51 protein-coding genes, 5 tRNA genes and 2 pseudogenes are annotated in these 55,380 nt (G+C 43.2%); 31 read left to right on the forward strand and 27 right to left on the reverse strand.

The window, feature by feature from the left end; genetic code table 11:
- The 3 genes from ACNPNW_RS10935 to ACNPNW_RS10945 form a co-directional block, all read left to right on the forward strand.
- The coding region (locus ACNPNW_RS10935; RefSeq protein WP_448766971.1) for a hypothetical protein at positions 1 to 351 on the forward strand (351 nt) is incomplete at its 5' end.
- A gap of 140 nt (positions 352 to 491) precedes the next feature.
- Positions 492 to 2,528, forward strand: coding sequence for a 2,4-dienoyl-CoA reductase FMN-binding domain-containing protein (locus tag ACNPNW_RS10940; RefSeq protein WP_448766972.1), 2,037 nt, complete (start codon positions 492 to 494; stop codon positions 2,526 to 2,528).
- 87 nt (positions 2,529 to 2,615) lie between these two features.
- Positions 2,616 to 2,705: transfer RNA gene (locus ACNPNW_RS10945), tRNA-Ser, on the forward strand.
- 125 nt (positions 2,706 to 2,830) lie between these two features.
- Here ACNPNW_RS10945 and ACNPNW_RS10950 read toward each other — a convergent pair.
- The 3 genes from ACNPNW_RS10950 to ACNPNW_RS10960 form a co-directional block, all read right to left on the reverse strand.
- Positions 2,831 to 3,802, reverse strand: coding sequence for a methyltransferase (locus ACNPNW_RS10950; RefSeq protein ID WP_423089770.1), 972 nt, complete (start codon positions 3,800 to 3,802; stop codon positions 2,831 to 2,833).
- Positions 3,803 to 4,137: 335 nt separating this feature from the next.
- The gene (locus ACNPNW_RS10955) at positions 4,138 to 4,836 is read right to left on the reverse strand and encodes a pirin family protein (protein WP_423089769.1); all 699 of its coding nucleotides are present in this window, start codon (positions 4,834 to 4,836) and stop codon (positions 4,138 to 4,140) included.
- 179 nt (positions 4,837 to 5,015) lie between these two features.
- Positions 5,016 to 6,239, reverse strand: coding sequence for a L,D-transpeptidase family protein (locus ACNPNW_RS10960; RefSeq protein ID WP_423089768.1), 1,224 nt, complete (start codon positions 6,237 to 6,239; stop codon positions 5,016 to 5,018).
- A 205-nt stretch (positions 6,240 to 6,444) separates the two neighbouring features.
- Here ACNPNW_RS10960 and hemE point away from each other — a divergent pair, with 205 nt between their 5' ends.
- The 5 genes from hemE to ACNPNW_RS10985 all read left to right on the forward strand — a co-directional run bounded on the left by hemE (position 6,445) and on the right by ACNPNW_RS10985 (position 12,503).
- The gene (gene hemE / locus ACNPNW_RS10965; RefSeq protein WP_423089767.1) at positions 6,445 to 7,515 is read left to right on the forward strand and encodes a uroporphyrinogen decarboxylase; all 1,071 of its coding nucleotides are present in this window, start codon (positions 6,445 to 6,447) and stop codon (positions 7,513 to 7,515) included.
- A 10-nt stretch (positions 7,516 to 7,525) separates the two neighbouring features.
- Positions 7,526 to 8,329: a DUF817 family protein gene (locus ACNPNW_RS10970; RefSeq protein ID WP_423089766.1), complete on the forward strand. Its 804-nt coding sequence runs from the start codon at positions 7,526 to 7,528 to the stop codon at positions 8,327 to 8,329.
- Between the two features lie 143 nt (positions 8,330 to 8,472).
- On the forward strand, positions 8,473 to 8,943 hold the full coding sequence (locus tag ACNPNW_RS10975) for a DUF3015 family protein (protein ID WP_004279577.1): 471 nt from the start codon (positions 8,473 to 8,475) through the stop codon (positions 8,941 to 8,943).
- 77 nt (positions 8,944 to 9,020) lie between these two features.
- Complete coding sequence (locus ACNPNW_RS10980; RefSeq protein ID WP_423089765.1) at positions 9,021 to 10,907, forward strand: DUF7840 domain-containing protein; 1,887 nt, start codon at positions 9,021 to 9,023, stop codon at positions 10,905 to 10,907.
- Between the two features lie 198 nt (positions 10,908 to 11,105).
- The gene (locus ACNPNW_RS10985; protein WP_423089764.1) at positions 11,106 to 12,503 is read left to right on the forward strand and encodes a diguanylate cyclase; all 1,398 of its coding nucleotides are present in this window, start codon (positions 11,106 to 11,108) and stop codon (positions 12,501 to 12,503) included.
- A gap of 11 nt (positions 12,504 to 12,514) precedes the next feature.
- Here ACNPNW_RS10985 and ACNPNW_RS10990 read toward each other — a convergent pair whose 3' ends face one another.
- From ACNPNW_RS10990 to ACNPNW_RS11020, 7 genes are all read right to left on the reverse strand, one after another.
- Entirely contained in the window at positions 12,515 to 13,075 is a 561-nt protein-coding gene (locus ACNPNW_RS10990) for a DUF4385 domain-containing protein (RefSeq protein ID WP_423089763.1), read from the reverse strand.
- A 114-nt stretch (positions 13,076 to 13,189) separates the two neighbouring features.
- Positions 13,190 to 13,624: a hypothetical protein gene (locus ACNPNW_RS10995; protein WP_004646396.1), complete on the reverse strand. Its 435-nt coding sequence runs from the start codon at positions 13,622 to 13,624 to the stop codon at positions 13,190 to 13,192.
- 322 nt (positions 13,625 to 13,946) lie between these two features.
- Positions 13,947 to 14,495, reverse strand: a complete 549-nt coding sequence (folE, locus tag ACNPNW_RS11000; protein ID WP_171065034.1) for a GTP cyclohydrolase I FolE — start codon at positions 14,493 to 14,495, stop codon at positions 13,947 to 13,949.
- Between the two features lie 93 nt (positions 14,496 to 14,588).
- Complete coding sequence (locus ACNPNW_RS11005) at positions 14,589 to 15,272, reverse strand: Smr/MutS family protein (RefSeq protein WP_423089762.1); 684 nt, start codon at positions 15,270 to 15,272, stop codon at positions 14,589 to 14,591.
- 197 nt (positions 15,273 to 15,469) lie between these two features.
- A complete protein-coding gene (gene trpC / locus ACNPNW_RS11010; protein WP_423089761.1) occupies positions 15,470 to 16,276 on the reverse strand; it encodes an indole-3-glycerol phosphate synthase TrpC in 807 nt (268 codons plus the stop codon).
- Positions 16,277 to 16,296: 20 nt separating this feature from the next.
- A complete protein-coding gene (gene trpD, locus ACNPNW_RS11015) occupies positions 16,297 to 17,343 on the reverse strand; it encodes an anthranilate phosphoribosyltransferase (protein WP_253175246.1) in 1,047 nt (348 codons plus the stop codon).
- Positions 17,344 to 17,352: 9 nt separating this feature from the next.
- Positions 17,353 to 17,937 carry an anthranilate synthase component II gene (locus ACNPNW_RS11020; protein WP_423089760.1) on the reverse strand — a complete coding sequence of 195 codons (585 nt, stop codon included), beginning with the start codon at positions 17,935 to 17,937 and terminating at the stop codon, positions 17,353 to 17,355.
- An 808-nt stretch (positions 17,938 to 18,745) separates the two neighbouring features.
- Here ACNPNW_RS11020 and glnA point away from each other — a divergent pair.
- The 6 genes from glnA to ACNPNW_RS11050 all read left to right on the forward strand — a co-directional run bounded on the left by glnA (position 18,746) and on the right by ACNPNW_RS11050 (position 23,633).
- Positions 18,746 to 20,161, forward strand: coding sequence for a type I glutamate--ammonia ligase (gene glnA, locus ACNPNW_RS11025; RefSeq protein WP_004279641.1), 1,416 nt, complete (start codon positions 18,746 to 18,748; stop codon positions 20,159 to 20,161).
- 90 nt (positions 20,162 to 20,251) lie between these two features.
- Entirely contained in the window at positions 20,252 to 20,527 is a 276-nt protein-coding gene (locus ACNPNW_RS11030) for a hypothetical protein (RefSeq protein WP_423089759.1), read from the forward strand.
- 2 nt (positions 20,528 to 20,529) lie between these two features.
- The gene (locus ACNPNW_RS11035) at positions 20,530 to 21,036 is read left to right on the forward strand and encodes a chorismate--pyruvate lyase family protein (RefSeq protein WP_423089758.1); all 507 of its coding nucleotides are present in this window, start codon (positions 20,530 to 20,532) and stop codon (positions 21,034 to 21,036) included.
- A gap of 5 nt (positions 21,037 to 21,041) precedes the next feature.
- Positions 21,042 to 21,923, forward strand: coding sequence for a 4-hydroxybenzoate octaprenyltransferase (gene ubiA, locus ACNPNW_RS11040; protein ID WP_423089757.1), 882 nt, complete (start codon positions 21,042 to 21,044; stop codon positions 21,921 to 21,923).
- Between the two features lie 109 nt (positions 21,924 to 22,032).
- Entirely contained in the window at positions 22,033 to 23,238 is a 1,206-nt protein-coding gene (locus tag ACNPNW_RS11045) for an alpha/beta hydrolase family protein (protein WP_448766973.1), read from the forward strand.
- Between the two features lie 131 nt (positions 23,239 to 23,369).
- A complete protein-coding gene (locus tag ACNPNW_RS11050; protein ID WP_423089755.1) occupies positions 23,370 to 23,633 on the forward strand; it encodes a hypothetical protein in 264 nt (87 codons plus the stop codon).
- 186 nt (positions 23,634 to 23,819) lie between these two features.
- Here the strand turns inward: ACNPNW_RS11050 and ACNPNW_RS11055 are convergent, their stop codons facing one another.
- From ACNPNW_RS11055 to ACNPNW_RS11090, 8 genes are all read right to left on the reverse strand, one after another.
- Positions 23,820 to 24,809, reverse strand: coding sequence for a diaminopimelate dehydrogenase (locus tag ACNPNW_RS11055; protein ID WP_423089754.1), 990 nt, complete (start codon positions 24,807 to 24,809; stop codon positions 23,820 to 23,822).
- 316 nt (positions 24,810 to 25,125) lie between these two features.
- Positions 25,126 to 25,569, reverse strand: a complete 444-nt coding sequence (locus tag ACNPNW_RS11060) for a DUF2726 domain-containing protein (RefSeq protein WP_044112771.1) — start codon at positions 25,567 to 25,569, stop codon at positions 25,126 to 25,128.
- 61 nt (positions 25,570 to 25,630) lie between these two features.
- Positions 25,631 to 25,706: transfer RNA gene (locus ACNPNW_RS11065), tRNA-Asn, on the reverse strand.
- Positions 25,707 to 25,712: 6 nt separating this feature from the next.
- Positions 25,713 to 25,788 (reverse strand) — tRNA-Asn (locus ACNPNW_RS11070).
- 289 nt (positions 25,789 to 26,077) lie between these two features.
- Positions 26,078 to 26,153: transfer RNA gene (locus ACNPNW_RS11075), tRNA-Asn, on the reverse strand.
- Between the two features lie 5 nt (positions 26,154 to 26,158).
- Positions 26,159 to 26,234: transfer RNA gene (locus ACNPNW_RS11080), tRNA-Asn, on the reverse strand.
- 148 nt (positions 26,235 to 26,382) lie between these two features.
- On the reverse strand, positions 26,383 to 27,009 hold the full coding sequence (sodB, locus tag ACNPNW_RS11085) for a superoxide dismutase SodB (RefSeq protein ID WP_004646486.1): 627 nt from the start codon (positions 27,007 to 27,009) through the stop codon (positions 26,383 to 26,385).
- Between the two features lie 153 nt (positions 27,010 to 27,162).
- On the reverse strand, positions 27,163 to 27,921 hold the full coding sequence (locus tag ACNPNW_RS11090; protein ID WP_423089753.1) for a Nif3-like dinuclear metal center hexameric protein: 759 nt from the start codon (positions 27,919 to 27,921) through the stop codon (positions 27,163 to 27,165).
- A gap of 170 nt (positions 27,922 to 28,091) precedes the next feature.
- On the opposite strand from ACNPNW_RS11090, the gene ACNPNW_RS11095 reads away from it, so the two are divergent.
- The 9 genes from ACNPNW_RS11095 to ACNPNW_RS11135 all read left to right on the forward strand — a co-directional run bounded on the left by ACNPNW_RS11095 (position 28,092) and on the right by ACNPNW_RS11135 (position 36,094).
- Positions 28,092 to 29,273, forward strand: coding sequence for a S1C family serine protease (locus ACNPNW_RS11095; protein ID WP_423089752.1), 1,182 nt, complete (start codon positions 28,092 to 28,094; stop codon positions 29,271 to 29,273).
- Between the two features lie 134 nt (positions 29,274 to 29,407).
- Positions 29,408 to 29,665 carry a hypothetical protein gene (locus ACNPNW_RS11100; RefSeq protein WP_423089751.1) on the forward strand — a complete coding sequence of 86 codons (258 nt, stop codon included), beginning with the start codon at positions 29,408 to 29,410 and terminating at the stop codon, positions 29,663 to 29,665.
- Positions 29,666 to 29,745: 80 nt separating this feature from the next.
- Complete coding sequence (gene rutD, locus ACNPNW_RS11105) at positions 29,746 to 30,537, forward strand: pyrimidine utilization protein D (protein WP_423089750.1); 792 nt, start codon at positions 29,746 to 29,748, stop codon at positions 30,535 to 30,537.
- A 337-nt stretch (positions 30,538 to 30,874) separates the two neighbouring features.
- A complete protein-coding gene (gene rutA / locus ACNPNW_RS11110) occupies positions 30,875 to 31,981 on the forward strand; it encodes a pyrimidine utilization protein A (RefSeq protein WP_423089749.1) in 1,107 nt (368 codons plus the stop codon).
- Positions 31,978 to 32,739: a pyrimidine utilization protein B gene (gene rutB / locus ACNPNW_RS11115; RefSeq protein ID WP_423089748.1), complete on the forward strand. Its 762-nt coding sequence runs from the start codon at positions 31,978 to 31,980 to the stop codon at positions 32,737 to 32,739. The genes rutA and rutB overlap by 4 nt, the downstream gene beginning before the upstream one ends.
- Before the next feature lie 33 nt (positions 32,740 to 32,772).
- Positions 32,773 to 33,153, forward strand: a complete 381-nt coding sequence (rutC, locus tag ACNPNW_RS11120) for a pyrimidine utilization protein C (protein WP_448766974.1) — start codon at positions 32,773 to 32,775, stop codon at positions 33,151 to 33,153.
- 112 nt (positions 33,154 to 33,265) lie between these two features.
- The gene (rutF, locus tag ACNPNW_RS11125) at positions 33,266 to 33,814 is read left to right on the forward strand and encodes an NADH-dependent FMN reductase RutF (RefSeq protein WP_423090301.1); all 549 of its coding nucleotides are present in this window, start codon (positions 33,266 to 33,268) and stop codon (positions 33,812 to 33,814) included.
- A gap of 33 nt (positions 33,815 to 33,847) precedes the next feature.
- Complete coding sequence (gene rutG, locus ACNPNW_RS11130; RefSeq protein ID WP_423089746.1) at positions 33,848 to 35,203, forward strand: pyrimidine utilization transport protein G; 1,356 nt, start codon at positions 33,848 to 33,850, stop codon at positions 35,201 to 35,203.
- Between the two features lie 51 nt (positions 35,204 to 35,254).
- Positions 35,255 to 36,094 (forward strand): NAD(P)-dependent oxidoreductase, encoded by an 840-nt coding sequence (locus ACNPNW_RS11135; protein ID WP_423090300.1) that lies wholly within the window; start codon positions 35,255 to 35,257, stop codon positions 36,092 to 36,094.
- 186 nt (positions 36,095 to 36,280) lie between these two features.
- Here the strand turns inward: ACNPNW_RS11135 and ACNPNW_RS11140 are convergent, their stop codons facing one another.
- From ACNPNW_RS11140 to lipA, 3 genes are all read right to left on the reverse strand, one after another.
- Positions 36,281 to 36,673 (reverse strand): carboxymuconolactone decarboxylase family protein, encoded by a 393-nt coding sequence (locus ACNPNW_RS11140; protein WP_423089745.1) that lies wholly within the window; start codon positions 36,671 to 36,673, stop codon positions 36,281 to 36,283.
- A gap of 172 nt (positions 36,674 to 36,845) precedes the next feature.
- On the reverse strand, positions 36,846 to 39,350 hold the full coding sequence (locus ACNPNW_RS11145) for an acyl-CoA dehydrogenase (RefSeq protein ID WP_253173301.1): 2,505 nt from the start codon (positions 39,348 to 39,350) through the stop codon (positions 36,846 to 36,848).
- Positions 39,351 to 39,707: 357 nt separating this feature from the next.
- Positions 39,708 to 40,721: a lipoyl synthase gene (gene lipA / locus ACNPNW_RS11150; RefSeq protein WP_005246834.1), complete on the reverse strand. Its 1,014-nt coding sequence runs from the start codon at positions 40,719 to 40,721 to the stop codon at positions 39,708 to 39,710.
- A gap of 213 nt (positions 40,722 to 40,934) precedes the next feature.
- Here lipA and sthA point away from each other — a divergent pair, with 213 nt between their 5' ends.
- Entirely contained in the window at positions 40,935 to 42,350 is a 1,416-nt protein-coding gene (gene sthA / locus ACNPNW_RS11155) for a Si-specific NAD(P)(+) transhydrogenase (protein ID WP_004646501.1), read from the forward strand.
- A gap of 96 nt (positions 42,351 to 42,446) precedes the next feature.
- On the opposite strand, the gene ACNPNW_RS11160 is transcribed toward sthA, so the two are convergent.
- The 5 genes and pseudogenes from ACNPNW_RS11160 to ACNPNW_RS11180 all read right to left on the reverse strand — a co-directional run bounded on the left by ACNPNW_RS11160 (position 42,447) and on the right by ACNPNW_RS11180 (position 46,749).
- Entirely contained in the window at positions 42,447 to 42,776 is a 330-nt protein-coding gene (locus ACNPNW_RS11160) for a four-helix bundle copper-binding protein (protein WP_195724927.1), read from the reverse strand.
- A 279-nt stretch (positions 42,777 to 43,055) separates the two neighbouring features.
- Positions 43,056 to 44,022: pseudogene (locus ACNPNW_RS11165) on the reverse strand (TauD/TfdA dioxygenase family protein).
- A gap of 178 nt (positions 44,023 to 44,200) precedes the next feature.
- Positions 44,201 to 44,335, reverse strand: a complete 135-nt coding sequence (locus ACNPNW_RS11170; RefSeq protein ID WP_423089744.1) for a hypothetical protein — start codon at positions 44,333 to 44,335, stop codon at positions 44,201 to 44,203.
- Positions 44,328 to 45,542 (reverse strand): annotated as a pseudogene (locus ACNPNW_RS11175) (MFS transporter). Before ACNPNW_RS11175 ends, ACNPNW_RS11170 begins: the two are co-directional and overlap by 8 nt.
- A 154-nt stretch (positions 45,543 to 45,696) precedes the next feature.
- On the reverse strand, positions 45,697 to 46,749 hold the full coding sequence (locus ACNPNW_RS11180; protein ID WP_423089743.1) for an OmpW/AlkL family protein: 1,053 nt from the start codon (positions 46,747 to 46,749) through the stop codon (positions 45,697 to 45,699).
- A 446-nt stretch (positions 46,750 to 47,195) separates the two neighbouring features.
- Here ACNPNW_RS11180 and ACNPNW_RS11185 point away from each other — a divergent pair, with 446 nt between their 5' ends.
- A complete protein-coding gene (locus tag ACNPNW_RS11185; protein WP_004646507.1) occupies positions 47,196 to 47,375 on the forward strand; it encodes a hypothetical protein in 180 nt (59 codons plus the stop codon).
- A 324-nt stretch (positions 47,376 to 47,699) separates the two neighbouring features.
- On the opposite strand, the gene ACNPNW_RS11190 is transcribed toward ACNPNW_RS11185, so the two are convergent.
- The gene (locus tag ACNPNW_RS11190; RefSeq protein ID WP_423089742.1) at positions 47,700 to 48,488 is read right to left on the reverse strand and encodes an A1S_2505 family phage non-structural protein; all 789 of its coding nucleotides are present in this window, start codon (positions 48,486 to 48,488) and stop codon (positions 47,700 to 47,702) included.
- Positions 48,489 to 48,721: 233 nt separating this feature from the next.
- On the opposite strand from ACNPNW_RS11190, the gene uvrB reads away from it, so the two are divergent.
- The 6 genes from uvrB to ACNPNW_RS11220 form a co-directional block, all read left to right on the forward strand.
- Complete coding sequence (gene uvrB / locus ACNPNW_RS11195; RefSeq protein ID WP_423089741.1) at positions 48,722 to 50,743, forward strand: excinuclease ABC subunit UvrB; 2,022 nt, start codon at positions 48,722 to 48,724, stop codon at positions 50,741 to 50,743.
- Between the two features lie 145 nt (positions 50,744 to 50,888).
- Positions 50,889 to 51,476, forward strand: a complete 588-nt coding sequence (locus ACNPNW_RS11200; RefSeq protein ID WP_005246827.1) for a lipocalin family protein — start codon at positions 50,889 to 50,891, stop codon at positions 51,474 to 51,476.
- A gap of 163 nt (positions 51,477 to 51,639) precedes the next feature.
- The gene (rarD, locus tag ACNPNW_RS11205; RefSeq protein WP_180000026.1) at positions 51,640 to 52,572 is read left to right on the forward strand and encodes an EamA family transporter RarD; all 933 of its coding nucleotides are present in this window, start codon (positions 51,640 to 51,642) and stop codon (positions 52,570 to 52,572) included.
- A gap of 251 nt (positions 52,573 to 52,823) precedes the next feature.
- Positions 52,824 to 54,281, forward strand: coding sequence for a glyceraldehyde-3-phosphate dehydrogenase (locus ACNPNW_RS11210; RefSeq protein WP_423089740.1), 1,458 nt, complete (start codon positions 52,824 to 52,826; stop codon positions 54,279 to 54,281).
- 184 nt (positions 54,282 to 54,465) lie between these two features.
- On the forward strand, positions 54,466 to 54,840 hold the full coding sequence (locus tag ACNPNW_RS11215) for a winged helix-turn-helix transcriptional regulator (protein WP_071851909.1): 375 nt from the start codon (positions 54,466 to 54,468) through the stop codon (positions 54,838 to 54,840).
- Positions 54,841 to 55,096: 256 nt separating this feature from the next.
- Positions 55,097 to 55,380, forward strand: a 284-nt coding sequence (locus tag ACNPNW_RS11220) for a helix-turn-helix domain-containing protein (protein ID WP_448766646.1), incomplete at its 3' end; no start/stop codon positions are given.

Raw genomic sequence — 55,380 nt, forward strand, 5'->3', positions numbered from 1 at the left:
GCGACTCGCATCCCACCTTTACCTAATTTAAATCCTAAAACCAAGAATGAAACGCTGGCACTGTTGCATGGGATTTATGCCGGCCTGATTGGTTTTAGTACAGTGCTGTTTTTATATCTTGAATATCAGCAATCCAGTATTTCCATGCTGAGTTTAGGTGTGGTGTTGCTACTTTTAGGCTTGCTGATGTTTTTTAATATACAGGCCAGTATTAAGGTGAAGCAGGGTAATGGATCAGGGCGGACATTATCCAGAGTGATGGCAATCCTCATGCTGTTCAGTTTTCCGATTGGGACAGTATTGGGTGCGATTGCATTATGGAAATCCAGCGCACGACAATGGCAGAACTAATTCGTCATGTATAGAGCGAGCTGGTGTTGAAGATTGATGTTTGTGCCTGAAAATGCTGAACTCCGGGTCATAAAAAGCCTCTGAAAATCAGTTAAAGTAAGGGAATGACTTGCTCAGCCAAATATAATCAGGGATTTGTTATGACCACGACGCGCTATGCCAACATTTTAAAGCCACTGCATTTGGGTTTTACCACCATTAAAAACCGGGTGGTGATGGGGTCGATGCATACTGGTCTGGAAGACCGCTTCTATAACTATCCTAAACTGGCTGCGTATTTTGGTGAACGAGCAAAGGGTGGCGTAGGTCTGCTGATTACAGGGGGAATATCGCCAAACCGTCAAGGCTGGTTGTTGCCGGCGGGTGGTACCATGAATACCTTGGGGGACATTGCACCGCATCGTCTGGTAACGCATGCAGTGCATAAGCATGGCGCCAAAATTCTTTTGCAAATTCTGCATGCCGGACGCTATGGCTATCAGCCTTTCGTGGTTTCAGCCAGCCCGATCAAATCGCCGATTTCTCCTTTTAAGCCGCGTGAAATGTCAGATAAACAGATTCTGAATACCATTCAGGATTATGTGAAAACTGCCAGCATTGCCAAAAAAGCCGGCTATGATGGCGTGGAAATCATGGGTTCGGAAGGCTATTTGCTGAATCAGTTTTTAAGCCGTCATGTTAATCAACGTGCCGACCGTTGGGGTGGCCCGATCGAAAACCGGATGCGTTTTGCCGTAGAAATTGTTAAAGCGATTCGCGCTGAAATTGGTGAGAAATTTATTATCTGTTTCCGTTTGTCACTTCTCGATTTGGTACATGATGGCAATACCATGCAGGAAGTGATTACCGTAGCTAAAGCTTTGGAAAAGGCAGGAATTACTTTGCTCAATACCGGGATTGGCTGGCATGAAGCACGTATTCCAACTATTGTGACTTCCGTGCCTCGAGCTGCTTTTGTCGATTACACTTCTGAAGTTAAGAAACATGTTTCGGTGCCGGTGATTGCCTCTAACCGGATCAATATGCCAGACACTGCCGAGGCGATTCTGGCCTCTGGTCAGGCAGATATGGTACAGATGGCACGTCCACTTTTGGCCGATGCTTTCTGGGTCAACAAAACCGCAACCAATCGTGTTGATGAAATCAATACCTGTATCGCCTGTAATCAGGCTTGCTTGGATCATACCTTTAAAAACCAGCGCGCAACCTGTCTGGTCAATCCGCGTGCCGCTTATGAGACCGAACTGGTCTATGTCAAAACCAAAAAACCGAAAAGTATTGCAGTGATTGGTGGTGGTGTTGCAGGTCTGTCAGCGGCTACTGTCGCAGCCAGTCGCGGGCATGATGTCACTTTGTTTGAGGCCAGTCATGAAGTAGGCGGGCAGTTCAATCTGGCTAAAGTGATTCCGGGGAAAGAAGAATTTCACGAAACGATTCGTTATTTTAAAGTGCAGCTAGAAAAAACCGGAGTTGATCTGCGTCTCAATACCCGAGTCAACCGCGAGCAGTTGGAGCGTGAGGGTTTTGATGAGGTGATTGTGGCTACAGGGGTTGTGCCGCGTGCCTTGAATATCGAAGGCAGTCAGGCACCACAAGTATTATCTTATGCAGAAGTGCTACGTGGCGCACCTGTCGGTGATCGTGTTGCGGTTATTGGCGCAGGCGGGATCGGTTTTGATGTGTCCGAGTTTTTATTAAAGCCACCGCATCAAATACAGCCGCAACCTGTGGATGAGTGGAAGCGTGAATGGGGTGTAGATTCTCATCCAGATTATGTGACTGAAGGCGGGTTACAGCGTGCTGAAGTAGAACCTCCAGTACGGGAAATTTATCTATTACAACGTAAAAAGACACCGCTTGGCGCAGGACTAGGCAAGACTTCAGGCTGGGTACATCGTGCCCAATTAAAAAAACATGCCGTGCGGATGTTGCGCGGTGTGCAATATAAATCTGTCACGGATGAAGGCTTATGGATTGAGGTAGATGGCCATGCTCAATTATTGCGTGTGGATAGCATTGTGGTATGTGCAGGTCAGGAATCGGTAAAAGACCTGATGCCGAGTGCTGGGGAAAATACCTTGGCGCAGTATCATATTATTGGCGGTGCAAAACTGGCTGCTGAACTCGATGCCAAGCGCGCCATTCGTGAGGGAGCGGAATTAGCAGCAAAACTGTAAGGATTTGATGAAACTATATGCAGTTGATTGCATTCACTGTAATTTTCACTTGTCAGCCGGACAAAAGCTCCGTATTATTGCGCCCATGGAAGCGTGGCAGAGCGGTTTAATGCACCGGTCTTGAAAACCGACGAGGGTGTGAGTCCTCCGTGAGTTCGAATCTCACCGCTTCCGCCAAATTTTAAAAACCCCAGTCGAAAGATTGGGGTTTTTTTATTTCTATGATTTTAATAAAACGATTTAAAATAAGCTGATAGCGAACAAAGTCAAAATTTTAAAATTCCATAATTAATAAATATTCTTTAATTGCCTACTTCAATTTTGATTAATGCCAACGCAATTCTTTCCACATGTTGGTAAGCCGGTTGTTCCAGTTCTTCACCAAAAATATCCGGGTCAATTTCTTCATAGGACCAGATTATATTTTGATGCTGTTTCATCAAATCTTTAAGATGCTGCAAAAACAGATTGCCATGTTCAGTCACGGTCACACCGGTATATAGAAATAAATGTCCGCCAGAATTCAGGCGCTGTAGACCTTCTTTTATAATCCTGAATGATAAATCACAGCCATCCAGCGCATTACCGCCATGACGATATTGACGTTGTTCGGGATCAATTAAATACGGTGGATTAGCAAAAATCAGATCAAATTTTCCATCAAGATTGGAAAATAAATTACTTTGAACCGGATGAATATGGTTTAAGCCGGCAAAACTGATATTAATCTGGCTATAGAGCAAGGCTTTGGGATTCAGGTCTGCAACCATCATTTCATTCACATCTGGAAAATGTCTGGCAATGCTGATCGCGGCTGCTGAAGTGCCACAACACATTTCCACGACCCGTTTAAAAGGGCGAGGCTGAGCAGCTAGATATTGCTTGAGATGATAGATAAAGCGATACGTATCCGGACCGAAAAATACCGCATCTTGCTGAGTGGTTGGAAAAGCTGAATGAATAAAGAGTTCGCCATCGAGTGAAGAAACCCGAACCTGACTCAAGTATTGATCTCCCTGAACCTGTAGAAGCTGATGTTCTTGCAATAATGTAAAAAGGGCAGAATCAAGATCAGTTTTTTTAAAGTTTAGATTCCAGCCAAAGATATCCTGATGGGTTCTGTGCTTATAAATTTCATTCTTTTTTCGATTCAGAATTCGCTGGTGGGAAAGCGGTGTAATGGTCGTAAACTGATAATCTTGTTGTTTTAAAAAGGCTAATAAATAAAGCAAAGCTTGCTGCGGGCTGCTTTGAATCTCTAAAATTTGGTTCATACGGATATGCTCTTCTATTTATTTAACCTACATGAAAAGATTAATTCACTTTATGCCTGCAAAAGACAATATCAAACCAGTCGTGAATGATCAAAGCTATACAGCACTGGATTCCATGGAAAGGGATCAGTTTATATTCACCTAAATAATGCATTGCTTAGGTAAAAATGTGATGAGAATTGGTTGGATTTGTATAGGTCGTAGGCATAATTTTATTGGTTAAGCAGCCTTATTATGATTTTGCGAACTATTATTTTTTATTCATGATTATACGTATAAAAAATGGCTATTAATCACTGGGATCAATAGCCATTAGAGCTGAGAGCTTTAAAAGCTTAGTTAGGTACTTCCGGCAAATCAAACCAGATCACTTGCGCATCTTCGCTTGCTTTAATTTCTGTATCATCTAGAAAAGCAATTGCGCCGCCAGCTTCAACCTTATGTTCAGCGATCTGGACAGTGCCAGAAACAACATGTACATAATTAATATGCTGGGTCGCTTTCACTTCCAGACTTTGGCCTTGCTGAATCACCGCAGTTCTGACTTCGGCATTCTGACGAATATGCATCGGTGCATTGTCATTCGGACCACAAATCAAATGCCACTGGTTCGGTTGCTCATGCGGGTCAAGACGGATTTGCTGATAGTTCGGCTTGGCATCACGTTCATTTGGAATAATCCAGATTTGCAGTAAATGGACCTGTTCGTCGCCTTGGTTCATTTCACTGTGCCGCACACCTGTTCCTGCACTCATCAGTTGCCATTCACCCGCAGCGATTCCGCCATGATTGCCCATGCTGTCCTGATGGGTAATGGTTCCTTTCAGCACACAGGTCAGGATTTCCATATTGTCATGTGGATGCGTTCCAAAACCCTGATGTCCATCAATCAGGTCATCATTAATGACACGTAAAGCGCTGACACCCATATACTTTGGGTTATACCAGTTACCAAATGAGAAACTGTGTTTAGACTCCAGCCAGCCCATTTTTACATGACCACGATTTTCGCTAGGATGTAGAAAAGCATTCATGATTTTATCTCGACATTATTTTTAACTTGAGATCATCATACTGTCGTTTTATAACTGAAAAAATCTCAAATAGGCGACAGATCATTGCATTTTTGCAACGACAGAGCTGAAAGTAAACATAAGGAATAAAAAAGCCCGCTCAAAGCAGGCTATTTTTATTCAAATCGGCAGACCGATCATCATTCTAAGAAACGAACCGTTACCCCAGATTTGACTTTACGGCCAAGATCATTGGCATCCCAGTTAGTTAAACGAATACAACCATGTGACGCTGTTTTCGAAATGGTAGACGGGTTTGGTGTCCCGTGAATACCAAATGATTTCTTGCTTAAACCAATCCAGATATTCCCGACAGGACCGTTAGGACCCGGTGGTAAAGATAGTGGTTTTAAGTTTTTACCTTGTACAAAGTTAGAAGGTGAGTAGCTGTACCAAGGGTTTGGTGCAACACCTGTGACTTTATAGGTTCCGGTTGGAGATGGTGTATCCGCACTACCAATGGTGGCAGGGAATGAAGCGATCATTTGATTTTTACTGTTAAATAAGTACAGTTGTTTCGCGCCTTTATGCGCAACAATCAAGTGAATACCTTCAGGCAAGTCATTACGTACATTGCTGACCAGTAATTTTTCACCAACTTTATTAAAGTTAGCATTTGGATTGAGTTTCTTTAAGAAATTCTCATCCATATGGAATTTTTCACTCAACATTTCACTGACACGTGTGTAGTACAGGCCTTTCATTTTCGCCTGTAACGCATAATCTGAAGGAATAGACTTGGCAAATGGGCCTGCCAGATCTTTTTCAGTAATGGTGTATTCAATAAAGGTTGGCTTAGAACCCTGACGTGCCACCAGTTTATCCCAGGTTTCCTGAGTCAAAACACCTGTCGGTTTGATGCCATTCATTTGCTGGAAAGACGCAATGGCTTTTAGTGTGTTTTTACCGCTGGTTCCGTCAATCGCGCCCGGTGATGCATGGGCATTATTCAGCATGACATGCGCACGTGCGTAAACGGGGAATTGACCTGCACCGATATTTTCATACCATTGGGCATTGTTTAAGCCATCTAAAGTCCACGAAGCTTTGGTTGCCGCAGAGTTAGTCGGTGCTTTGGTATTTGGTGCTGCGCCAATAGAAGCAGTCTGATCTTCGGTATCCTGTAGCTCATTCAGTGCTTCAGATGCCTGTTTTAAGTTTTGTTGTTCTTGTGCGGTAATTTGCGCTTCTGCAGGTGCTGCTTGGGCCGCTGAAGCTTCAGTTGCTAATGGATCAATCGGATCTTGCACTGCAACATCAGTCACCACTTGGGGTTTTAATGGTTGTTCAGCAGTAGACGCGGCAAAAACTTGACCTGCGAAAATGCAACCTAGACTCACAGCGAGCATTGTGCGAACGAACATGTAACTCAACCTTAAGAATTATTTCTTTAACTATGTGAAAAAACACTATAAGTATTACAGAAAAAATGTGGAGATGCAGTAGTTGTTTTGTGTAAATCACTAGGTTGCCGTTCAATCCGATCGGTTTTTAAAGTTGCCAGAAGTTATTAAAACTGCGGCCTTTTTGCTATGATGTTGGCAATGTCAAAGAAAGATGGGAATGTGAATGACGACCTTAAAAAATGATCGTTTTCTGCGCGCATTGTTGCGTGAGCCTGTAGATGCTACGCCAGTATGGATGATGCGTCAGGCTGGCCGTTATTTGCCTGAGTACCGCGAAACGCGTACCAAGGCAGGAGATTTCCTTTCGCTTTGCAAGAATACTGAACTGGCCTGTGAAGTAACTTTGCAGCCTTTACGCCGTTATGATCTTGATGCCGCGATTTTATTCTCGGATATCTTGACGGTTCCGGATGCTTTGGGACTGGGGCTGTATTTTGAAGCCGGTGAAGGCCCGAAATTTCACAAGACCATCCGTACCGAACAGGATGTCGCCAATCTGCCTGCATTTAATGCCAAGTCGGATCTGGATTATGTGATGAATGCCGTTTCGACCATTCGTTCAGCCTTGGGCGGTCAGGTTCCTCTGATTGGTTTCTCAGGCAGTCCATGGACTCTGGCGACGTATATGGTCGAAGGCGGTTCAAGCAAGGATTTCCGTTTTACCAAACAGATGATGTATGCGCAGCCTGAAGTTTTGCATGCTTTACTGGATCGTCTGGCTGATGCAGTGACTGAATATTTGAATGCGCAGATCGATGCGGGTGCACAAGCGGTACAGATCTTTGATAGTTGGGGTGGGGCATTAGCACATCGTGAATATATCGAGTTCTCGCTGAACTATATGCAGAAGATTGTCGCTGGTTTGCAACGTGAGAAAGACGGCCGCAAGATTCCGGTAATTCTGTTTACCAAAGGTGGCGGTCAATGGTTGGAACCGATGATTACGACAGGCGCAGATGCATTTGGTCTGGACTGGACCACGCCATTGAATGTCGCTCGTCAAACGGTTGCTGGTCGTGCAGCACTTCAGGGTAACCTGGATCCTGCAACTTTATATGGTTCATCAGAGACCATCATTAAAGCGACAAAAGCCATGCTGGATGATGCCTATGCCAATGGCGAGAAAACCGGTTATGTTGCCAATTTAGGTCATGGTATTACCCAGTGGGTTGATCCGGCGAATCCAAAAGCATTTATTGATACCGTACATGAGTATAGTGCCAAATATCTTTAGGATGTAAACCTTGATCGATCTATTCAAATCAGGGTTTGAATTTACTTATAAGGCAGCTTCGGCTGCCTTATTTGGGATTTTACTCCTGCTCGCTTTTGCGCTGACTGCTTCTATGGGCAGCGATCTCTTCTTTGGTTTTTACCGGTATGACTATCTGCTTTTTTTTGCTTTGCTGATTCAGGTGATATTGCTCTATACCAAACTGGAATCCTGGGCTGAAGCCAAAGTGATTGCGTTATTTCATCTCATGGCCATGGTGATGGAAATCTTCCTGACCCATCCGGCAATTGCTTCCTGGCATTACCCTCAACCCGCAATATTTAAAATCCTGACCGTGCCTTTATTTGCCGGTTTTATGTATTCTGCGGTCGGCAGTTTTTTTGCGCGCTCTTTACGTCTATATCAGGTTTCATTTGAAAAATTGCCGCGTTTTAGCCATATGCTGACATTGGCTGTCTTGTCTTATATCAACTTTATGAGCAAGTTTTTTATTCCCGATTATCGTCTGATTCTATTTGTCTGGAGCGTGCTGATGTTCTGGAAAACCAAAATCCGCTTTCAGTTGAATCAGCATGCTTTTCAGTTGCCGATGTTACCCGTACTGCTGATTCTGGCGTTTATTATCTGGATTGCCGAGAATATCAGTACCTTTTACCAAATCTGGCTCTATCCAAGCCAGATTGAGCAATGGCATATGGTGGGATGGGGCAAACTGGGCTCCTGGTATTTGTTGTTATTGCTGAGTCTGGTGTTGGTGCTGAAAATTTTGGGACAGCGTAATTCACAAGGCGATTGGGCGCTCAAAGAACAGTAAAATCAATCAGGTTATGTTTATGTAAAGCATACATTTTTTCAATTGCGCCAAACTTGACTTGTCGCTACTCTGCTGAGTATGTAATTTAAATTACATTATTAGAGTAATAACAAAGATTGCATGAGAATAATTGGAGAATAACTATGTTGAAAAAAATTATGCTGGCGGCGGTATTGGCGACAGGTTCAAGCATGGCGATGGCTGACCGAGATGTCGGTTGTGGTATCGGAAGCCAGGTGTGGGCGGGTCAGTCTGGTATTATTCCTAAACTCTTTGCAGGTACGACCAACGTTCTGTTCACGAATCAGTGGCTCGGGATCACTTTTGGTACCTTGGGTTGTAGCCAGGGCGGTACCGTAACCGCTCAAGTGGTGACCTTTACCAATGAAAACGCTGAAGCATTGGCGCGTGATATGGCAGTTGGAGAGGGTGAAAGCCTGAATGTTCTGGCTGAACTTTTGAATATTAAATCTGAAGATAAAGCTCGTTTCTTTAGCGTTTCCAAGCAGAATTTCTCTGAAATTTATTCCGAAGAAAACCAGAATACATTACAAGTTTTAAGCACCTTACAAACTGTGATGGCCAAAGATGAAGTATTGAAATCCTACATCTGATCCGCACCTCAAAAACCCTGCTGTTCTGGCAGGGTTTTCTTATGACTAAAAGAAATTGATGAGAATAAGTTAACTGAATGAAATATGCGTTCTTCATGTTGGGCCTGACATTCAGCCCTTTAAGTTTTTCTAGCGAAATTAATCCAGACATCCAGCATTATATCGCTCAGGCCGAAACTCAGCATCTGGATCAGAGCACTACCTGGCAACGTCTCATGTATGCCAATCCCCAAGGTCATAGCGAGGTTAACTATTCGGGCTATTTCCTGGCAGAGCAGGGAAAAACTGCTCTAAAAAAAGAAATGCAGCATAACATTCAGGCTTTATTCCTGAGCGCAGAGCCGAATCAGTCCGTCCGCTGTAAGTTTCCTGCACGCAGCAGCTGGTTAATGCAGCAATTGAATATTTCCGAGCAACAATTGCCTGCGGTCAGTTGCCCGGATTTGGATAAATGGATTGGCGAGGTCAAGCCTTATCAGGCAACCCTGATCTATGCCACGGATTTTATGGGTAATCCCAGCTCGATGTTTGGTCATACCTTGTTGCGTCTGGACCCTAAAGACCAGCAACAACTCAATCTGATTTCTTATGCGGTCAACTATGCTGCGACGGTCGATGGCAATGACAACTGGTCCTTTGCCTGGAAAGGGCTGACTGGACAATATCCGGGTGAATATTCCCTGATGCCGTATTACCGTAAGGTTAAAGAGTATGGTGACTTTGAAAGCCGGGATTTATGGGAATATGAATTAAACTTAAGCCCGCAAGAAACCAGGTTTTTAGTACAGCATCTCTGGGAAATGCAAAATGTAAGTTTCCCTTATTATTTTATTAGTGATAATTGCGCTTATCGCCTACTGGGACTTTTTGATCTGGTACGTCCCGAGCTAAATCTACAAAAACAGTTTAATTCGACTGCGATTCCGATTGAAACACTGAAAGTCGTAGAACAGCAGGGCTTGATCAAACAGAAAGTTTACCGTCCAGCGCTTGAAACTCAATTGCTGGCTCAATCCAGACAGCATGGTAAAGCGCTGGCAAAAACTGCGCATCAGCTGGCTTATGCAAAAACAGGTGTAATGCCTTCAATTTTGCAGCCTTATCCGGCAGAAGATCAGGCCAAAATTCTGGAAATGGCCTATGATCATTTATATCTGGACTTTCTCCGACAAACAGTCGATAAATCATTTTCCCAGCCACGTTTTCGCAAGTTATTAGGCTTAAGAAGTCAGCTGAATATCGAGAAGCAGCGTAAAGCGCCTGAACGTCCAAAAATAGACCCGGTACAAAGCCATCATGCACGGAATATCAGTCTTCAGGCCGGACAGGTTCAGGGTGAATCCTTTGTCCAGCTAGGGCATCGGCAGGCTTATCATGATCTCATCGACCCGCAAGGCGGTTTTCGAACCGGCACACAATTGCTGTTTCTGGATGGGGCTTTGCAATATCGTGACAGTGAACTCAAACTGGAGCATCTGGATCTATTGACTGTCAATTCCTATAACCCCGTCAATCCGTTTAATACGCCATTGTCCTGGGGTTTTAATCTGGGCTGGCAACAGGAAGCACTGAATGCGCATGGCCAGTTTAGTGAAGATGAGCAGCATGGCGTTGCCAGCTTAAAAACTCAGGGTGGTTATAGCTGGGCAAATGCCAGCCGTGAACATCTATGTTATGCACAAATGCAAACTCAGCTACAGGCAGGCAAGGCACTGGATCAGGGCTGGCGCGTAGGTGCAGGCCCTACTGTGGGGTGCCAGAATATCTGGAGCGATCAGATCAACAGTCTGGTGCAGGTGGAACTGCCTTATTGGGAAGATTCGCATCGCTGGCAGCTGAAACTGAATACTGAAATCCAATATGCATTCAATCCACAACATGCACTTCGGCTGTCTTGGGAATATCAGCAACAACAGTCCAAAGACTGGGATCAATGGAGTCTTGGTTTGATCCGGTATTTTTAAGATTTAGTTAAAACTGATCAACACTATTCATAAAGTGCTGTGTATCTGTGAGGCTACCGTTCGGTTTTCCCTTGCATAAAAAGATTAGCTGGGTTTGGTGCAAATAATCTGGTCGATATTTTAGGAAAAATACCTGATATTTGTTATATTTGTCACATAATGTGAGTGCAAATTGCAAGGTTTTGGGGGACAGACAGTATGAATAATGAATGCATGGCAAGACTGGCCGAGCAATGGGAACAGATCTGTCAAAATTATTCATCTGATGACTTATTGCATGCCTTTCACTTTATTCAAGATCATTCCCTGATTCTGGTGGAAGAATTCTATAAAAACATGCTCATTGAAAAGGAATCTGCAGAATTCTTTTCTGATGACTTGATTCAACAGCGCTTGCGCGACACTTTAAATGCCTGGCTACTTGAAAGCTTTAGTGTAGGAATTAATAAACGCTATGCCGATGCCGTGCAGAAACAGGCGATGGTGGGGCATGTGCATGCGCGTGTCGGAATTCCGTCCTGGCTGATCATGCGCGGTGTACGTGAAATTGAGCGTAAAATGTTTGAACTGCTGGATGAGAATCCTCACCACAGTATGTTGACCACCTGCAGTTATATTGTCCAAATCATGGGATTTGCCACAGAAGTCATGTGCCGATCTTATGAAGCCAAAACAGCCATGAATCAGGAAATTAAACACAGTTATCGTGTTTTTTCAGCGATGCAGGATGTGGCCGTACAAAAAGATAAACAGCGCAGCTCATTGCTGGACTGGGAAAATGAGCTCATGTTCAAGGTCTTTTCTGAGCATGAGAAATTGAATCATCCGATGCTGTCCAAGTCTGAGTTCGGTTTATGGTTTATCCATAAAGCCTCTTATGCTTTTACCGGTTCTGACCAGGTCGATTTAATCATTGAACGAATTTATCAAGTCGATGAACTTAATCAAGAGATCATGGACTGTACGGACAAAAACAATATGCTGGGACTGATCCAGCGAATCCGTGACTTGAACCGTGAGATTCAGTTGTTGGTAGATCAGTTATTTCAGGTGGCCGAATATATTGAATCAGGTAATGATTCATTGACCCAGTTATTGAATCGTCGTTATTTGAATACCATTATTTCACGTGAAATCACTTTTTCCCGTAAGAATCATACGCCTTTGTCTTTACTTGCCATTGATGCTGATTATTTCAAAAGTATTAATGACAAATTCGGACATGCAGCAGGTGATCTGGCTTTGAAATTTCTGGCCGAAGCATTGCAAAAATACAGTCAGGGCAGTGATTATGCTTTCCGGGTCGGCGGTGAAGAGTTTTTGCTGTTACTGGTGGATACTGATGAAAAACGTGCCCTGAATATTGCCGAAAGTGTGCGTAAATATATTGAAAATGGCATGATTAATTCGGCACAAGGCCAGCAGTTTAAATTTACGGTCAGTATTGGTTGTGTGCTTTATGATGGACATCCGGATTATCAGCGCTTCCTGAACGCGGCAGATTCTGCTTTGTATATGGCGAAGAATAACGGGCGTAACAGGGTCTATATGGCTCATCAGTCCTTGAACCCAACCGCACAGCCGCTCTCGGTTTAAATAAAAGGTTTTTATCCAGTTGCAGACTGCTGCTCTATAAATTCCTGAAATTTTTGTTTTTGCTGAAGATATGCGGGATGATTTTTAGCTTCATCCCATTTCTGTTTAAAAATTTTGGCAGCAGCGGCTTTAACAGGATCTTGCTGATTGCGTGGCAGCTCGGAACGGCCATGCGCGCCACTTAAACCTTTTTTGTCTTCCGGAACCGGACCGTCATACTTTTTGCCACCTTTATGATTGGCATAACGCCGGGCACGGGTAAAACCCATCTGTAAAAACTTGCGTGCCATGTCCGCACCGATAAAATCTTCTTGCTTTAAATAGTCTAGAAAAAGCTGATAGATTTTCTCGCTACTGGCTTGTGCTTTTTCTTCATCTGCAAAGCGCCAGTGCGGCAGGATTTCTGATTTATAAGGCTCAACCAGTAATACACCTTGTTCACCACGGCCAATCCGGTAGAGCTCCGGTCGTTTGCGGAAATTAACCTTTGCAAAGTCCAGAGAATAATCAAAACTATTCGAAACTACACGTGACGGACGTTTTGGTGGCGCTACTTTGGCAGATGGCTTCATATTCGGCCTTTTCTGAAATTTAAAATTGCTCAATATTTCAGCTAATACAAATTATAAAAATAAAGGGGCAGGATACAGAAAAGCCCCTGTCATTTAGAGCTAGGGGCTTTCATTTTACTTCGATTTTTTTGAACTGGTCTTCGAGGTTTTAGCCTTGGTTGACTTGCTCTTAGAGGAGCTACTCGACTGCTTTTTAGCAGGCGCCGATTTTTTTGAAGAAGACTTTTTCACTTTAGTGTCGTCTTTACTCTTGTTGCTGCTTTTCGCTTTAGCCGGTTTTTTCGCGGAAGAGGTCTTTTGGTCTTTCGCTTTATCACTGGCTTTTGAGCTCGAATTTTTCTTCGCCTTCACTTTTTCATCTTTGCTGGCATTGTCTTTTTTAGAAGATGCCGCTTTAGATTTACTGCTCGCCGCTTTTTTAGTGACTTTGCGATCACTGTCTTTGTCACTGCTCTTATTCGACTTTTTCAGTTTCTCATCTTGAGTCTTTTTAGCAGTTTTTGCTGATTTTTTGCTGTCTTTCGCCTGGTTATTTTTGCTATTCGCCATGGTTACTTTCCTTATCATTAAAAATCAATCAGAAAGATATAAAGCGCTTTGCTGTATATCAACTTCAAATTACTTTAAGGGGAGAGCGGCAGGATTAAAACTTTATCGTGTATCCAAGTGTAGGCTTGTTGCAAACACAAGCAGGAATTGTTCGAGTTCCAGACTAAAACATGGCAAGTTCTGGGACAGATCTTTAAACCCTGTTACCAGATGTCATTTAGAGCAAGTGAGCTTTTGAATTAAGTATGGATGTTATCTTCCTCCAAACGCAAAAACCTCGAATGATCGAGGCTTTGAGTAACTTATTTTTAAGCTTAAATAATTAATAGCTTTCTGGAACCGCACTTAAAAATTCACGACGTGTTTCTTTGTCGGTTTTAAAATCACCAATAAACGACACCGTACGTGTGGTTGATTCCTGCTTGCCTACACCGCGCATCATCATGCACATATGCGCAGAATCAATAACTACGGCAACACCACGTGCTTTGGTGACTTCGGCCACTGCTTCTGCAATTTGCTGAGTCAGATTTTCCTGAATCTGCAAACGGCGTGCAAACATTTCAGTAATGCGGGCAAATTTAGACAGGCCTAAAACATGACCTTCCGGCAAATAGGCAATATGAACACGGCCATAAAATGGCAATAAATGATGCTCACATAGCGAATAAAATTCGATATTTTTGACCAAGACCATTTCACGGTTATCGGAAGGGAAGACCGCCTTGTTGGTCACTTCTTCAAGTGTCTGGCTATAACCCGAGGTTAAATATGAAAATGCTTTCGCAGCGCGCACAGGCGTATCTTTGAGACCAGGGCGATTTAGATCTTCGCCAACGGCAGTAAGAATGTTTGCGTAGGATTGCTGCATAGTCATATGACGTATTCACTTAAACTGAGAATGAACAAGGACGGCATTGTAGCAGAAAACTTTTACAATGCCTTGTTTTGAGGCTAAAACCGTTTACTGTTTGAACTTTGGATTCTTTTCTGCACGTTTGAGCAGAACCAATACTGCACCGGTACCGCCTTGCTTTTCAGGTGCACTGACAAAAGCCAAAACATCACGGTGCTGACGCAACCAGCCGTTCACATAGGTTTTTAAAATCGCTTCCGGGCCTTTGCCATGTACAATTTTAATCACGTTCTGGTTTTCATCTTTGGCGATCTGGATAATTTGCAGCACGGCTTGACGCGCTTCTTCCACAGTACAGCCATGCAGATCCACAGCTTCAAACCAGCGCAAGTTACCGGCTTTCAAGTCTTCAAACACTTTATGCTGCAAGGTGGCAATGCGGTAGCTCAAGTTGGCCTGACTGCCGACAGGATTGAGCATGGCCTGAGTATCTGATAAAGCCATTGCCTCTGTTTCCATCGGGCCAGTAGCCGCTGCACGCTTTGCCAAGATTTGTGCATCCGGCTTTTTCTTGCGTGGTTTGTCCAGTTGAACCGTATTGCCCGATTCAATTTTTTGCACGCCCTGCATTTGCTTGCGGAATAATTCCAGTTCTTCTAAAGTCTCTTGCTCGACAGTCTTTTTAACAGGTGCAGCAACGACCGCAGGCGTTTGTGGCTGTGTAATTTGCTTCTTAAAAGATTTCAGCAGGTTGTACTGATCTTTAGATAATGAAGAATCGTGTTTACTCATAATGTAAAAACAAGGGAGATGCGGAATTTACAAGAATTATAGTCTGAAAATAGACAAAGGAGAACTGAATTGCGTTCATGACATTGCTGAGGATTTTAAATACGCTCGAGATTCTATGATCTACTTTTTAATATTGAAAATAAAAAAGCCCAATTCTGAGATTAGGCTTTTTTAATGCTTAGGTGAGTATTTACATTTTAAACCGCTTCAGGCTCACCAAACAGATCACGGAAAGCATGATCCGGACGTGGCTGTTTCATGAAGCTTTCGCCGACCAAGAAGGCGTGAATATCATTTTCCTGCATCATGGCGACATCGGCAGGTGTGGCAATGCCACTTTCAGTGACTAGCAAGCGTGAAGGATCCAGTAATTTTTTCAAACGAATCGATATGTTTAAATCAACATCAAAGGTTTTTAAATTACGGTTATTCACGCCAAGCAGACAACGATCAGAAAGATTTAAAGCACGTGATAGTTCTTCTTCATCGTGAACTTCAACCAGTACATCCAGATGATGTTCAAATGCAGTTTTGGACATTTCTTCTAACTGCTGGTCAGACAGGCAAGCCACAATCAGCAAGATACAGTCTGCATGCAAGGCGCGTGCTTCGATGACCCCATAAGGGTCGATCAGAAAGTCTTTGCGCAGTGCAGGCAGGTCGCAATGTGAACGGGCAATCTGAATGTTGTCATCATGACCCTGGAAAAAGTCTACATCGGTCAGCACCGATAAACAGGCTGCGCCTGCATCCTGATACTGTGCCGCAATTTCTGCAGGGTTAAAATTCTCGCGAATAATGCCCTTAGATGGTGACGCTTTCTTAATTTCAGCAATGACACCCGGACGTTTCGACATTAAAGACTGGGCAAAACCACGTACAGGTGATGCACCCTGAGCCAGCTCCTCGAGATCTTTATAGCTTTTCTGCTTTAAACGTAGGGCAAATTCTTCTTTTTTACGGTCAACAATCTTGCCTAAAATTGTATTTGCGATATCTACCATGATCAAAATCCCTGACCGAATTAAGCTTCGTAATGTTTAATGGTTTTGGTAAATTCAGACAGCACACTCATTTTTTCAAGTGCCTGACCGCCGTAAATAATGTCATGTGCCAGCGCAACACCTTGCTTATAGCTGCTGGTTAAACCGGAGACATAAATACCTGCGCCGGCATTCAGCGCGATCATGTTCGCTGCTTTATCACCGATGTCTGATTTTTTCTTGCCGAGCGCATCTTTGATCAAAGCCAGACTTTGCGCAGAATCTTCCACAATCAGTCCGGTCAGAGTTTGCGACTCAATATCGACCGATTCAGGAATAATGTCCCATTCGGTGACTTCGCCATTTTTCAGTTCAGCAACATGAGTTGAAGAGGCTATACTGATTTCATCCAGACCATCACGTGAATGTACTACCATCACATGTTCAGCACCGAGCTGTTTCATAACTTCGGCAATTGGACGGCAGAGTTCATTGGAAAATACGCCAATGACCAGACGTTGTACGCCAGCCGGATTGGTTAAAGGACCGAGCAGGTTGAAAATACTGCGAATCCCCAATTCTTTACGTGGGCCGATTGCATATTTCATGGCTTGATGATGATTCGGTGCAAACAGGAAGCCGACACCGACATCACGGATACAGCGTTCAGTCTGCTGCATATTCAGGTCCAGATTAATCCCGGCCTGTTCCAGCAAATCTGACGAACCTGATTTGGTCGAAACGCCGCGGTTACCATGTTTGGCTATAGTTGCACCGGCTGCTGCGATCACGAATGCAGAGGCAGTAGAAACGTTAAACAGGTTTTGACCGTCACCGCCTGTGCCGACGATATCGACCAGATAAGGAATGTCACTGACATCAATTTTAGTGGCAAGTTCACGCATGACACGTGCAGCTGCGGTAATCTCATCAATGCTTTCGCCTTTAAGACGTAGGCCCATCAGCAGGGCACCAATCTGGGCATCGGTCGCTTCACCTGACATGATGGCACGCATCACGTCTTGCATTTGATCCTGAGTCAGGTGAATGTTTTTAGTAATATTGCTTAAAGCTTGTTGAATATTCATAAGGTGTTCTTAGGCATAAATTTCGAGAAAGTTTTTAAAGATTTGATGACCATGCTGGCTCAGAATCGATTCGGGATGGAACTGCACGCCTTCGACCGGCAATGTCTTATGTTTCACACCCATAATTTCTTCCATAGAGCCGTCAGCTTCATTGGTCCAGCAGGTCACTTCCAGACATTCGGGCAAGGTGGCTTGATCAATCACCAGTGAATGATAGCGCGTTGCAGGAAATGGAGAAGGAAGATTGCTGAAAATCCCGGTATCACTGTGGTACATATCAGACAGACGGCCATGCATGACACGTTTGGCACGCACGATATCACCGCCAAATGCCTGACCAATACTTTGATGACCAAGACAAACGCCCAGTAAAGGAATTTTGCCAGCAAAATGCTGAATGGTAGGAATAGAAATTCCTGCCTCACTTGGCGAGCACGGGCCGGGGCCAATCACTAAATACTTAGGTTGCCATCGCTCTATATCTTCCAATGTCACGGCATCATTACGGACTACTTTTACTTCTTGATTCAGTTCGCCAAAATATTGGACGATGTTATAAGTAAAGGAGTCATAGTTGTCGATCATTAAAAGCATGAGCTTAACCTATTGAAATTAATGCACTTAACTGTGCTAATGTTGTCCAGATCGTACTTTATTTATACGTGTTGCAAGCACTTGCCTGACACAACTAAATCATTGATTTCATTGTGTGAAAATAAAGCACGCTTCATCATAGCAAAAAATAGCCCCATTCGGCGCAACAATTTCGCTCAATTTATTGGCTTTAAAAACCTGTAGAAAATTAAATAAAATTTTATAATGATTTAAAGTAATAGGCTTACTCATAGAAAGATTTAAAAGGCTATTTTTTAGAGTAAAACTTAAAAATGAAAAAATTAAGGTCAAAGAGAGGTAAAATGCTTGATGAAAAAAACATCACTTGAATAATTAAGCTTTATATAAACTTTTCTATTGAAAGTAGATTTAAAGAAAATGCCTCATAATAGGCATACAATCCCAAATGAATCGCAAAATTTTCTTTACTGATATCTACTAAAAAACGCTCAATTTTTAGCTAAAAACAAGTAAAAACTTAACAAAAGTAAGAAAAAGCAGCATATTTGCTATAAAAAGCTATGTTTCTCATACATTTCTATAGACGCATGCACTATTTAGGTGCGCTAAAAAATAAAGCTGAAATAAAATAAATGAAGAATGCTTGAATATAGTGCATTTAGTTTTGCAGCTAGTATAATAGCCGCAAAGTATTTTTGTCACTTCATGATTTCTTATAAAGATTTCAAGATTTTATCTATACTTTTAAAAGTTGGTACGGTAATTGCTTAATAACTATCAACTGCTAACACGCACTTCACGGGTGCAACAAAAACATCGGAGCAAAATGAGCATGGCGAACAAGGTCCTTCAACTCATACAAGAAAGTGGCGCAAAATGGGTCGATTTTCGCTTTACTGATACCAAGGGTAAAGAGCAACACGTCACTTACCCAGCAGACAGTATTGATGAAGATACATTTGAAGACGGCAAAATGTTTGACGGTTCTTCAATTGCAGGTTGGAAAGGCATCGAAGCATCGGACATGATTTTACGTCCGGATGCGGCAACAGGTTTTATCGACCCGTTCTTTGCAGAGCCAACAGTTGTTGTAACTTGTGACGTAATCGAGCCATCAACTGGTCAAGGTTATGATCGTGACCCACGTTCGATTGCGCGCCGTGCAGAAGAATATTTGAAATCTACCGGTATCGGTGACACTGCATTTTTTGGCCCAGAACCAGAATTCTTCGTATTTGACGAAGTAAAATGGGAAATCGACATGTCTGGCGCGCGCCATACATTGATCGCTGAAGAAGCTGCCTGGTCTACCAACAAAGACTACGAAGGCGGTAACTCTGGTCACCGTCCACGCGTAAAAGGCGGTTACTTCCCAGTTCCTCCTGTAGATTCTTCACATGACATGCGTGCAGACATGTGTGCGCGTATCGAAGACATCATGGGTCCAGGTCGTGTAGAAGTACATCACCACGAAGTTGCTTCTTGCCAGTTAGAAATTGGTGTGAGCTTCAACACTATGGTGCGTAAAGCAGACGAAGTTCAACAGTTCAAATATGCGGTTTGGAACGTTGCGCATCAATATGCAAAAACAGCAACCTTTATGCCTAAACCAATGGTTGGCGATAATGGTTCTGGTATGCACGTGCATATGTCGATCTCTAAAGACGGCAAAAACCTGTTTGCAGGTGATGAATATGCAGGCCTTTCAGAAATGGCGTTGTACTTCATCGGTGGTGTAATTAAACATGCTCGTTCTTTAAATGCGATTACTAACCCTTCTACAAACTCGTACAAGCGTTTGGTTCCACATTTCGAAGCACCGATTATGCTTGCTTACTCAGCGCGTAACCGTTCTGCATCTATCCGTATTCCTTACGTGTCTAGCCCGAAAGGCAAGCGTATTGAAGCACGTTTCCCAGATCCAATGATGAACCCGTACCTAGGTTTCGCGGCATTGTTGATGGCTGGTCTTGACGGTATCCAAAACAAGATCCACCCGGGTGAAGCTGCTGACAAGAACTTGTACGATCTTCCACCGGAAGAAGAAGCGAAAATCCCTACAGTGGCGCATAGCCTGGATATGGCGCTTGAAGCACTTCAAGCGGATCATGATTACCTGTTAAAAGGTGGCGTGTTCACGAAAGAAATGCTTGATGCCTACATCGAGCTTAAAACTGAAGAAGTTCGTCGTCTGAACACGACTACTCACCCAGTTGAATTTGATATGTACTACAGCTTGTAATTCATCACGAATTAAAGCGAAGAAAACCCGCGCATGTCGCGGGTTTTTTTGTATCATCTATTTATAATTTTAAATGATTGATGGGCTTAAATGGCACAACGTAAAAAGCACACCAGCTTTTATCCATGGATCGATCCAAAAGATCATGACAAAGGTTTTAAACTGAACTTCTCTGAAGTGACTTATCTTGAGGTGGGGCGGACTCCTGAGGGTTATAAGCAGGCTCAATTTGTGGCGCTGAAAAATCCTGAAATGGCGCTGGATTATGCTTATCCAGAATCATTTTATTTGAGTACTGAAGGTTTTATTTTAATTAAAACCCCACAAGGCAAATATGAAATCATTGCAAAAACAGATAACTGTTAACAATGAATAGTCGTTCTAGAAATCAAAATCAGCGTATGCCGCTGTCAACTCTGCCTGCTGAGTTAAAACCGTGGCTGTATGCCTCAGGCTCGCTTACGCAGCAACTGACCGATATGGCGCAGGGACAATTCCATGTCGAGCTAATTCAAGAGCATTTTCAGCGTTTAAGCTTTGCCAATGCCAAGTGGATGCAGATGTCACCTCAGCATACTTCCTGGGTACGTGAAAGTTATCTCTACGGTTCGGAACAATCTCCTTGGGTGAAAGCCAAAAGCATCTTTCCGATTTTAAGCCTGCAAAAAAAAGCCCGAATTTTTCAGCATATTGGCACCAAACCGATCGGCTGGTTTTTGTTTCAGCGCACCAATCCAGTGTGCCAGCGTCGGGTGGTACTTTTAGATGAGGGCTGGACCCGTCAGAGCTGCTATACTTGGCACGGCTGTAAATTTATCGTACAAGAAACATTTTTACCGGCATTTGAACACTTTATACAAAATTCACGGGCTTGATTTTTATGGCAACCGCACAAGCAATCACCTGGCGTGAGCGTCTTAGCGCCTATTGTTATCTTTGTCGTTTTGATAAACCGATTGGCACTGAACTGGTCTTTTGGCCCACCATGTGGGCGCTGTGGATTGCCGCTCAGGGGATGCCACGCATTGAAATTTTGATTCCCATGATTTTGGGTGTGATTTTTATGCGGGCAGCAGGTTGTGCCATTAATGATTTTGCTGACCGTAAAGTCGATGCACATGTGGAGCGTACCAAAAACCGTCCGCTAGCGACCGGGATTATCAGTGCCAAAGAAGCCGTGATGGTATTTCTAGTTTTGGTGGCTGCCAGTGCCTGCTTGTTATTTTTCCTGCCGATCGAAACTTTTTACTGGTCATTTGGGGCTTTATTTTTAGCGTTTATTTATCCTTTTATGAAGCGCTATACCCATTTGCCTCAAGTCTTTCTGGGGGCGGCATTTTCCTGGTCGATCCCGATGGCCTATACCGCAGTTGGGCAAACGCCGGATTTAACCTGCTGGCTTTTATATTTCGGTAATCTGACCTGGACCGTAGCCTATGATACTCAATATGCAATTGCAGATCGTGAATACGATTTAAAGATTGGAGTAAAATCAACCGCGATCTTATTTGGTCGACATGATATTCAGATCATTAGCGCTTTGCAGGCCAGCAGTATTATTTTGATTGCTGCAGCACTTTGGCTAGAAAATTTATTGTTTCCATTTGGCCTGGCTGCATTAATTGTTGTCGTTCTTGATTTTATTTACCAATGGTTAAAAACACGGGATAAAGATCCACAGCTTTGTTTCTGGGCATTCCGTCATAACCGCTGGATTGGATTGATAATCTTTGCTGGAATTTTTCTGGCTCTTTGGTACTAACCGTCTATCGGCTAATAACAAAAGCGTCCTATAAGGATGCTTTTTTTATGCTTAATTTTGAGTGATCTCGATAAAAAGAGATAGGGAATAACAATAAAAGGATAGAATTATGCAGAATGGTTATAAGAAATTAATGTTGGGCGTACTGTGTTCTTCAGTACTGTTTTTATCTGCGTGTGGCGATGATGATAACGATAATTTTGTAGGATTTAATCCTGTTCGAACTTATACAGTTGATGAGCAGGTTAAAGAGGTTGTTGGGCGTCATGATATCTTTACTTATCGAATGGAAGGTGTACAGAATCGAGAGATTCGTGCAACTACACTGGTATTTACCCCCAAAGGTACTCCACCTACAGGTGGTTGGCCGATTGTGGTTTGGGCTCATGGTACTACAGGTGGAGCAGATAAGTGTGCACCTTCACGCCTTGCCCTGGATGGGCCTGAAAAGGCGTTGGTTATTGGGCTGGTACAACGAGGTTATGCGGTGATTGCCCCAGATTATGAGGGTCTGGGTAATGATAATGAGCCACATCCTTATCTGCATCTGGAAAGTGCTGCCAATTCAATATTATCAGCGATTAGTGAAGCTCAAAAACAGTATGGTGGACTACTGGCCAAAGATTGGGGGGTGATTGGGTGGTCACAGGGCGGACATGCAGCTTTAGCAGCTGCAGAGTTTTATAAGGCTTTACCAAATAATACTTATCGTGGTGCAGTTGCGATTGCCCCAGCTTCTTATCTTAATGATACCTTGGAAGAAGGGCTTTTATTTGCTCAAGGTCTGGCTGCTGATGGTAATGTAGCTCAAGCAGTTCCAATTGCGGCGACTTTGTATACGTATGCCGCCATTGTCAGTTCAGGAATTAAGGCGGAAAAAACCAACTTTAATTACAATCAGGCCTTTGTTAATGCCAAGGTAGATCTGGCTAGACAGGCTGAAAGTTTATGTTCGCCTGAGCTTGCACAGCGTTTTGGTGCAGATATTCAAACGACATTACAAAGTGGTGTGAATTTCTCGCAATATCAGGCATTACGGGAAAACTTCCTGAGCGACCCTGATATTATGGATTATCTAATGGATAATCAGCCTGCACAAACCCGACTAGACCGTCCAGTTTATATTTTTCAAGGTACAGCAGATACCACAGTACCTTATACCATTACCCAGATCTTATATGACGATATGTTTGCGGATGGAACTGATGTTAAGTTAATTCCGGTACTGAATGCCACGCACGCTACAGTGGTCACTGAAAATATTCCCGCACTGCTCAATACGGTAGAAGCCGTTATGAATACGCCAGTGTCATAATTAAATAAGAGTGATAAATCCATGTTGGTTTGAGGTCGGCGTGGATTTAAATACTGTTCGGCCTTGAGCTATGACTTTATTTTGTTATATTGGGCAGTGTAATTAAATGACAAAATTAAAGCAGGTTTGTTATGTCCGAGCAGCCACAGCCCCGCAGTGTCAAAAAACTTTTGATCTTCGGTACGCTTGCACTTTGTATTCCGGTATTTTTAATTAGTATGGCATTTCTTGCAGTGAATAGTGATGCTAAAAATCAGGAAAAATACAAGCAGCAGCAAGCAGAGATGATTGCACGTATTGAAGCACGAGAAGCTGCGGAAAAGCTCAAAGCAGAGCAGGATGTTAAGGCAGATTCAACTCAAGCTGCGTCTGAAAGTAGTGCAACAGCACCTTAATCTATCTAGAATCCCTTTGCACTTGTCTAATGCTGCGAATATTGGTGTAGTAGATAGTTGCATCGTTTGTCGAAAACTATCTCACTCGATTGTAGGTATTCGATATTTCTTGATGAAGTAATTTGCGCTTTTCAACAGAAAAATATAGCCACCAATCATACGATCGGTGGCTATATTTAAATCCTCTTAAAGCAATTCTTTGCGTAATTGCTCAGGAGATTTAATTGAAAGCAGGGCAGGTGCTACATCTAGGGCTGTTTTAGCACCATATTGCTGGGTTTGATTCAGACGGTAGCAGGCACGGGCATAAGCCACTAGAACACTTGCAGTAAACTCCGGGTTGCTATTCAGCTTTAAAGAAAACTCAATCACCTGTTTTTGTGCATCACTGGTATTACCACTACGAATGACAAAACCGCCATGTGGCATATCCTGGTGATCTTTCAGTAAAGTTTCCTCACTGATAAAATTCACGGTCGTATTATAATCCGCAAAATAATCAGGCATGCTGATAATGGTTTGTTCAACTGTTGCTGCATCAGCTCCTTGTTCCAAGACCACATAACAGTCACGATGATGTTTATCTTTGGTGCTTAACTCAGGTCGTGCGCCACTGCGGACTTGTTCAATCGCGTCAGGAGATGGAATGGTGTATTGAACACCAGCTTTCACCCCTCGTACACGGCGGATCGCATCTGAATGGCCTTGGCTTAAGCCTTTACCCCAAAAGGTATAAGTTTCGCCATCTGGTAATAGCGCTTCACCAAATAAACGGTTAATCGAGAACATGCCAGGATCCCAGCCAATAGAAATCATGGCTGTTTTTTTGTTAGCAAGGGCAGGTGCATCGACTGCAGCATAGTATTCCGGAATACGTGCATGCGTATCAAAACTATCTACAGTATTGAATTTACTTGCAAAGATTGGCGCCTGTTGTGGCAAGTCATCTTTAGAGCCGCCACAAAGAATCAGCACATCAATTTTATCGCTAAAATCATTTAATAGTGCATCCATGCTATACACTTGAGTTTCTGCAAAGCAAGGAGAGACGCTGCTTGGTGAGCGGCGAGTAAAAATACCGACAAGTTGCATATCAGAATTTTTTTGGATAGCAGTTTCAACACCACGGCCAAGATTACCGTAACCCGCGATACCAATACGAATAGAATTTTGCATAAATAAACGATCACTGAATAAAAAAACAACGCCAAAAATAAGTAAGGTGATGATGGCCAGAAATAAAACAGGCCAATCAGGTCATCTGACTTATATTTTGTTTTCGAAAGGATTATAGAGCGATAACTTAAACTTTATCACCCTAATCCTACAGAAAGGCAGGTTTAACTGAGAATGCTTGTGATGAGACGCTAAATTGGACGAGGGTTGGCTAATTTTGAAGCACTAAAAGCTGCCGAGAAATTAAAAGCGGAGCAGGAGGCTTTGATCAATCCAACTTAAGCTACACCGGAAAGTACCGCAATTGCAGCTTAACTTATCTTAAATCCCTTTGCAGTTGTCTGATAGTTGGAATCTGGGTGTATCGAATCACGGTATAGCCTGCTGCAATCAGCATCGCATCACGTTCAGCATCTTCCTGCTCTTTGCCAATATGACTGGGATCATCGAGTTCGACAATTGCTACTACATTATATTCACGATCAAGTACGACGAAGTCTGTGACTTTACGATTAAATTGATTGCGCATTTTCATCTGATCGTGCGTGATCAAAGCGCTAAACGCGACTTGTGCCAGAATGTGATGATGGGGAAAGGCATCTTTCAGACGTGTAAACATCCTGCTTTCAAAAGCAGTAATGACGCGCTTCGGATAGAATTTCTTTTGACGGGTGAAGAGATGCGGGAAGAGAAGGCAAACTAATGCAAAAGTTGCCAGGCAGCCAATCACAAAAAATATAAACTGACTCAAATTAAACACAGATCACAAAAGGTAAGAATAAAAAAACCCACTTTGCAATGAGTGGGTTTCTTCAGAATCTTGGCTCTCCCACCTGGGCTCGAACCAGGGACCTGCGGATTAACAGTCCGTCGCTCTACCGACTGAGCTATGGGAGAATAGATTGGCTCTCCAACCTGGGCTCGAACCAGGGACCTGCGGATTAACAGTCCGTCGCTCTACCGACTGAGCTATTGGAGAATCTGACAGCGATTATAGAGAGATTTAAAAAGGGGTCAAGGCACTTTTAGAAAAAAGCTGCAGAAATTGAATCAAGTGTTTTAAAAATAGTCGAAAAGGTTTGTAGTTCAAACTGTTATGTTTATGTAAACCGGTTCTAATAACAAAATCGCGATCAGCCTTAATTTTATAAGTGATCTGGAGCATAAGAAATGAGCGGTTGATCGCGCATATAAATCAATATGATCTCAATTTAAAAAAATACAGGTATAAAAAACCCACTTCGCAATGAGTGGGTTTTTTAGAATCTTGGCTCTTCCACCTGGGCTCGAACCAGGGACCTGCGGATTAACAGTCCGTCGCTCTACCGACTGAGCTATGGAAGAATAGATGGCTCTCCAACCTGGGCTCGAACCAGGGACCTGCGGATTAACAGTCCGTCGCTCTACCGACTGAGCTATTGGAGAATCTGATCGGCATTTTAGGGATGAATAACCAGGTCGTCAATCAATTAATGTAAAGAAATGAATTGTTTGCTTTATTAATATTCATTTAATGCCTAAAAATAAAAAAATCACCCAAAATGGGTGATTTTTTTAGCAAAGAAATAAAAAATTATTTCTCAACACCTGCAGGCTGACCTGCATATTTCGCATTTGCATAATCCCAGTTTACTAGGCTTTCTAGGAAAGTAGAGATGTACTTAGGACGAGCATTACGGAAATCGATGTAGTAAGCATGTTCCCAAACGTCAATCGTCAACACTGCAATTTTACCGTGTGCCATTGGCGTATCAGCATTTGAAGTTTTCATGATTGAAAGCTGGCCGTTTACTTCGTCAGCCACTAACCAAGCCCAACCTGAACCGAATTGAGTGGTTGCAGCAGCAGCAAATTCTTCAGCAAATTTTTCATAAGAACCGAAAGCTTCGTCAATTTTTGCAGCCAAAGTACCAGTTGCTTTACCGCCACCGTTTTTAGCCATACAGTTCCAGTAGAACGTGTGGTTCCAAACTTGAGCCGCGTTATTGAAAACACCTGCTTTAGAAGCATCACCAGCAGTTGCTGTAATAATTTCTTCTAGAGTTTTGCCTTCAAGCTCAGTACCAGCGATCAGGTTATTCAGGTTAACCACATACGTATTGTGGTGTTTGTCGTGATGGTATTCTAAAGTTTCTTTGCTGATGTGTGGAGCAAGATCTTCGTAGCCGTAAGGTAATGCTGGTAAAGTAATGGTTGTCATGTTTTCAATTCCTTGCATTTTGCTGGGTTTTAACAATAAGTGGCTTTATTGTAATAGATAATCGGGCAGAAATGGGCATCGTGTATAAATAACAATACAGAATAAAGCCTGAAAATATATGAATAAAGCCACTGATCATAACCGTCAGTCGAATTAAATCGGATTGTTTAATTCGAAATAATCATACTCAATATTAAACTGTTCTGAAATAGCCTTGGCCAGGCGTTGCACACCGTATTTTTCAGTCGCATGATGGCCACAGGCATAATAATGGACATTCAGTTCCTGAGCTTCATAAAAGGTGCGTTCGCTCACTTCACCTGAAATATAGGCATCACAATCTTGTAGTGCCGCTTTTTGAATATAATCCTGCGCACCACCGGTACAGAAACCGACTTTATGGATTTGAGTTTTTTCAGCAGGAAGATAAATCGCATCAAAGCCCAGCTTTTCTGAAACATAATTTTTAAAATCTTCCGGACTCATTGGCTGTTTTAAATAGCCAATATTGCCAATTGGACGTTTCTCACTCGGATCAAGCTGTTCGATATTTTCGAGTTCTAATAAATCCGCAATGGCGGCATTATTTCCCAGTGTTGGATGACTGTCTAAAGGCAGATGATAGCCAACCAGTGAGATATCATGTTGAATCAGGGTTTTAATGCGCTTACCACGCATTCCCGTAATCGGATAGGCTTCTCCTTTCCAGAAATAGCCATGATGAACCAGCAATAGATCAGCGCCTTGCTCAATTGCAGCTTCAATTGCACTCTGGGAGGCGGTCACGGCACAGAGGATTTTATTCACTTCGGATTTGCCTTCAATCTGCAAGCCATTCGGTGCATAGTCCTTAAATTCACGTGATGCCAAAGTCTGGTCACACCATTGAATAATATCGTTCAAATTCGCCATAAAATTCCTGTAAGTTTAAAAACTTGCCCATATTTATCTATAGGTCTAATTGTAACTAAAGCTGCACAAATCTCTGTGGAATTTTTTGTGTTTAGTTATGTATTTAGCATTACAATAGGACACAAATTACTTAGTCATCAACGAATTAAAATATTTTAGAGGATAGCAACGTGCGCCGCACCTTTACATGGTTACCCTGGGTGTTACTGATTTTAGTCATTATCGGTTTTTTGGGGTGGCAACAACTACAAAAACCAAAGGCACCAGTTGCGCCAGATGGCGTCAAAATGCCTGCTGAAAAAGTAGAGCCGTTGATTGATACGTCGCGCTCAGGAGGCGTGGTCTCCTACAGTGCTGCTGTAAAAGTGGCAGCCCCGGCTGTCGTGAATATTTTTACTACCCAAAAAGTCAAGCAACAGGCGCATCCTTTACTGACCGATCCGGTATTTCGTGAATTCTTTGGCGATCAGTTGCCTGACCAGTATGGACAAAGCCCGAATGAAAACAGTTTAGGTTCAGGTGTAATTGTACGTCCAGACGGTTATATCCTGACCAATAACCACGTGATTGCACAGGCCGATCAGATTGTGGTGGCTTTGCAGGATGGCCGTCGTGCCGAAGCTAAGGTGGTCGGAACTGATCCGGATACCGATCTGGCCGTGATCAAGATTGAACTGACGCAATTGCCAGTTTTGCCATTTAAACTCAGTGGTAATGAAGTCGGTGATGTGGTTCTGGCCATTGGTAATCCTTTTGGTGTTGGGCAAACCGTGACGCAGGGGATTATCTCGGCAACGGGCCGTTCAGACTTGGGCATTAATACCTATGAAGACTTTGTGCAGACCGATGCTGCGATTAATCCAGGTAACTCGGGCGGTGCACTGATTGATGTCGCCGGTAATTTAATTGGCGTCAATACCGCAATTTTCTCGCAGTCTGGTGGTTCGCTGGGGATTGGTTTTGCCATTCCGGCCAAAATTTGTCAGCAGGTGATGAATGCCATTTTGAAAGATGGCCGTGTGGTTCGTGGCTGGTTAGGTATCAGCTTATTACCTGCAGAGCGTGATGATGTCCTGCAACCCAAAGAAAAAGGTGTGACGGTCGCAGAAGTGCTACCGGATGGACCTGCTGCCAAGGCTGGAATCCAGCGTGGCGATAAGATTATGAAAGTAAATGAGGAAGAGATTAGTTCTGCCTCACATCTGATTAATTTTGTGGCCTTGCAAAAGCCAAACAGTACCATTCAGATTGAAATTGAGCGGGCAGGGAAAACCATGACCCTAGAAGTTGTAGTGACTGAACGTAAAGCGCAAGACAGTGCTTCACAATATATCCCTCTACCAGGCCAATAAGTTTGATCAAAAAATCCCTCATCATGAGGGATTTTTTTATGCTTTCTTTCAGCATGCTCTGATACAAAAGTGAAATATTAAGCGCTTTATAAATCATTTAGCTTAATGAAATAACATGAAAAGAGAAAATAAAAATGACTTTTATGACGGCAGATCAGGCCAAAATTTTATCCAATGTTGTCAATCTGGATATTGAAATGTACAAGCCACGTCTGGCGCAACTGATTGAAGATAATGCCCGGCAAGGCAATACAGCGGTACTGACAGTTTTTCCTAAACATCTGCCTTTGGAAGATATCCGTGCCTTATCTGCTGAGTTAACAGATCTGGGCTATAACGTACGCTTTGAAGTGCAGGAATTTTATTATAGCTTTAATGTCTACTGGCTCTAATTTTAAAAATTGTTCAAAAATAATCTTATTCAGGCATATATTTTGCTGCATTCATCTCATATTTAAACTATGAGAAGTCTATGTCTTTATCTATTCATCCCACAGCACGGGCCGATGCGTCTTATGTAGTGCTTTCTTCTGGGCTAGGCGGACATGCCAGTTTCTGGAATCCACAAATTGAGACTTTGCAGCAATATTTTCATGTGGTGACTTATGATCAGGAAGGTTGTCATTCGGATTCTGAACTGTTGCCAACTCCTTATTCTATAGACCATATGGCCCGACAGATTCTGGATTTATTGATTAGCCATAATATTCGCGAGTTTCATTTTATTGGACATGCGTTGGGTGGGCATATTGGCATGCAGCTCGCGACTTATCAGACTGATAAAGCGTTTAAGTTACTTAGCCTGACCATGTTGAATGCCTGGGGAGAACTGGATGTGCATACCCAAAAATGCTTTCAGGCACGCACATCATTATTATTGAATAGCGGAACCGAGGCCTATGTGCGGGCACAAGCCTTATTTCTGTACCCCCCGCAATGGATCTCTACACATATTGAACAGTTAACCGAAGCAGAAAATAAGCAGCTACTGGACTTTCCACCGATTCAAAATGTCTTGGTACGTATACAGGCAGTGCAGACTTTCAAGCTCGAAGCAAAGTATCAGCAGGCACTCAAAGGTATTCCTGTGCATCTGATTGCCAATCAGGATGATTTTCTGGTGCCTTATCAACGCTCGCAACAACTTCAGCAATTATTGTCGCAGAGTCAGCTTAGCCTGTTTGCAACAGGAGCACATGCTTCTACGGTGACTGAAACCGCCCAGATCAACCAAAGCATGCTGCAATTTTTAAAATCAGCCTGATATTTTCAGCAAATCACTTTGTTTGCTCAAGCCAGAACTTATTTCTGGCTTTTTATTTTTTCTAATGAATCATTTTTATGGTTTTTACTCAAAATTTGATTCTTCCTAAAAGCGATGATGATCGATTTTAATGCACCTGAATGAAACACGATGAGCAAAATTGATTCAGGGGTGAAAATTATTATTTTACTAAAAATTCAAAAATATAAATATTAAGTATTTGAAAATAAATAACTAAAATTAATTGGCACGCGGTTTGCAATATTTTAAACATAAATAAAAAACCTGAATTGGCAACAGGATTTTGAATATTGGTTAAAAATAATGAGGTGTGAAAATGAAAATAGGTGTCTTCTGTCCAATTGGAAACAACGGCTGGTTACTCTCTGAAAATGCACCACAGTACATGCCAACTTTTGAGTTAAACAAAAAAATCGTGCAGCGTGCTGAACACTATGGTTTCGATTTCGCACTTTCCATGATCAAGCTGCGTGGCTTTGGTGGCAAGACCGAATTCTGGGAACATAACCTGGAAACTTTTACCCTGATGGCGGGTCTCGCAGCCGTGACCAGCAAAATTCAAATTTATGCAACTGCAGCCACTTTGGTGATGCCACCGGCAATTGTAGCGCGCATGGCATCTACCATTGATTCTATTTCCAATGGCCGTTTTGGGCTAAATGTGGTGACTGGCTGGCAACCACCTGAATATACTCAGATGGGTATGTGGCCAGGCAATGACTATTTTGGCAAGCGCTATGAATATCTGTCTGAATATGTACAGATTCTGCGTGAGCTTTGGGCAACCGGAAAATCCGACTTTAAAGGCGAACATTTTCAAATGGAAGATTGCCGGGTCAGCCCTCGACCGCAAGCCGATATGAAAATTATCTGTGCTGGTCAGTCGGATGCCGGTCTGGAGTTTTCTGCACAATATGCTGACTACAACTTCGTATTTGGTAAAGGACTGAATACCCCAACAGCCTATGCGGAAATCAATGACCGCTTAAAAGAAAAAACCGATGTCACCGGCCGTGAAGTACAAACTTATGTCCTATTTATGCTGATTGCGGCAGAAACTGACGAAGAAGCTCAAGTGAAATGGCAGCATTATAACGATGGTGCCGACATGGAAGCGATTAACTGGTTGATGAATCAGGGCGGGAAAGACACGACTTCCGGTGCAGATACCAATATCCGTCAAATGGCGTCTAGTGTATCTCCAGTGAATATCAATATGGGAACCTTGGTAGGTTCTTATGAAAATGTGGCACGAATGTTGGATGAAATTGGCGAAATCAAGGGCACTGAAGGTGTACTCCTGACTTTTGATGATTTCGTTCAGGGCGTAGAAGATTTCGGTCAGAAAATCCAGCCATTAATGAAATGCCGTGACCATATTGTGATTGAGGGCGAAGCACCTGTTCTGGAGAAAAGCGCATGAGTGAATCAGTGGTAACTGCCGATTTTACAGAAAAACTGGGTACCGGAAAAACGCTTAAAGCTGAGCCTGAAGCGATTTGTCTGGCACCTGAACAGACCGCGCTGATTGTGATCGACATGCAGAATGCCTATACCTCACAGGGTGGCTATCTTGATCTGGCGGGTTTTGATGTCTCAAAGACCAAACCCGTAGTCGAAAACATTAAAAAGGCAGTCGATGCAGCGCATGCGGCCGGTATTCAGGTCATTTACTTCAAAAATGGCTGGGATGCAGAATATAAGGAAGCGGGTGGAGTGAATTCCCCAAATTTTCATAAATCTAATGCCCTGAAGACCATGCGCAAGCAGCCTGAATTGTACGGTAAGTTGCTGGCCAAAGGGGGCTGGGACTTTGAACTGATTGATGAGTTACAGCCACTGCCACAAGATTTGGTCATTGAAAAACCTCGCTATAGTGGTTTCTTTAATACCGCACTGGACAGCATGTTGCGTGTGCGTGGTATTCGCAATCTGGTGTTTGTGGGAATTGCCACCAATGTCTGCGTGGAATCAACCCTGCGTGATGGTTTCTTTCTGGAATATTTTGGCGTGGCGCTGGCGGATGCCTGCCATCAGGCAGGGCCAGTCGAAGCTCATGAAGCCAGTCTGTACAACATCAAGACTTTCTTTGGCTGGGTGTCCGATACCGCAAATTTTGTCGATACATTTCAGAAAGAAAGTGAATCACTTAAAGAAACCGAATTAGCTCGAAGTGCTTAAGAAATTAAAGATCAGGATTAAGGAAAAAACAGTATGCCTAAAGAAGTCATTATTCCAGCAGGAACTTCAAAACCGTTAGCTCCGTTTGTACCGGCAACCAAAGCAGACAATATTGTCTATGTATCAGGCACGCTGGCCTTTGATGAAAATAATAACGTGGTGCATGTCGGCGATGCAGCAGCACAGACCCGTCATATTCTGGAAACCATCACGCGTGTGATTGAAGAAGCCGGTGGCAGCATGGATGACGTCACTTTCAATCATGTATTTGTCAAAGACTGGGCAGATTATGCAGCAATTAATACCGTTTATGCAGAGTATTTTCCGGGAGATAAACCGGCACGATATTGCGTACAGACTGGCTTGGTAAAACCGGATGCACTGGTCGAAATCGCTTCGATTGCCCATGTATAAGTCGAACCACCTGATTCAATCTCATCTATATCGGCCCTAAGTCTGTCACTGAAAACTGACTTGGGGCGGGGAGAAAAGCATGAATGCCAAATTGTCTAAAATCATCACGGAAGTGGTTGCAGAGAATAATGCATCAAATAAGGTTTTAAAGACTGAAAATGCAGCTGAAGTGTTTACCCAGGTCGATCAGCAGACTTTCCGTCAAGGCATGTCCAATCTGGGCGCTGCGGTGAACGTGATTACCACGCATGGCACAGCGGGAAAGGCTGGATTTACAGCATCAGCGGTCTGTAGTGTGACAGATACACCACCAACCTTGCTGGTCTGTCTGAACCGTTCAGCTTCGGTTTATGAAACTTTCAAGAATAATCAGGTCCTGTGCGTGAATACCCTAGCTTCACATCAGCAGCATCTATCCAATCTGTTTGGTGGAAAAACACCCATGGCAGAGCGTTTCAGTCAGGGGAACTGGAAAACTTTGCTGACCCAGTCACCTGTACTTGAGGATGCCTTGATCAGTTTTGATTGTGAGGTGGTGCAGCAAGTATCTGTAGGCAGTCATGACGTGCTGTTCTGTGAAGTGAAGGCCATGTGCCAGCGTCAAGGCAATGCGCTGATGTACTTTAACCGTTCTTACTGTGAGCCACACAAAATGTGCTAAATCAATTCAGTCCTAATCAAGGAGGGGAAGCCCATGCAAGAAAAAGAAACGTGGTTTCCAAAATTTAAGCCTTACCAAGGCAATATCGATACAACCCCAGTCCAAACAGATGAATATCTGCCGGCTGGGAAAAGTATTATTCTCGGGTTACAGCATGTGTTTGCGATGTTTGGGGCAACCGTGCTGGCGCCGCTTTTAATGGGGTTTGATCCCAATCTCACGATTTTTATTACTGGGATTGGTACCATTTTATTTTTCCTGATCACTGGTGGCCGATTGCCAAGTTATCTGGGATCCAGTTTTGCCTTTATTGGCGCCGTGGTGGCAGTCACAGGCTACTCCGGAGCAGGGGCGAATCCCAATATCGGATTGGCACTCGGGGGAACCATCGCCTGCGGTATTGTTTATGCCTTGATTGGCCTGCTGGTCATGAAAACCGGTACCGCATGGATTGAAAAGCTGATGCCACCCGTGGTCACGGGCGTCATTGTGATGATCATCGGCCTGAATCTGGCACCTGTCGCGATCAAGAGTGTCTCAGCCAACCAGTTTGACTCTTGGATGGCGTTGGTCACCATTATTTGTATTAGTGTAATTGCTGTATTTACCAAGGGGATGGTGCGCCGTTTACTGCTGTTATTAGGCCTACTGTCTTCCTACCTGATTTATTTCCTTTTCACTAATGTAATGGGCTTCGGACCTGCGATTGATTTCACCAAAGTCAGTGAAGCAGCATGGTTTGGTTTGCCAAATTTCCAGAGTCCAGTCTTTGAAATGAATGCGATGCTGATGATTGCACCGGTGGCCATTATTCTGGTTGCAGAAAATCTGGGGCACTTTAAAGCGGTATCCGCGATGACAGGTAAAAACCTGTCGCCGTATATGGGACGCGGTTTCTTTGTAGATGGGGTTTGTACTTCATTATCCGCTTCTGTCGGTAGTACCGGGATGACCACTTATGCTGAAAATATCGGCGTGATGGCAGTGACGAAAGTGTATGCAACTACCGTGTTTATCTTTGCCGGCATTTTCGCCATTTTGCTGGGACTTTCACCTAAATTTGGCGCGGTGATCAGTACTATTCCAGTAGCTTTATTGGGCGGTGCATCGATTGTGGTCTTTGGTCTGATTACCGTGGCGGGTGCCAAAATCTGGGTAGACAACCATGTTGATTTTACCAAGAACAGTACGCTGATCATTGGTGCGGTGTGTTTGATTATGGGCACAGGTAACTATAGCTTGCAGATCGGTGGTTTTGATCTGGGAGGTATCGGTACTGCGACGTTGGCAGCGATTTTACTCAATCTGTTCCTGAATCGTGGTGAAGATAAAGAATTGCCTGAACCTGCATCGACCGCAACAGAAGTTGAGGTTAAGCCAGTCGCTTAATATGAGGAGTATTTTTTGAGTCACACAGTTGCATTTTTAGGACTTGGGGCAATGGGCTGGCATATGGCCTCCCATTTGCCAAAACTTGGACATCCGGTTTGGGTCTGGAACCGGACTGAACAGAAAGCGCTAGATCATGCTCAATCTTTCAGGATTCTGGCAGTGGGTATTGAACAGGCGGTTCAAGCGGACTTTATCTTTTCCTGTTTGCCGACCAGTCAGGATGTAGAGAAGCTAATTGCTGCACATCCACCCAAGCCAGGTGCAATCTGGATTGACTGTACCAGCGGTGTGCCAGAATCGGCCCAAAAACTGGCAAAACGATTGGAGCAGCAGGGAAGTTATTATCTGGATGCTCCGGTATCCGGTCAGACTGTTGGGGCAGAAAAAGGCACTTTAACCGTGATGGTGGGAGGAAATGAATCCGCCTTTGAGCAAGCCAAACCGGTCATTGCTGCTTTTGCTGGCTTGATTGAATATGTCGGGGAAAGTGGTTCCGGGTTTGCGGTGAAAGCTGTTAACAATACCTTGATGGCCACCCATTTATGGGCACTGGCTGAAGGCTTGACGGTATTGAAAGGACAGGGGGTTGATTTGGGTAGTGCGCTGAACTGTATTAATCATTCTAGTGGTAAAAGCAGTATGTCGGAAAATATCATGGCACAGCGGGTTTTAAGCCGTGAGTTTCATAAAACCTTTGCGTTGGATTTACTGCAAAAAGATATCGGTATTGCTATAGAGTTAGTGCAACAGCAACAACTGGATTTATCAGTGATGTCTTTAATTCAGCAGCAGTTTCAGCAGATTGCCAAGCCACAGGCCAGCCAGCTGGATTTCTCCGCTGCGGTGCAAGGGTTGGAACAACGTACGCAGATTGAATTAAGGGGATAAAGTCTTTCTTACAAATTGCTATTCATAGAAAAACCATTAATTTTGAATTAAATCCAGAAGGACGAATTTATTTATCAAAAATATGAAAATCCGGGAATTTAAAAATCCCCGGATTTTTATTTCAATTGTTTAAAATAGCCTAAGCTAATTTTAATATGACAAACTCAAACAATTTAAATAAATATCTTAATTTTGTTGATTCGCCTCATATTCCTGAATGACTTCAAGCGCGGCACGAAAGGCTTCCTGGGTTGCCGGTGCGCCGCAGTAAGGCAGACTATGCAGCAGCACTTCCTGAATTTCCTCAACCGTTGCACCGTTATTTAGGGCACCTCGCACATGGCCTTTTAGTTCAGTTGGGCTTTTTTGAGCCGTAAGGAAGGCAATGGTAATTAAGGAGCGGTATTTACGCGGTAAAACACCTTCACGTTGCCAGGTCGAACCCCAGGCATGTTCATTAATCCAGTCCTGTAATGGCTGGGTAAAAGGCACGGTATTTTCCTGAGCACGCTGCACAAAGCTTTCCCCCATTACTTCAGTACGGACTTTCAAGCCATTTTCATAATCTTGTTGTGACATGCTTTATCCTCAATTTTATTATTGCTTTAGCTTAACGCTTTTAAGCCAAAATACTATCGTGCAATAGTCGTAAAAAAAAGTGGCTGAAAAGCCACTTATGAAGCTTCCAAAGTGAGGTATTGAAACATGGCTCCACTCTGGAATTTATGACACCTTTGATCAAAAGTTTGATTTAAGGTGATACTGAGTGTGAAGGATCAGTTTGCACTGAAGTATCGGTACCTGTAGCATCTTCCTTGATGAGATACGGATTCTCAAGCTCTAATACCTCATTCAAATGCAGATCGAATACATCGGTCAACATGCTGTCATAGCGGCGCGCATTATAGTGCAGCAGTTTTTCTGCTTCCTGATCATTAATAAAGCCTTGTAGCTGTGCATCGGCTACATGCTCAGCAAAACTGAGTCCTTTAAATTGTCCTTTATTTTCAGCTTTTTTAAAGCGATCCCAGAGTTTTTCAATCTCGAGTAGCAGATTGAAAGTAGATTCCATACGGCCAGTGACATCATTTTCATTAATATTATAGTAGACATGTTTTTTGAGTGACTGCCGGAAAGCATTGTTTTCCATCATGCTGTTTGCTACCTGTTGTTTCAGCTGGTCTGATGGTTTCTGTACCGGACGGCCAAATGGGAAACATAGCAGTTTGACCATGCCTGCTGCTGCACCTGATGGAAAGTTGGCAAACAGGTCAAAAAAAGCTTCTTGCGCTGTATACAGAGACTTTTCTACCGCAAGCTGTGCATGTAAACGCTCATCTTCAGTCTTTTTGCTATGCTCAAAATATTTCAGAATTGAGGAAGCAATAAACAGATGTGCATGAATATCGGCCAGACGACCCGAAAGCATTTCCTTACGTTTGATATCCCCTGCGAGTAAACCTAGGCACATATCCGCAGTTAAAGCAAAGTTGGCACTCAGCCGATTAATGATCTTATAATAAGGCTGGGTGAAATCAACCGCACTTTGCGGCGCAGCACTTGAGCCACCTGTAAAGGCATAGGCAAAGGAGCGAGCAGTCCGGTTAAAGGTGTAACCCAAATGCTTAAACAGCAAGTTATCAAAAGGATTTAGAGCCGCTGCCGAGTCTTCTGCCTGTAAGAGCTGTAATTCTTCATATAGATAAGGATGGCAGCGCATTGAACCCTGTCCAAAAATCATCAAGGAACGACTGAGAATATTGGCGCCTTCGACGGTAATGGAGACTGGAATTGCCTGATAGTAAGGTGCCAGAAAGTTACGCGGCCCCATCTGAATGGCACGACCACCGACCACATCCATGCCGTGATTGACCACTTTACGCATGCCTTCAGTTGCATAGTATTTGGCAATCGCCGTCATTACGGCAGGCTTGCCACCCTGATTCAGACCACAGGTGACCAGATAACGGAAGGCTTCCAGCATATAGGTGTCACTGGCGATTTCACTATTGGCTTCCTGAACACCCTCAAACTTACCAACTGAAATCTTGAATTGCTGACGAATACGAGAGAAAGCACCCACATTTAAATAAGTCATTTCTGAAGTAGAAGTAGACAGCGCTGGTAGGGAAATGCCACGACCGACTGCCAAACATTCCATCAGCATACGCCAGCCTTTGCCGGCATTTTTGACGCCACCAATAATCCAGTCCAGAGGAATAAACACATCTTTACCTTCAACCGTACCATTCATGAATGGTGGTCCGGGGTTATGCCGTGGTCCCACTATTACGCCTTCATGACTGGCAGGGAGCAGGGCACAGGTAATGCCGTATTCAGTCTGTTCACCCAGAAGATGATCAGGGTCATACATTTTAAAGGCCAGACCCACCACTGTCGCAATTGGTGCCAAAGTAATCCATCGTTTAGAAAAATTCATTCTCAGGCCTAAGACTTCCTGACCTTCAAACTGGCCATAGCAGACCACGCCCGTATCAGGAATCGCACCGGCATCGGAGCCGGCTTCCGGACTGGTCAAACCGAAACAGGGAATTTCTTCGCCTCGCGCCAGACCCGGCAGATAACGGTCTTTCTGTTCTTCGGTACCATAATGCAGTAACAGCTCGCCTGGTCCGAGTGAGTTCGGTACCATACAACTCACGGCTGTGGTCAGAGATCGCGAAGCAATCTTGCTCATCACCCGACTTTGGGCAAAGGAGCTAAAGGCACGACCGCCGTATTCTTTGGGAATAATCAGGCCCAAGAAACCATGTTCCTTAATATATTGCCAGACATGATCAGGCAGCGCTTTTTGCTCATGAATTTCCCATTCATCCAGCATGCTGCACAAGGTTTCAACTTCATTGTTCAGAAAGGCCTGTTCTTCTAGCGACAGCTTTGGATAAGGATAACTGTTAAAGGTTTCCCAATTCGGTGCACCCATAAACAGCTCTTTTTCCCACCAGCTAGTTCCGGAATCCAGTGCTTCGCGTTCTGTCGGACTGATACTCGGCATGGCATTTGCCAGTGCTTTATAGGCCGGTTTGGAAATAAACGACATACGTAAAGGGTCGATCATCACTACAAGGCTAATTAGGATTAGCGGAATTCCTAGAATCAGCGACCATGGACTAATAAAAGCGCAGACAATTGACACGATGATCAGCGCAATTGCACCCGCGCTACGGGAGAGCTGAAAATAGAAAACGGCCCATAAACTGAGTAATAGCAGTAGTACAGCAAATATAAATAGCATTGTTATAGTTCTCCAGATTTATACAACGCTGCCTGTGCCGAGATCTCATAGAATTTTTGTCACAGTTCATTCATTTTTTTTGTCGCTTGAGGATCGGACAGGTTCAGCATTGCACGTGTGAGAATGATCGTTTTCAAGTCTTGCAACGATATTTTTAAATCTTTCATCTATTTATGAGATTGTTTGAAAAATGCTCAGTCTTCAAGTGAGAACGCGCAAAGAAATGTGAAGATAAGTAATGACTTAATCTTATCTAAAATAAAAAATGGGGGGTTTAACACTCAGTAAAAATTTAAATTGAAGAAATAAAAAAACCCTCTACGAGAGAGGGCTTTTACTTCATTGGTTTAAACAGGATTAAGCTTCAATGGCCTGAACTGCAATTTTTTTGGCAGGATCCACTTTACGACGCACTGCTGGTACAGGTTCGCCGTAGTATTGGCGGTCGGCAAAGTAGCTTGAACGAACCATTGGTGCTGCCCAGATATTACGGAAGCCCAGTTTTTGGCCATGTTCGGTATAACGCTCGAATTCTTCAGGTGTTACAAAGCGGTCAATCGCTGCATGTTCTTTTGAAGGCTGCAAATACTGACCAATCGTCACATAATCTACGCCATGCGCATGCAGATCATCAAGCAGGGCCAGCACTTCTTCTTCAGTTTCACCAATACCGACCATCAGACCACATTTGGTTGGTACGTCCGGGCAGTATTCTTTAAACATTTTCAGCAGGTTTAAAGAGTGCTGATAGTCAGAACCTGGACGCATGGCTTTATATAAACGCGGTACAGTTTCGATATTGTGGTTAAACACATCTGGTGGGCATTCAGTCATGATGCGCAGCGCGATATCCATACGACCACGGAAATCTGGCACCAGAATTTCCAGCAGGGTATTCGGGCTTAGAGCACGCGCTTCTTTAATACAATCTACAAAATGCTGTGCACCGCCATCCAGTAAATCATCACGGTCTACCGAAGTGATCACTGCATATTTCAAACCCAGATTGGCAATAGTTTCTGCCATATGACGCGGTTCATCTGCATCGAGTGCATTTGGACGGCCATGAGCCACATCACAGAACGGACAACGACGGGTACAGATATCGCCCATAATCATGAAAGTCGCAGTACCGCCACCAAAACATTCAGGCAGGTTTGGACAGGCGGCTTCTTCGCACACCGTATGTAATTTTTGCTGACGTAGTGTGGTTTTAATACGTTGAACTTCTTCAGGTGCCGCCATTTTCACCCGGATCCAGTCCGGCTTACGTGGCGTTTCAACCGTAGGAACAACTTTTACAGGAATGCGGGCAACTTTTTCCGCACCGCGAAGTTTGACGCCCTGTTCAGGTTTACGGTTTTCAGACATATTCAACTTTTCCACTGTTTTTGAAGGGGGAGATACTCAAAGATAGCGCAGTTATTATAACGGACTTCGTTCTAAATAGGGCAAAAAGGGGTATTCATTTAAAAAATGTTCTTATCAAGCAATATATGTGAGTTAAATACACCAAATCAACAGGATTTACGTCATAATAAGAGTGTAGATTAAAGTGAATTTTTTAATTTTGAGGAGCGTTGAATGCCACGTAAAAAAGAGGTCGTTAGTGGGACTTTCGTTAAATATGATGCGGTAGTTCTAGGTTCGGGCCCTGCGGGCGAAGGCGCGGCAATGAAACTTGCCAAATCTGGTAAGCGTGTTGCAATCGTTGAGATGCGTGAACAGCTGGGTGGTAACTGTACCCATGTCGGTACGATTCCAAGTAAAGCATTGCGTCAAACAGTATCCAGTATTATCCGTTATCAACGTGATCCACTGTTTCAAAAAGTTGGGGACTGGAAGCAGTTCACCATGAAGCAAGTGTTGCGTCATGCACATAAAGTTATTCAACAACAAGTAGATACACATTCACGTTTCTACGACCGCAATAAAATTGATATTTATCATGGTCGTGCTTACATTCAGGATCAAAATACCATTTTTGTATTTAACCCAGATGGCATTAAAGAAACGCTGATGTTTAAGCAACTGGTCATTGCCAGCGGCTCGCGTCCATATCGTCCAGACATTCTTGATTTTAATCATCCGCGTGTATTTGATTCAGACAAAATTCTGGATCTGGACTATTCCATCCAGAAAATCATTATTTATGGCGCAGGTGTAATCGGTTGTGAATATGCCTCGATCTTTATTGGTCTGGGACATAAAGTTGACCTGATCAACACCCAGCACAAACTTTTAAGCTATCTGGATGATGAAATCTCTGATGCACTGTCTTATCACTTGCGTGAACAGGGTGTATTGATTCGTCATAATGAACAGATCGACTTTTTAGAAACATTTGATGACCATGTGGTGATGCACACGCAAAGCGGCAAGAAAATCAAAGCTGATGCAATTTTGTGGTGTAATGGCCGTTCAGGCAATACTGATGGTCTAGGTCTTGAAAATGTTGGCCTGAAACCGAACAGCCGTGGTCAATTGACTGTGAATGATCAATATCAGACTGAAGTTGAAAATATCTATGCTGCCGGTGATGTGATCGGCTGGCCTTCGCTAGCCTCTGCTGCCTATGACCAAGGTCGTTGCGCGGGTGCCAACATGAGCGGCGAGAAAGACGTTGCACCGGTGACTGATATTCCAACCGGGATTTATACCATTCCTGAGATTTCTTCGATTGGTAAGACTGAACAGCAGCTGACTGAAGAAAAGATTCCGTATGAAGTCGGTCAGGCATCATTCCGTCATTTGGCACGTGCACAGATTACCGGTGATACCATGGGCGAATTAAAGATTCTGTTCCATCGCGAAACGCTAGAAGTTTTGGGTGTACATTGCTTCGGTAATAATGCCTCTGAAATTATCCATATTGGTCAGGCGGTCATGAACAGCCCGAATAATACGATCAAGTACTTTGTAGAAACCACGTTTAACTATCCGACCATGGCGGAAGCGTATCGTGTAGCGACACTGAATGGTATGAACCGTTTATTCTAAGTGAGATATTTGACTTAGACAGAAAAACCGCAAGTCTTCACTTGCGGTTTTTTTATTGGAATTGATTAAGTCAGTCAAGTTGATCAAATTGAATTTTTAAGCAGCCATTTTTCGGCATTCTTCAGCACAGCGGCGGCATGCTTCGGCACATTGCTGACAATGTTCATGTTGGTGCTTGCCACATTCTTCTGCACAGTAGTCACATGCTTTGGCGCAAAGTTCACATATCTCATGCATGAATGGAGACTGCTTTTGTTCCATACGGGCACACAGCTGACAGATATCTGCACAATCCAGACAGCGCTGGATACATTCCCGCATCATGTCTAAATCTTCTTCTTTAAGACAGGCACTGGCACAGTTAGCGCATGCCAGGGAACAGTTCATACAGGTTTGAACACAATCTGAAAATTGAAGCTGATTCATTGTCGTTTCCTCTTTCCATAGGTTTATTGCTGATTTTCTAATACGCTAAGCAGAAAAAGGAAAATACACTAGGCAGATTAGGTGAGGAAAAGTAAACAGACGCTTTGTTTTGTTACGGAATTTACTCTCTACATTTATATTCAGAGTTAGATATTTTTATTATTTGAGAAAATAAAAAAACCATTGAGCCGTTCAAAGTCTCAATGGTGGAAGAGCGACATGATAAATCGTAATTATTGAAGGTTTGAGCTACCTTTCTCATTATTCTCGTTTTTCTTATTAAAATGGACGGCTACCCGCCAGACTGATACGTTTCAATAAACGGCGCTGATCAGCCGGAAAAGGACGACGGGAGTGCAGAGTCACCTGATTGTCCCAGAACACAATATCGCCCACTTCCCAATGATGTTCATAAGCGAATTCAGGTTTTGAAATACGCTCACGTAATTTTGGCGATCAGTTCACTGCCAGCCTGATCATCATAATTAACCAGCTCGACCTCGGTATGCGTGTTTAGCCAAAGTGCTTTACGGCCGGATTCAGGATGAGTTCGCACCAGTGGATGCGGATAGGCATGACTTAATATGGGCTGATCTTTAAAACGGTACAGCGGGCTGTTGCCATAGTCTTGATCATCAGCCTGATCTTTAGTTTTTTGACGGCGCACGAAAGGGTTGTAAGTAATCAGTTGCAGCTGATCAATCTCTGCCTTGGTTTCTTTATCAAGTGCATCATAGGCTTTAATGGTATTGATCCAGCTGGTCTGCCCGCCGTCCTGAGGTAGTTCAATTGCATACAGAAGAGAACCAAAAGAAGGTAATGGTGTCCATTGATGATCGGCATGTGGAGTCAGTTCACCATGCCCAGTATAGTCTCCCTGACCGACGGCATTGGACACCGGAACGACATCGGGTGGAACACCGCTATCAGACTGCGCAGCCAGTACCGGCGTATCTGCACTTGGGCGGAAAATGGAACCGAAATAAGTTGAAAACGCCAGATACTGTAAATCATCCAGACTTTGCTGCTTAAAGATCAAAATCAGATGCTCGGCCAGCGCCTGTTTTAATTTCAGAATAGTTTCGGATGACTGGGCTTTACGGGCATCCAGACCATAGACCACTGCGCCTAAGGCCTGACCGATTTGCGGTACAATCTTGATTTCATCCGGATGTTGCAATTGATCTGGCTGATGCCAGCGTGGGGCATCATGAATGGCTTGTGAAAGTTGGGTTAAGCTGGTCATTATCAAGTCTCAGAATTTTCTTGTTGATGAGAATCTAAGAAAATTCCAGACTGAAATAAAATCAAAAGAAGTGATAAGTTTATGAATAATCTTATATTTTTACTATTCATTTGATTTTAAAACATTTAACTTATTCTGCGATGGATTGCGCATTTTCTGCTGAGGATATTTCAGCAGTTTAGTGTGCGCAAAAAGCCTGATTAAAATATTTAAACAGCTGAGGTGTTTGAAACCACAGTCCAATCGACAAAGTGAGTAAAAGTAGGATTGCCACAGCAATCGAGAGTTTGAGTTTCAGCAGAGAATTAGTCATGGACGATTTGCTCCTCATTGACCCAGAAATGCACCAGTACGCCAAAAATGCTGAGGACAATGGATAGCATCCACACCGCATTATAATTGCCGCTTAAATCATGGTTGACTCCACCGAGCCAGCCACCGAAAAACGAGCCAACCTGATGGGTAAAGAACACGATGCCACTGAGCATGGTCAGATATTTCACCCCGAACATATTCGCTACAATGCCATTGGTCAGCGGAACGGTCGATAACCAGAGTAATCCCATAATGACACCAAAGCTATAGACTGTCCATGTGCTGAGAGGCAGTATGAGAAAGGCAATAATCGCAATTCCACGCAAGGCATATAATCCCATTAGCAGATGCGGTTTGGAATATTTGCCACCGAGCCAGCCGGCGGTATAGGTACCTAGCACATTAAACAGACCCACTAAGGCTAAGAAAATCGTACCGGTTGTGGCATTAAAACCATGATCAATCAGATAGCCCGGAAGGTGGATGCCAATAAAAACGACCTGAAAACCACAAACAAAAAAGCCCATGGCCAGAAACCAAAAGGGTTTATGATTTTTCACCACCACCAGAATCTGTTTAAAACTGAGTGAGACTTTAGTGGGGGTAGCGGCCGCGTTGGGATTAACATACATCGGTGCTTTCAGCATCCAGGCCAGTGGTACAATCAGGGCAATCAAAATGGCACTGACCACCAATGCTCCTGACCAACCGACATTCTGTAACAGCAACAGGGTCGAAGGCAGCATGATAAACTGGCCAAAAGATCCGGCCGCACTGGCAATACCCATCGCCAGACTGCGTTTTTCTGGTGGTGCAGCACGTCCTACAGCAGACAGTAAAACCGGAAAAGATGTTGCAGACAGGGCGAGACCTAAAATCAGGCCCACACTCAGATTTAACAGCAGTCCAGTAGAACTGACCGCCATGAGTAGCAAGCCCACGGCATAGAGTGCCCCACCTAAGGCAACGACAATCTTGCTGCCATATTTATCTGCGAAGGCTCCAGTAATGGGTTGTACTGCTCCCCAGATCAGGTTTTACATGGCAATCGCCAAGCTAAAAACATTATGTCCCCAACCAAATTCATCACTCATCGGCACCAGATAAAGACCAAATGCATGACGTACGCCCAATGACAATGCCAGAATGATAGCGGAGCCAATCAGCATAAAAATAAGCGCTTTGGAAAATGGAATATCGGACATAGGGCAGGCAGGCAGATAAAGTCAGCGCTTATAGTATTCGATTCAGGTAAAGGAGGCGATAAAATAAAAATTGATCGAAAGATAAATTTTTTTTATCAATATTTTAAGCCTAAAAAAACGGCCGAAGCCGTTTTTCTGAAACCTGATATTGAACTTAGAAACGCATGCCAATACCGGCATAGGCCAGAATCGGATTAATCTCAATATCTGCCTTGGAACGAATCAGTTCACCCAACGTACTATCAGTGACGGTAATGGTTGTATCATTTTTCAGATGTGCGTAGGAGACTGAGCCGACCGCAAACCAGGTATCATTAAAGTCATAACTGAAGCCAACCGTAGCGACAGGGGCAAAGACATCTGAGGCTTCAAGTTTTACTTTAGGATCGGCTTCACTTAGCTTACCTTCAAGGGAAGCACCAGCATTGCCTTGTTTAATATTGGCAATCATATGTCCAGCAGCAATCAGGTCCTGCTCGGTACGCGAGTTGATTTCCAGTTCATTAAAATAGGCATACATCACACCTAAGCCGACATAAGGACGAAATTTATTCACTCCGGTTTTACCAAAGTGATACTGGAATTCAACGGCAGGTGTCCAGGCACGGGCCGAGGCAGCAGGGCCATAGGCTTCCAAGTCTGTAATCAGAAGATCATTGGCCAATTCAAGGTTGCCTAAGGCACCCCCCAGGGGGGTTGCGATGGCCGAAAATGGGGCATAGATTTTACCACTGCCTTGTAAATCCACTTTGGGTGGAATACCAGCTTTCACTTCAAAGGAAATATGATCAGTAAAATAGTAATTGGTCATGATGCCTAAAGTCGTGACATCATCGGCTTCCAGACCAGTCCCTGGATTATTCCATTGTTCTAAACCTTGAATGGTGGCTTGCCCACTGAGGGGAGCCGAGATTTCGGGTAGGTTTAAAGCTAAATCGAGTAAAGGCGGGATTTTATAACCTTCACGAATATTGTCGCGTACAGTACTTGACTTGACTGCCCCGACATCACTTACTTCACCATTTTTGACCGCAGTATTGACTGCAAAAACTTGGGCCTTACCTTGTGGCATCACATGTAGTGCACCCACAGACACAGAAAAGCGTTTAAAGCCATCTCCATCCTGTAGACTAAAATAAGGCGAATCTGCGTGGGCGACCATAGGTAAAGTGGCAAGGCCTGCCATACATGCCAGCATTGTTTTCATTGATTTGGAACTCCATGTCCAGTGTATTTATTCGTTTTTCTAGTTCACTAATTATGTGAACTTCATTAAAAAATTCAGTTATAGAACAATAGATCAAAGGTTAACCATCGGTTAAGATTGGTAGCTTTTGTGTGTTTTTTGTATGCAAGGTTTGAGCTGTTAACAAAGAAACATCTGTAAAATAAGTCTTTTAAAATGTAGACAGTTAGTTTAAGTAGAGAAAAATCTGGTTTTTATCTCAGTAGAATTTCGATTTTTTAAGTCCTCAATATAGGTTTTTGTTCCTGAATGAGGCCGATTTTTGCAGCAAGTCGTTTAGGAATGAATTGATTTTTGCTTTCCGTGCTTGAGCTCCAAATAGTACTAACAGAATTTATCCAAGATCCTGCTACCCAGTTGCCTGAGTTTTTTTGTACAATAGGCGCATATATTATTGAGTGAATCATATGAGCACCCAAACGCCTCCCAAAAAAAAGCCTCTGGTTAATTTACCTTTCCCGATCAAACAAGCGGAGCAAAATGCTGCGGAAGAAGTTCTGGAAGATTTAAGACCAAGACCGCAGCGTTATGCTGACCGTACCTGGATGCCGCCACGCGGTACGCGTCGTTCAATGGGTAAACGTTAATTGGTCGAACTCAAAAAGCTATGATGAGTCATGGCTTTTTTTGTGTAAATTTTTAGATATTCAGCAATTAATATTTCATCTATTTCCTTATTTCTCGAGCAGATAAAACCCTGGTCAGATTTTTCTCATTTCTCATTTCTCATTTCTCATTTCTCATTTCTCATTTCTCATTTCTCATGTGCATGATCTTGATCGAATACATGCAACATCTCAAAAAGCTCATCGCTAAGCAGAATAAAATAATTAGTTGATCTATTGACCTTGCACATCTTATGCCCATAAAAAAAAGCCAATTCAGAAATTGGCTTTTAGAGAGATAAGTTATTAGCGAATGCTTTTACGTGCTTTATTTTCCGGTTTTGGTGGGGCAATTTCTCGCTGTTCTTGCCAGACATCAATAAAGTCTTTTTCATTAATATTATACAGCTCAAGTAGCGCTAAAATTACACCCCCAAACAGCATGGCACCTTCCGAATGACTCTGAAAATCGACCAGTTTGGTATTTAGATTATGCAGGATATCTTCAATTTCGAAGATCCGTTCCCGCCCATTGCTGTCGGTCGGATAGATCTGGGTATTTAAAATAATCCTCGCCAGACTTTTTTCATTTTCGGTCAATGGCAATTCTTCAATCAGCTCATCAGTCGCAGGATTTAAAATGACTGAATCGCGAAAAATCGTATGTAGGAAATTTGCGCTTAATTTGGGTAGAGGCTTTTCCACAAAAGGGCGAAAAGATTGCGGGAAAATGACATTGCGTGAAATGCCTTTAAACATCGGTGCAATTTCTTCGACTTTATAACCTGCGATCCCGCATCCTAAAGACGTAATAAAATATTTATTTTTAGAATGGTTTTTGGTGTAAATCTTGAAGTCATCGATATAGTGCTGGATTTGTGACAGCGGCATTTGCTGCAAATGCTCGTTCATGGTTGGAATGGCATAGCTTTGACCCGACCAGCCACGACCGACGCCCATGACTGCACCAAAATGCTCAAGCGCTGTTCTTGCTGCACCTGCACCATGCTGTCCCGCCAGATTGCTGCCAAAAACAAACACAGTATTTTCCGGAAGGGATTTAACAATACTTTCATCGTGATAGTGGTAAGTCATAATTGTCTATTCGAGGCCATCCTGATCTTCATGTTGCCTTTGATCGGGGTTGGGGTCAAGTAAAAAGCAGGGATGGCCTGAATGTTGAAAGACTGACTAAATATGAGAATTCTCAACATATTTCTCGACTGTCATCATCTGTTGGATTTCGGTATTTTGGCTATGGAATCTGCTCCGGCAAGTCTGAAATCTGCTAAAATTCCTGATCCGCATTCGAGTTGAGACATGTAGCTGTGACTGATAAGCAACCCTTTGAATTAGTAACCAGTTATCAACCCGCAGGTGATCAGCCACAGGCCATTGAAAAGCTGGTCAAGGGTATTGAACAGGGCTTTCATGATCAGCTTTTACTGGGCGTTACCGGGTCGGGTAAGACTTATACCATGGCCAATGTGATTGCACAGACCCAGCGTCCGACCATTGTCATGGCACATAACAAAACGCTGGCTGCACAGCTTTATGGCGAATTTAAAGCATTTTTTCCGAATAACGCCGTCGAGTATTTTGTCAGTTATTATGATTATTATCAGCCGGAAGCTTATGTGCCATCTTCAGATACTTTTATCGAGAAAGATGCCGCAATTAATGACCATATTGACCAGATGCGTCTTTCCGCGACACGATCATTATTAGAACGTCGTGATGCAATTATTGTCGCATCAGTTTCTGCAATTTATGGTTTGGGTGATCCGAATGCCTACATGAGCATGTTGCTGCATGTGGTGGAAGGCGACTGCATTGGTCGTGATGATATTATCCGCCGTCTGGTCGAAATGCAGTATTCGCGCAACGAACTGGAATTCCTGCGCGGTACTTATCGTATTCGTGGCGAAATTATTGATATTTTTCCGGCTGAATCCGATCAGGATGCGATCCGGATTGAACTGTTTGATGATGAAGTTGACTCTATTCGCTGGTTTGATCCGCTGACCGGGAAAATGGTTCGTAAAGTACCTCGCGTGACCATTTATCCTAAAAGCCATTATGTTACGCCGAAAGACAATTTGTCCCGCGCCATCGAAACTATTCGGGAAGAACTTAAAGAGCGCCTGGTGTTCTTCCGGGAAAATGACAAACTGCTGGAAGCCCAGCGCATCGAGCAGCGCACACGCTATGATCTGGAAATGATGCAGCAACTGGGTTATACCAACGGCATTGAAAACTATTCACGGCATTTGTCGGGCCGTCCTGCAGGTGAAGCACCACCGACCTTGTTCGATTATATTCCTGATGATGCCTTGCTGATTATTGATGAATCGCATGTGACGGTGCCGCAGATTGGCGCCATGTATAAGGGTGACCGTTCGCGTAAGGAAAATCTGGTCAATTACGGATTCCGTTTGCCGAGCGCGCTGGATAACCGGCCGATGAAATTTGAGGAATGGGAACGTATTGTGCCGACGACTGTTTATGTCAGCGCAACGCCCGCACGTTACGAGCTGGAAAAATCCCAGCAGATTGTCGAGCAGGTGGTACGTCCGACCGGTCTGATCGATCCTGAAATTGAAATTCGTCCAGTTCTGACTCAGGTCGATGATGTGCTTTCAGAAATTAATTTGCGTAAAGATATTAATGAGCGAGTGCTGGTTACGACCTTGACCAAGCGCATGGCCGAAGACTTAACCTCTTATTTGAAAGAATACGGGATTAAGGTCGCTTATTTACACTCGGATATCGATACGGTTGAGCGGGTCAAAATCATTCATGAACTGCGTACTGGAGTGCATGATGTACTGGTCGGGATTAACCTGCTGCGTGAAGGGCTGGATATGCCGGAAGTGTCACTGGTCGCCATTCTGGACGCGGATAAAGAAGGTTTCCTGCGTTCCGAGCGCTCTCTCATTCAGACCATTGGCCGCGCTGCACGTAACCTGAAAGGTAAGGCGATTCTGTATGCAGACCGAATCACTGATTCGATGCAGAAAGCCATTGATGAGACGGACCGTCGTCGTGCCAAGCAGATTCAATTTAATGAAGAACATGGCATTACCCCGCGGAGTGCAGTGCGTCAGGTGATCAAGGAAATTGATACTGGTGAAGTATTGGATGATGAATCCATTGAATTGAAAGCCTCGGATCAGGCACGTGCGATCAGTGCAGATGAGCGGCATATCATGGCAGATCCGAAAATGTTTGCGAAACACATTAACAAGCTTGAAAAAGAAATGTTGAAAGCGTCAAAAGAGCTGCAGTTTGAGCAGGCTGCGCGTATGCGTGATGAAATTGTACGTTTAAAAGCCCAGATGTTTGATTGATTTTTGTTGCATTAAATCTTATTTAAATGACGTAAAATCAATCACAAACCAAACATAATGTAACAAATTAAGGGCTTTGATAAAGCTATTGTATGAACAGAATTTTTTTAAATAAATATTTTGTGAACATGCAATAGGTATCTTTATGACAACTCAAAAATCTTCACGTACTGGATTAAAGCTGGCAAAAATTGCGGTGGGTAGCGCGGTTCTTCTCGGTTTGGGCGCCGCTACCATGGCTTATGCGAAAGACCAGCCATTACCGACCATTGAGAAAGTTGAACTGGACCGTTATTTGGGGACATGGTACGAAGTAGCACGCAAACCTCTGTATTTTCAAAATAAGTGTGATCGTGATGTTACAGCGACTTATACTTTAAATGAAAATGGCAATATCGTGGTGGATAACCGCTGCATTAAAAAAGATGGTGGACAAACCCAGTCATTGGGCGAGGCATTTGTGCAAAATCCACCGCAGAATACCAAGCTAAAAGTCAGTTTCTTACCAGACTTTATTCGCTGGATTCCGGTCGCTCGTGGCGATTATTGGGTCTTAAAACTGGATGAAAATTATCAAACTGTTCTGGTCGGTGAGCCAAAACGTAAATATATGTGGATACTCTCACGTGATCCGCAATTGGATAAAAATGTGGTGAATGAATATTTACAATATGCACAGTCTGTCGGTTATGACCTGAGTGATGTGATTCATACCAAACAAACGCAAAGATAGAAATATCTTCTTAATCGAAACCATGCTTAGGCATGGTTTTTTATTTTTATGAGCAAAAATATATTTCAAAGTAGGGTAGTGATTTCACTTTAAATAGATGAAGCATCAAGCTTTCTAGTGTACTAATCGTTATAATGCCGGCGAATGAAAGTAGAGTTTGACTATGTATAAAGGCATTGCGTTATCTGTATTGGCCTCGGTGGTTTTCGGGGTGCTCTATGTATTTACGCCTTTCTTACAGCCTTTAGATAGTGAACAGACCTTTGCCTGGCGTATGCTGGCCACGATTCCGTTTTTAACTGCCTTTATGTGGTGGTCGGGTGATCTGCAACATATCAGCAGTATCTTTAAGCGGGTTTTACAGCAACCTGCGTTTTTGATCTGGTTGCTGATCAGCTCTTTGTTATGTACCACACAGTTATGGCTGTTCTTGTGGGGCCCTATTAATGGCCGTGGCCTAGAAGTCTCACTCGGTTATTTTTTGTTGCCTCTGGTGATGGTGCTGGTCGGCTGTATGCTCTATAAAGAGAAATTATCATCATTCCAGATGGTGGCTGTCACTTTGGCTGTATTGGGTGTAGGGCATGAGATCTGGCGAATTGGTTCAATTGCATGGGAAACGGTCTATGTGGCTTTGGCCTATCCTTTGTATTTCTTCATGCGGCGTAAATTTGCTACGGATCATCTGGGGGGCTTCTGGTGGGATCTATGTCTGATTTTACCCGCTGCATTTTATCTGGGTTTTATTTATAGCGACTCGATGCAGCTCATGTTAAATCATTCTCATTTGATCTGGGCAGTATTGGTACTGGGTTTTTTGAGCGCACTGGGACTCGGTAGCTATATTCTCGCCAGCCGATATTTACCCTTTGTTATTTTTGGGTTGTTGAGTTATCTGGAACCTGTGCTGTTGGCCTTTGCCTCGATGGCTTTGGGGGAGCGTGTGGAAGCTGGCGAGTGGCTGACTTATATTCCAATTTGGCTCGCCGTATTGGTGCTGGTGATTGAAGGGATTCTGCATCTATTTAAGCAGCGTAAACAGCAATTAGCGCTTAAGAAAAATCTGGCAAACTATCAGGATCGACTAGACTCTTAAAATTAAAAAGAGATCGAATGAATAAACAACATTTAACAAATTTCTGCTCCGTACGGGAAAACGCATGCTTTTAAAATTTTTGAATGCAAAATCATTTAGCTAATTGCAACTATTTCCCAGATTTATAGTGAATATACGTTAAAAACCACTCGTCTCGGTGAGCTTTTGATTCAAAGTTGCCTCCAATTCCATTACAATTATGGGGTTTTGAAATTTATGCCTAGATTTACAATTAATTAGAGGACGTATCTGTGAGCAAAGACACTATCGTTGCCCTACATGCAGAGCACCAAGGTCGCTGGAAAAACCGTGAAGAACTTGCGGAACGCATGATTGCCCTTGTTGGTCAGTTATATCGTGAAAAAAATATTGTAGCTACAGTTTATGGTCGCTCTTTAATTAACCGTTCTGTGATTCAGATCTTGAAAGCACACCGCCGTACTCGCGTACTCGATGTTGAACTTTCGGTTGTAAATACATTCCCAATTCTTGAAGCATTGGCGAAAGTTGAGAACATCGGTTCTGCTGAAGTTGATCTAGGTAAACTTGCTGTTGAATTTAAAGAAAAAGGCGGCGACATCGATGCATTTGTTGCAGACGCTGTTAAATCGATCGAAGGCAATGCTGCTGCTGTAGAACATAAAGATGTGGTTCTTTATGGTTTCGGTCGTATCGGTCGTATCCTGGCACGTTTGATGATTGGTCAATCAGGTCTGGGTCGTGGTCTTAGCCTGAAAGCAATCGTGGTTCGTAAATCATCGGATGGTGATTTGGAAAAACGTGCTTCTTTACTTCGTCGTGACTCTATTCATGGTCCATTTGCAGGCACAATTTCTGTAGATGAAGAAAACGAAGCAATCATTGCCAACGGTAACTTCATCAAAGTGATTTATGCATCGAATCCTTCTGAAGTAGATTACACTGCATACGGTATCAACAATGCACTTGTGATCGACAATACAGGTAAATGGCGTGATGCTGAAGGTCTTGCTCAACACCTTAAATGTCCGGGCGCTGCTCGTGTGATTCTAACTGCACCTGGTAAAGGTGACATGAAGAACGTGGTTTACGGTGTAAACCAGGCGGACATCCTTGATGAAGATACCATCATCTCTGCTGCAAGCTGTACGACTAACGCAATTACACCTACACTGAAAGTATTGCATGATAAATACACAGTGTTGAATGGTCATGTTGAAACAGTTCACTCGTTCACAAACGACCAGAACTTGATCGACAACTACCATAAAGCTGACCGTCGTGGCCGTGCTGCAACATTGAATATGGTCATTACTGAAACTGGTGCAGCGAAAGCAGTAGCGAAAGCGCTTCCAGCTCTTCAAGGTAAATTGACAGGTAACTCTGTACGTGTACCTACACCAAACGTATCGCTTGCAATTCTTAACCTGACTTTAGGTCAAGACGTTGATCGTGATGAAGTGAACGAATACATTCGTCAGATTTCAATCGGTTCTAGCCTGCAAGGTCAAATCGGTTATACCAACTCGACTGAAGTAGTATCTTCTGACTTTATTGGTTCACGCACTGCAGGTGTATTTGACGCGCAAGCAACGATCACTTCAGGCAACCGTTTAACTGCTTATGTTTGGTACGATAACGAAGTGGGTTATAGCTGCCAGGTATTGCGTATTGCTGAACAAATGGGCGGCGTAAGCTATCCAAAAGTTCCTGCTGAAACTAATGCATAATTAGTATTTAGCTAAAAAAAGAGCCTCAATTGAGGCTCTTTTTTTATGATTTTTTTATTTAAAGTGAACTTTCTTAATCTAATAAGAATCAACAAATTTACTTGCTGGCGAAATATGAATTTGATAACTTACAAAGAGTAAGTATATTAAAATGAGTAAGTAATAAAAATATGGTGAGAATAGTATGACAAATTATGCAATCAGCCCGTTACTGGGGCAGGTTTTATCAACTGAATGTCCATCACGTGAGATATTGGAACACCTTGCCAATAAATGGTCGGTCTTGGTTTTGCGTTGCTTAAGTGAAGGGGTGCATCGTTTTAGTGAACTGAAACAACGCATTGAAGGGGTAAGTGAAAAAATGCTCTCCCAGACTTTAAAAATGCTAGAGCAAGATGGTTTTATTCTCAGAACAGTTTATCCGGTGGTGCCGCCAAAAGTGGAATATCAATTGACCATTACTGGTTCACAAGCGGCTGAAAAAATCATGTATTTAATTGGTTGGATTGAAAAAAGTCTGCCAGATATTTTAGAGCATAAACAAAGTGTTATTAAATAGTTTTCATTAAATGTCAGGAATGCAGTGTTTATGAAAATACAAAATTTGGACTTATCTTGGTTTATATAAAATACTGATTTTAAAAGGTGTCTGCATCAGAATATTTTCTTGTAAATACGATTTTTGAAAATTTACTCTTCTATAAATTATTTCGCAGATTCAAATCTCAAGTGCGACACATTTGTAGTTAGTTGAAAAAGTTAGGTGTATTCGTAGAATCATTGGACTTTTTCAACTCGCAATTGGAAAGCACACAATGAAGAAATACACCCAACTTTCTCAAGATGAAAGATACGAAATTTATGCTACTTTGAAAAGTAAAAGTTCAATCGCTAGCCTTGCTCGGGAGTTAGGGCGTTCACGATCAACCATCTACCGTGAATTAAAAAGAAATACTGGGCAACGTGGATATAGAGCTCAACAGGCAGCGAAATTTGCAAGTCAAAGACGGTACCGTCCTTCATCACCCATGACAGCATTTGCCTTCGCTTATATTGATTACTTGATTGGCTTGGACTGGTCACCAGAACAAATTTTAGG

The sequence above is a fragment of the Acinetobacter endophylla genome, assembly GCF_053543775.1.

What these genes read in the sequence shown, in the direction of transcription:
- glnA (WP_004279641.1), top strand. Translation starts at nt 18,746, where the DNA reads ATGAGCATGGCGAACAAGGTCCTTCAACTCATACAAGAAAGTGGCGCA.
- ACNPNW_RS10940 (WP_448766972.1), top strand. Translation starts at nt 492, where the DNA reads ATGACCACGACGCGCTATGCCAACATTTTAAAGCCACTGCATTTGGGT.
- ACNPNW_RS11160 (WP_195724927.1), bottom strand. Translation starts at nt 42,776, where the DNA reads ATGAATCAGCTTCAATTTTCAGATTGTGTTCAAACCTGTATGAACTGT.
- ACNPNW_RS11090 (WP_423089753.1), bottom strand. Translation starts at nt 27,921, where the DNA reads ATGGCGAATTTGAACGATATTATTCAATGGTGTGACCAGACTTTGGCA.
- ACNPNW_RS11100 (WP_423089751.1), top strand. Translation starts at nt 29,408, where the DNA reads ATGACTTTTATGACGGCAGATCAGGCCAAAATTTTATCCAATGTTGTC.
- ACNPNW_RS11035 (WP_423089758.1), top strand. Translation starts at nt 20,530, where the DNA reads ATGAATAGTCGTTCTAGAAATCAAAATCAGCGTATGCCGCTGTCAACT.
- ACNPNW_RS11055 (WP_423089754.1), bottom strand. Translation starts at nt 24,809, where the DNA reads ATGCAAAATTCTATTCGTATTGGTATCGCGGGTTACGGTAATCTTGGC.
- ACNPNW_RS10950 (WP_423089770.1), bottom strand. Translation starts at nt 3,802, where the DNA reads ATGAACCAAATTTTAGAGATTCAAAGCAGCCCGCAGCAAGCTTTGCTT.
- ACNPNW_RS11020 (WP_423089760.1), bottom strand. Translation starts at nt 17,937, where the DNA reads ATGCTTTTAATGATCGACAACTATGACTCCTTTACTTATAACATCGTC.
- rarD (WP_180000026.1), top strand. Translation starts at nt 51,640, where the DNA reads ATGTATAAAGGCATTGCGTTATCTGTATTGGCCTCGGTGGTTTTCGGG.
- ubiA (WP_423089757.1), top strand. Translation starts at nt 21,042, where the DNA reads ATGGCAACCGCACAAGCAATCACCTGGCGTGAGCGTCTTAGCGCCTAT.
- rutC (WP_448766974.1), top strand. Translation starts at nt 32,773, where the DNA reads ATGCCTAAAGAAGTCATTATTCCAGCAGGAACTTCAAAACCGTTAGCT.
- ACNPNW_RS10985 (WP_423089764.1), top strand. Translation starts at nt 11,106, where the DNA reads ATGAATAATGAATGCATGGCAAGACTGGCCGAGCAATGGGAACAGATC.
- rutD (WP_423089750.1), top strand. Translation starts at nt 29,746, where the DNA reads ATGTCTTTATCTATTCATCCCACAGCACGGGCCGATGCGTCTTATGTA.
- ACNPNW_RS11050 (WP_423089755.1), top strand. Translation starts at nt 23,370, where the DNA reads ATGTCCGAGCAGCCACAGCCCCGCAGTGTCAAAAAACTTTTGATCTTC.
- ACNPNW_RS11170 (WP_423089744.1), bottom strand. Translation starts at nt 44,335, where the DNA reads ATGACTAATTCTCTGCTGAAACTCAAACTCTCGATTGCTGTGGCAATC.
- trpC (WP_423089761.1), bottom strand. Translation starts at nt 16,276, where the DNA reads ATGGTAGATATCGCAAATACAATTTTAGGCAAGATTGTTGACCGTAAA.
- ACNPNW_RS10995 (WP_004646396.1), bottom strand. Translation starts at nt 13,624, where the DNA reads ATGGCGAATAGCAAAAATAACCAGGCGAAAGACAGCAAAAAATCAGCA.
- ACNPNW_RS11185 (WP_004646507.1), top strand. Translation starts at nt 47,196, where the DNA reads ATGAGCACCCAAACGCCTCCCAAAAAAAAGCCTCTGGTTAATTTACCT.
- ACNPNW_RS10990 (WP_423089763.1), bottom strand. Translation starts at nt 13,075, where the DNA reads ATGAAGCCATCTGCCAAAGTAGCGCCACCAAAACGTCCGTCACGTGTA.
- ACNPNW_RS11215 (WP_071851909.1), top strand. Translation starts at nt 54,466, where the DNA reads ATGACAAATTATGCAATCAGCCCGTTACTGGGGCAGGTTTTATCAACT.
- ACNPNW_RS11145 (WP_253173301.1), bottom strand. Translation starts at nt 39,350, where the DNA reads ATGCTATTTATATTTGCTGTACTACTGCTATTACTCAGTTTATGGGCC.
- sthA (WP_004646501.1), top strand. Translation starts at nt 40,935, where the DNA reads ATGCCACGTAAAAAAGAGGTCGTTAGTGGGACTTTCGTTAAATATGAT.
- ACNPNW_RS10980 (WP_423089765.1), top strand. Translation starts at nt 9,021, where the DNA reads ATGAAATATGCGTTCTTCATGTTGGGCCTGACATTCAGCCCTTTAAGT.
- ACNPNW_RS11200 (WP_005246827.1), top strand. Translation starts at nt 50,889, where the DNA reads ATGACAACTCAAAAATCTTCACGTACTGGATTAAAGCTGGCAAAAATT.
- ACNPNW_RS11135 (WP_423090300.1), top strand. Translation starts at nt 35,255, where the DNA reads ATGGGCTGGCATATGGCCTCCCATTTGCCAAAACTTGGACATCCGGTT.
- ACNPNW_RS10955 (WP_423089769.1), bottom strand. Translation starts at nt 4,836, where the DNA reads ATGAATGCTTTTCTACATCCTAGCGAAAATCGTGGTCATGTAAAAATG.
- ACNPNW_RS11180 (WP_423089743.1), bottom strand. Translation starts at nt 46,749, where the DNA reads ATGAAAACAATGCTGGCATGTATGGCAGGCCTTGCCACTTTACCTATG.
- ACNPNW_RS10975 (WP_004279577.1), top strand. Translation starts at nt 8,473, where the DNA reads ATGTTGAAAAAAATTATGCTGGCGGCGGTATTGGCGACAGGTTCAAGC.
- rutA (WP_423089749.1), top strand. Translation starts at nt 30,875, where the DNA reads ATGAAAATAGGTGTCTTCTGTCCAATTGGAAACAACGGCTGGTTACTC.
- trpD (WP_253175246.1), bottom strand. Translation starts at nt 17,343, where the DNA reads ATGAATATTCAACAAGCTTTAAGCAATATTACTAAAAACATTCACCTG.
- folE (WP_171065034.1), bottom strand. Translation starts at nt 14,495, where the DNA reads ATGCAGCAATCCTACGCAAACATTCTTACTGCCGTTGGCGAAGATCTA.
- lipA (WP_005246834.1), bottom strand. Translation starts at nt 40,721, where the DNA reads ATGTCTGAAAACCGTAAACCTGAACAGGGCGTCAAACTTCGCGGTGCG.
- ACNPNW_RS11030 (WP_423089759.1), top strand. Translation starts at nt 20,252, where the DNA reads ATGGCACAACGTAAAAAGCACACCAGCTTTTATCCATGGATCGATCCA.
- rutG (WP_423089746.1), top strand. Translation starts at nt 33,848, where the DNA reads ATGCAAGAAAAAGAAACGTGGTTTCCAAAATTTAAGCCTTACCAAGGC.
- ACNPNW_RS11005 (WP_423089762.1), bottom strand. Translation starts at nt 15,272, where the DNA reads ATGAGTAAACACGATTCTTCATTATCTAAAGATCAGTACAACCTGCTG.
- ACNPNW_RS11140 (WP_423089745.1), bottom strand. Translation starts at nt 36,673, where the DNA reads ATGTCACAACAAGATTATGAAAATGGCTTGAAAGTCCGTACTGAAGTA.
- ACNPNW_RS11045 (WP_448766973.1), top strand. Translation starts at nt 22,033, where the DNA reads ATGCAGAATGGTTATAAGAAATTAATGTTGGGCGTACTGTGTTCTTCA.
- ACNPNW_RS10960 (WP_423089768.1), bottom strand. Translation starts at nt 6,239, where the DNA reads ATGTTCGTTCGCACAATGCTCGCTGTGAGTCTAGGTTGCATTTTCGCA.
- rutB (WP_423089748.1), top strand. Translation starts at nt 31,978, where the DNA reads ATGAGTGAATCAGTGGTAACTGCCGATTTTACAGAAAAACTGGGTACC.
- sodB (WP_004646486.1), bottom strand. Translation starts at nt 27,009, where the DNA reads ATGACAACCATTACTTTACCAGCATTACCTTACGGCTACGAAGATCTT.
- ACNPNW_RS11190 (WP_423089742.1), bottom strand. Translation starts at nt 48,488, where the DNA reads ATGACTTACCACTATCACGATGAAAGTATTGTTAAATCCCTTCCGGAA.
- hemE (WP_423089767.1), top strand. Translation starts at nt 6,445, where the DNA reads ATGACGACCTTAAAAAATGATCGTTTTCTGCGCGCATTGTTGCGTGAG.